Below are 57,671 nucleotides of genomic sequence, written 5' to 3'. Positions count from 1 at the left end.
GTGCCGGCAGGCCGGACATGTTAATGCCCACGGTCATGCCGAGGAATTCGAACAGTGGACGGTTGTTTTCGGCGTCGCGCTGCGCCAGATAGTCGTTGACGGTAACAACGTGAACACCCTTACCCGTCAGCGCATTCAGGTAAGCCGGCAGCGTTGCAGTCAGGGTTTTACCTTCACCGGTACGCATTTCCGCGATGCAGCGCTCGTTGAGCACCATCCCGCCCAGCAGCTGCACGTCGAAGTGACGCATGCCGAACACGCGTTTACTGGCCTCACGTACTACGGCAAAGGCTTCCGGGATCAGGCTTTCTAAGGTTTCGCCTTTCTCCAGACGCGCACGGAACTCCGCGGTTTTTGCTTTCAGTTCATCATCAGAGAGCTTCTCCATCGCCGGTTCCATACCGTTGATGACGTTTACCGCTTTGCGCATGCGGCGCAGGGTACGATCGTTACGACTACCAAAAACTTTGGTTAACAATTTGATTAGCATAATAAATTCTCAAACGCCCCAGTCGGGCAGATAAATTAAGGTATTGAAAAAGGTTAATTTAGCTGAGGCGTTGAGGCCCGGCACGGATGCCGTGAACCTGGCTAATCCATGTCGAAACAGAGAAGGATGCAGGGGAAACAAAATCCGTTTTCGCCGTCTGATTCACGGTCACTGGCGGCTGGTTGTCCTGCGTCAGAAGCGCATTAAGCGTATCGAGCAGGGCAAGATGCTGAGCCTGGACCGGCAGCGTTTCTTCCGCAACAGGCATCGTCTGCGGCGCCATCGCGAACGACAGATGGCGGATAACCGTGCGAATCGCGTGCTGCTGCCAGTAATCAACGGAGAAATTGGGACGACGGCTGGCTTCAAGCCATGCGAGATTAGTGAAGTTAACCCGTGTGGTGAGATCGTGTTTAGTCGTCGTGGAACGTGCTGGCGTCGCCGCGTCTGCGCTGTTGCTGAGCACAGGCAAGCCGAGACTCGCCGCGACCATCCCCAATAAGAGATGCGGCCAGAAGTAACGTCTGCCAAATTGTCGCCAGCGCGTCAGTATTCCGCTCACTTGCTCCACCACGTTCGCCCGCCAGTGCAGGCTGAGTTTAGTTATTCTTTTTTAGCGCCCAGATATTACCACTAAAGCCAATACACGGCAGCAGGAATGACACCTTGCAGCAGGTAAAAACGGTCAATAATGCAGCGAACACACCGTTATTCGGCACCCGACACAGGCCAGGGGTGAAAGGGACAAATTAAAGAAGGGCAGAAATAAAAACGACTGGCTTCCCTGGTCGGAGAGAGTACCAGGTGAACCAGTCGCTTTTCTTACGAAATGGGTTTAACCGTTACGCCAGGACCATAGTCGGTGCTTTGAACGCCAGCGGCAGTTCAGCTTCGTCTTCGAAGGTCACATATTCCCAGGCTTCCTGTTTTGCCAGGACGGCCTGCAACAGTTTGTTGTTCAGTGCATGACCGGATTTAAACGCGGTAAAGGCACCAATGATGTTGTGACCACACATGAAGAGGTCGCCGATCGCGTCCAGCATTTTGTGACGAACAAATTCATCTTCAAAACGCAGGCCGTCTTCGTTCAGTACGCGATAATCGTCAACAACGATGGCACAATCGAAGCTGCCGCCCAGGCACAGGCCGCGGGATTGCAGATATTCGATATCACGCATAAAGCCGAAGGTACGTGCTCGGCTGATCTGGCGCATGAACGCATCCGCAGAGAAGTTCATCGCATAGCGCTGGGTGCTGGAGTCAATCGCCGGATGGTTAAAATCGATGGTGAAGTCCAACGAAAAACCATTGTACGGTTTGAATTCAGCCCATTTGTCGCCATCTTCGACGCGAACGGTCTCTTTAATGCGAACAAATTTCTTCGCGCAGTTCAGTTCTTCGATGCCGGCATCCAGCAACAAATAAACGAACGGAGCAGCACTCCCGTCCATGATCGGGATTTCTGGCGCATCGACTTCAACCATAATGTTGTCGATACCCAGACCCGCCAGGGCGGCGTTCAGGTGCTCTACGGTAGAAATCCGCACGTCATGCTCGTTCACCAGACAAGTACAGAGCATAGTATCACGCACAGATTTGGCATCGGCCGGAAAATCTACCGGTGGATTCAAGTCGGTGCGACGATAGATGACCCCGGTATTGGCCGGCGCAGGGCGTAACGTCAGTGTGACTTTCTTGCCGGTATGTAAACCGACACCCGTCGCCTGAACGATACGTTTAAGTGTCCTTTGTTTGATCATCGTATAATCTCGCCAAATTAACTATCCAACCGAGAGTGTATATCACTAACGGTGGGCCAGTTTAGCACAAAGAGCGCAAATCCCCAAATTCCAGCCAATTCTTAGTCAGCTTGCTTACGCAGGAACGCCGGGATATCCAGATAATCTGGCTCTTTTGCCGTTTGTGGAGTCGGGTCGTTCACCACTTTCGCAGCGGGTTTTTGCTCCTGAGTCAGAGGCGCCATACCGTGCTGCTGGTAACGATCCATAACCGGCTGCTGAGTCTGTTTGTTAGTCACCAGGGTGATCTCAGGACGCTTGTCCATACCGATACCGGTGGCCACAACGGTCACACGCAGTTCGTCGTTCATTTCCGGATCAAGGGAGGTACCGATAACGACGGTCGCGTTGTCAGAGGCGAATGCACGGATGGTGTTACCCACGGTTTCGAACTCATCCAGACGCAGGTCAAAGCCAGCGGTAATGTTGACCAGCACGCCGCGCGCGCCAGACAGATCGATATCTTCCAGCAGTGGAGAGGAGATCGCCATTTCAGCAGCTTCTTCCGCACGGTCTTCGCCGCTCGCCACGCCAGAGCCCATCATCGCGTAGCCCATCTCGGACATCACGGTACGAACGTCTGCAAAGTCGACGTTCATCAGGCCAGGACGGGTAATCAGTTCAGCAATACCCTGAACCGCGCCTTTCAGCACGTCGTTTGCCGCGCCAAAGGCGTCCAGCAGAGAGATACCGCGACCCAGCACTTTCAGCAGCTTGTCGTTCGGAATGGTAATCAGAGAGTCCACGTGCTTGGACAGCTCGGTGATACCCTGCTCCGCGAAAGCCATACGCTTCTTACCTTCAAAGTTGAAAGGCTTGGTCACGACAGCAACGGTCAGAATACCTAAATCTTTAGCGACTTCCGCCACAACGGGTGCTGCACCGGTACCTGTACCGCCGCCCATACCCGCTGCGATGAAGACCATGTCTGCACCGTCAAGTGCAGCGCGCAGCGCTTCACGATCTTCTTCAGCCGCGTTGCGGCCCACTTCCGGGTTAGCCCCTGCTCCCAGACCTTTGGTGATGCCACCACCGATCTGAATCGTCTGGCCAACAGCCGTTTTACGCAGCGCCTGCGCATCGGTGTTCACCGCGAAGAATTCAACACCTTCAATGCGCTCGCGCACCATGTGCTCTACGGCGTTACCGCCGCCGCCACCGACGCCGATGACTTTAATCACCGCGTCGTTGGTTAATTCCATAGGTTCAAACATAATCTCTCTCTCCGTTGTGCCTGTCGCCCGAGACCGCTAATTCTCTCCGGTCTCTTAAAAAAATTAAAATTCTTTTCGCAGCCAGGTGTTAAGTCGTTTGACCCACGACCCCACCGAGACGCGTTTTTCCACCTCTGCCTCACCACTTAAATGGGACTCTTTCCCGTAGTGCAGCAGGCCCACCGCCGTTGAATAGTACGGCTCCTGGGCATAATCCGTTAAACCGGTGATATTCAGCGGCGCACCGATACGCACCTGCGTATGGAACACGCGCTGAGCGCAGGCCGCAAGACCTTCAATTTGCGCTGCCCCGCCGGTTAATACAATCCCCGCCGCGAGATGATGTTTCACACCCTGCTGGCGAAGCTGTTCCTGTAACTGCAAAATCTCTTCGTTGACCAGGTTGAGCAGCTCGGTATAACGCGGCTCAATTACCTCTGCCAGCGTCTGGCGTTGCAGGCTGCGCGGCGGTCGACCGCCTACGCTCGGCACTTCAACGCTCTCGTCTTTGCCGACGATAGAGCCCAGCGCGCAACCATGGCGCACTTTAATCGCCTCTGCATCGCTCGGTGGCGTACCAAAGGCGTAAGCGATATCGCTGGTAACCACATTCCCGGCGTACGGGATCACTTTGGTGTGGCGTAACGCACCGCCGGTATAGACAGCCATGTCCATTGTACCACCACCAATATCGACCACACAGACGCCCAGTTCACGTTCGTCTTCGGTCAGCACGGAATAGCTCGCGGCAAGTCCGGCGAAAATGAGTTGGTCAACTTTCAGGCCACAACGTTCAACGGCTTTTACAATGTTCTTCGCCATATCGTTGTGACATGTGATCAGGTGCACTTTTGCCTGCATACGCACGCCCGACAGACCGACCGGATTCTTGATGCCTTCCTGGTAGTCGATCGCGTATTCCTGCGGGATCACATGCAGCACACGGTGCTCGTCGCGAACACGCACGGATTTCGCCGTGTGGACAACGTTCTCAACGTCTTCCTGCGTCACTTCTTCTTCGGAAATCGGCACCATACCGATTTCATTCTGGCAGCTGATATGCTTACCAGAAAGGGCCAGATAGACAGAGGAAATTTGGCAATCTGCCATCAATTCAGCCTGGTCGATGGCGCGCTGAACGCATTTCACCACCGACTCAAGGTCGTTTACCCCACCTTTATCCATACCACGGGAGGGGCAGCTGCCCACGCCAATGATATTGACCATACCGTCGGGCAGAACTTCCCCTACCAAAGCGGCAACCTTCGCGGTGCCAATCTCCAGTCCTACTACCAATTTTCTGTCCGTCGACTTGATCATTGTTGTTCTGCCTGTACCTGTGCCTGATTTTGTTGCTGATTAGGTTCCTCGACCGGAGCCGGCTCCCAACCGACTGCTGCGCCTGAGTCATAGCGCAAATCAACGTAGCTTATCCGTTTGCCATCCGTCTGCGCCTGCTGCTGTAAAACCGGGTAAAGTTCGACAAAACGCGCCAGACGTTTCATTGTATCGCCGCGGCCAAGGTTGAGCTTGATGCCATTCGTTAAGGTCAACTGCCAGGAACGGCGCGCCGTCATCGCAGCATCTTTTAACGTAAAGCGATCCTTAGCCAGCACCTGCCCCATCTCACGAAAACCCTGCAATACTTCGTTTTCGCTGCCTTCCGGCCCATACAACATCGGTAAATTCTGCTTGTTGACACGATCGCTCGGGACGCTGAACGAATTTCCGTCTACATCAACCATATGCTGATCATTCCAACGCGCAATCGGCACATATTCAACCAGATGAATCTTCAATTCATCAGGCCATTGCTTTCTGACACTTGCCTGTTTTATCCACGGCAGACGTTCAATCTGACTCTGAATAATGTTGACGTCCTGCGTCATAAAGGTGCCGGGCGACCCAAGCGCCAGAATCGACTGGCGAATATCATCGTTACGCGTGTAGTGTCGCTCCCCGGTCACCACCAGCTTTGAAAGCGGCAACCGCTGCGCATCTTCCATCCAGCCCAGCACCATCCAGCCGCTGATAAACACGGTGCACAGCACCCCGAGCAGGAAGATGATCCCTGCAAGACGCGTTCCATTACTCCGGCGCGAAGAGGAATATTCTTCTTCGTCATCGCGGTTGCGCGTGTTCAATGCAGCCTGAGACATATCAGCCCGCCTGGTCCAAAATACGTACAACTAATTGCGAGAAGCTCATTCCCGCCTGACGCGCCGCCATCGGCACAAGGCTATGGCTGGTCATACCCGGAGACGTGTTTGCTTCCAGCAGATAAAATTGCCCGTCACCGTCAAGCATGACGTCAATGCGTCCCCAGCCACGACATCCCAGAACATTCCACGCTTTAAGCACCAGAGACTGTAATTCGGCTTCACGCTCTGCTTCAAGACCCGCTGGGCAGAAATATTGCGTCTCATCAGAGAGATACTTCGCCTCATAATCATAGAAGACTCCGGCGGGTTGGATGCGAATTGACGGTAAAATTTCTTCGCCAAGCATCGCGACGGTAAATTCCGGCCCGCTAAGCCATTTTTCAATCAGAACTTCTTCATCATGTTGAAATGCCAGTGCTAAAGCGTCAGCCAAATCTACAGCTTTATCAACTTTGGACATTCCCACGCTCGACCCTTCACGGCTCGGCTTAACAATAACCGGTAAGCCCAGTGCCGCAATGCGTGTATTAACGCTGTCCGACAGACCCATTTCATATTCACGACGCGTCAGTGCAACCCATGGCGCAACGGGCAGGTCCGCCCCCTGCCACAGCAGTTTGCTGCGCAGTTTATCCATGGAGATGGCGGATGCCATCACGCCGCTGCCGGTGTACGGCATACCGATCAGCTCCAGCAGCCCCTGCAACGTGCCGTCTTCACCGCCGCGACCGTGCAACGCGATGAAGGCTTTATCGAAGCCCATCGCTTTCAGCTGCGTAACGTCCACCTCTTTCGGATCAACCGGATGCGCGTCCACGCCACCTTCACGCAGGCCCGCCAGCACGGCAGCGCCCGAATTCAGAGAAACCTCGCGTTCGGCGGAAGTGCCGCCAAACAGGACAGCAATCTTATCAGCCATGACGCTCGTCCTCCTGAGTTTGCGGCTTCAGTTTGATTTCAGCTAAGGTACGGGCGATTTTGCCGATATTTCCCGCGCCCTGAATCAGGATCAGATCGTTACCCGTCAGGACCGGGGCAAGCATTTCAGCCACCTGCGCCGGGTCGGGAACCAGAATGGGATCCACTTTACCGCGTCCACGGATGGTACGACATAAAGAACGACTGTCCGCGCCCGGAATCGGCGTTTCACCCGCAGCATAAACATCCAGCATCAGCAGGGTATCAACCTGCGAAAGGACGTTGGCAAAATCGTCATACAGATCGCGGGTACGCGTGTAACGGTGCGGCTGGAAGATCATGACCAGATTCTTTTCCGGCCAACCCGCGCGTGCCGCTTTGATGGTTGCGTCCACTTCCGTCGGATGGTGACCGTAGTCGTCTACCAGCATCGCAGAACCTGGCTTACCGTTTACCGGCTCCAGCGGGAATTCACCGAGGAAGTCGAAACGACGGCCCGTCCCCTGGAAGCTCTCCAGTGCGCGCAGGATCGCCTCATCGTCAATGCCTTCTTCTGTCGCAACAGCCACCGCCGCTGCCGCATTCAGGGCGTTGTGACGTCCCGGAGCGTTCAGGGTGACATGCAGCAGGTCTTTATCCTGACGCGCGAGGGTGAAATGCCCCTGCGCACCGATCTGTTTGTAATCTTCTACGCGTACATCCGCGTCTTCGCTGAAGCCGTAGGTCGTAATTTGACGCCCGACGCGCGGCAGCAGTTCGCGAATAACCGGATCGTCCACGCACATCACCGCACGGCCATAGAACGGCAGGTTGTGCAGGAAGTTAATAAAGGTCTGCTTTAAGTTCTCGAAGTCACCCTGGTAAGTGTCCATATGGTCAGCTTCGATGTTGGTGACGATCGCCACCATCGGCTGTAGATGCAGGAACGACGCGTCGCTCTCATCCGCTTCCGCAATCAGATAACGGCTATGGCCCAGACGCGCATGCACGCCAGCGGCTTTCACCAGACCACCGTTAACGAACGTCGGGTCGAGACCCGCTTCCGCATAAATGCTGGAGACCATCGCTGTTGTGGTGGTTTTACCGTGCGTGCCGGCCACAGCAATGCCGTGACGGAAACGCATCAGTTCCGCCAGCATTTCCGCGCGACGGATCACCGGAATGCGCGCCTCATGCGCCGCAACGATTTCCGGGTTATCCGCGGAGATAGCGCTGGACACCACAACCACGCTCGCATCGCTCACGTTTTCCGGGCGATGATTGAAATAGATAGTCGCCCCCAGCGACGCCAGCTGCTGCGTAACAGGGTTTGGCGCCAGGTCAGACCCGCTGATCTGATAGCCTTCGTTAGCTAACACTTCGGCAATACCGCCCATGCCAGCACCACCGATGCCGACAAAGTGAATGTGCCGGACGCGACGCATCTCGGGCACGATAGAACGCAGTTTTGCCAGTTGTTGTGTATTCATTCTCTAAACGCCATCGACTACTTCAAAAAAATCGTGCAGCGCAACACGCGCTGCGAGAATTATGCCTGGGCTGCCAGGCTCACTTCTTTTGCCACCCGTTCCGTTGCATCCGGGATAGCGGTCGCGCGTGCGCGTTGCGCCATCTCCAGTAATACATCCCGGTTCCAGCCCGCCAGGGTAGTGGCGACCGCATCAGCGGTAAATTGTGGCTGCTCAAAAATCTTCGCGGCACCCGCTTTTTCAAGCGGCAGCGCATTCCAGTACTGCTGTCGGTCTTTGTGCTGGAACGGCACAAACAGCGCCGGTAAACCGGCGGCGGCGATTTCGCTCACCGTCAGCGCGCCCGAGCGACAGACCACGACATCGGCCCAGGCATAGGCTGCGGCCATATCATCAATAAATTCAGTTACTTTATGCTGCGGCTGACCTTCCTGCGCGTAGGCCTGCTCAACGGTCTGCTGAGCGCCCTTCCCGCTCTGGTGCCAGATGGTCACTGCATCACCCAGTTTTGCCGCAACCTGCGGCATCGTCTGGTTTAAAATACGCGCGCCCTGGGAACCGCCGACGACCAGCACCCGCACCGGCCCTTCACGACCCGCCAGACGCGTATCTGGCAGCGGCAGCGCCAGCACGTCCACACGTACCGGATTCCCTACGACATCCGCTTTCGGGAATGCCCCGGGGAAGGCCTGCATAACTTTGGTGGCGATTTTTGCCAGCCATTTGTTGGTCAAACCGGCAATACCGTTCTGCTCATGCAGAACAACGGGGATCCCTAATGACCACGCCGCCAGTCCGCCAGGGCCGGAAACGTAACCGCCCATGCCCAGAACGACGTCAGGCTTAAAGCGCTTCATGATGGCGCGCGCCTGACGCCAGGCATTGAAAATGCGCACCGGCGCCAGCAGCAGCGCCTTGATCCCTTTGCCACGAAGGCCAGAAATACGAATGAAGTCGATCTCGATACCGTGCTTAGGTACCAGGTCGGCTTCCATGCGGTCTGCGGTTCCCAGCCAGCGTACCTGCCAGCCCTGTTCCATTAAATGGTGCGCAACCGCCAGCCCCGGGAACACGTGTCCACCGGTACCGCCTGCCATCACCATTAACCGCTTCGGTTGATTCATCGTGAACCTCGTGTAAACGCCTGAGCTTTCTCCAGACGCGTTTCATAATCTATGCGTAACAAAAACATGATGGCCGTCGACATGATCAACAGACTCGAACCACCATAACTGATCAACGGTAACGTCAGACCTTTAGTCGGCAACATACCCGCTGCCGCCCCAACGTTTACCAGTGCCTGGAAGCTAAACCAGATACCAATAGAGCAGGCCAGGAAACCGGAGAAGCGGTGATCGATCTCCAGCGCTTTCCGGCCAATCGACATGGCGCGGAAAGCGACGAAGAATACCATTAATAGCGCCAATACCACACCGATATAACCCAGTTCTTCCCCAATAATGGAGAAGATGAAGTCGGTGTGCGCCTCCGGTAAATACTCCAGTTTTTGCACCGAGTTGCCCAGGCCTTGGCCCCAGACTTCGCCGCGGCCAAACGCCATCAGCGACTGCGTCAGCTGGTAACCGCTGCCGAACGGATCTTCCCATGGGTTCCAGAACGAGGTCACACGGCGGATACGGTAGGGTTCGGCGAGGATCAGCAGCACCACCGCCGAAATCCCCATCCCGATGATGGCAATGAACTGCCACAGTTTTGCGCCCGCCAGGAACAGCATCGCCAGCGTAGTGACAAACAGTACGACTACCGTACCGAGGTCGGGCTGCGCCAGCAGCAGGATCGCGAGGACCAGAATCACGCCCATCGGTTTTAAGAAGCCGCGAAGGTTGTTACGGACTTCGTCAACTTTACGCACCAGGTAGTTAGCCAGGTAGCAGAACAACGACAGTTTGGTGAACTCCGCCGGCTGAATACGCAGTGGGCCAAAGGCAATCCAGCGTGATGCCCCGTTAACGGAGCTCCCGACAACCAGCACGATCAACAGCATGATGATTGAGGCGATGAGCATGGCCGTACTGTGCCGCTGCCAGAACGACATTGGCAGGCGTAAGGTGATCAGCGCCAGGCAGAACGCGAGAATGATGTAAAGCCCGTCACGCTTGGCAAACAGGAACGGGTCGTTTGCCAGACGCTGTCCGACAGGCATTGACGCCGAGGTGACCATAATAAAGCCGATCGCTGCCAGCCCCAGCGTGAGCCAGAACAGCGTGCGGTCGTACATGATCAGGCTGTCGGAATCTTTATCCCGTGAAGCCATCACCCAGCCTTTCAGCGCCGTAAACAGCCATACCAGGATACCAAATCCTGGCAGGCGCGGCATTTTCAGGCGAGGGAGAGATAAACGCATCAGCCTAACTCCTTCGCCAGGCGGGTAAAGACATCACCCCGCTGTTCGAAATTCTTGAATTGATCGAGGCTGGCACAGGCTGGTGAGAGCAGCACCATATCGCCGGGCTTCACGCGTGGGGCGATAAGACGCATCGCCTGCTCCATGGTCTCGGTTTGCTCGGCGACCTCAGGACGCAACGCCGCCAGCTCGCTACCATCGCGGCCAAAGCAATACAGGCGCACGTTATCACCGTTGAGGTACTGCTTCAGCGAGGAGAAGTCAGCCGATTTACCGTCGCCGCCCAGCAGCAGGTGCAGCGTGCCATCAACGTGCAGACCGTTCAGTGCCGCCTCGGTGCTACCCACGTTGGTCGCTTTGGAATCGTTAATCCAGCGTACGCCGTTGTGCTCCAGCGCAAGCTGGAACCGGTGCGCCAGGCCGGTAAAGGTGGTCAGCGCCTTCAGGCTTGAAGATCGCGGCAGGCCAACGGCATCCGCCAGCGCCAGCGCCGCCAGGGCATTGGTGTAGTTATGCTGGCCGGAGAGCATCATCTCTTTCACGTTCAGCACTTTCTCACCTTTCACCCGCAGCCAGGTTTCGCCCTGCTGACGGTTAAGGTGATAGTCACCCATATTAATACCAAAGCTAATGCAGCGATCGTCTGCGCCGCGCACCGGCATGGTGAGTGCATCATCGGCATTCACCACGCAAACTTTGGCATTTTCATAAACGCGCAGTTTGGCCGCACGGTATTGCTGCAAGCCGAACGGGTATCTGTCCATATGATCTTCGGTGACGTTTAGGATCGTCGCCGCCGCCGCATGCAGGCTTGAAGTGGTTTCCAGCTGGAAGCTGGAAAGCTCAAGGACGAACAGCTCGCACCCTTTATCAAGCAGCATCAGAGCGGGCAGACCAATGTTACCGCCCACGCCGACATTTTTGCCCGCCGCCTTCGCCATTTCCCCCACCAGCGTGGTGACGGTGCTTTTACCGTTTGAACCGGTAATGGCGACGATCGGCGCCTGCGCCTCCCGGCAGAACAGTTCGATATCGCCGACAATCTCAACGCCTGCATCCGCGGCGGCGCTCAGGGAAGGATGCGCCAGCGCCATACCGGGGCTGGCAACAATCAGATCGGCGGCCAGCAGCCACTCATCATTCAGACCACCCAGGTGGCGTTCAACCTGCTCCGGCAGCTTGTCCAGACCCGGCGGAGAGACGCGCGTATCCATCACGCGCGGCGTCACGCCACGCGCAAGGAAAAAGTCCACGCAGGAGAGGCCGGTGAGGCCCAACCCGATGATAACGACTTTTTTGCCCTGGTAATCTGCCATGATTAACGTACCTTCAGCGTTGCCAGGCCAATCAGCACCAGCATCAGCGAAATAATCCAGAAGCGCACAATGACGCGCGGCTCCGGCCAGCCTTTCAGTTCATAGTGGTGGTGAATCGGTGCCATACGGAAGATGCGCTGACCGCGCAGCTTGAAGGAACCGACCTGCAAAATCACCGACAGCGTCTCAACCACAAACACACCGCCCATGATTACCAGCAGGAACTCCTGACGCAGCAGCACGGCGATAATACCCAGTGCGCCGCCCAGCGCCAGTGAACCGACGTCGCCCATAAAGACCTGCGCCGGATAGGTGTTGAACCACAGGAAGCCCAGCCCCGCCCCGACAATCGCCGTACAGACGATAACCAGTTCCCCCGCGTGTCGCAGGTACGGAATGTGCAGGTAATTTGCAAAGTTCATGTTACCGGTCGCCCAGGCTACCAGCGCGAAACCGCCAGCGACAAACACGGTTGGCATGATGGCCAGGCCATCCAGACCATCGGTCAGGTTGACGGCGTTGCCGGTACCGACGATCACAAAGTAAGCCAGCAAAATGTAGAACAGCCCCAGCTGCGGCATCACGTCTTTGAAGAACGGCACCACCAGCTCGGTAGCCGGGGTGTCTTTTCCTGCCAGGTAAAGGGCAAAGGCCACGCCCAGCGCAATCACCGACATCCAGAAATACTTCCAGCGGGCGATCAAACCTTTGGTGTCTTTGCGTACGACTTTGCGGTAGTCATCAACAAAACCGATGATCCCGTAGCCAACCAGAACGGTCAGCACGCACCAGACGTAGGGGTTAGACGGATACGCCCACAGCAGCACGGACACCACAATCGCGGTCAGGATCATGATCCCGCCCATGGTCGGCGTACCCCGCTTGCTGAAGTGCGATTCCGGACCGTCGTTGCGCACAACCTGGCCGAAAGAGAGTTTTTGCAGACGGGCAATCATGCGCGGGCCCATCCACAGCGAGATGAACAGCGCAGTCAGCAGGCTGACGATGGCACGAAACGTCAGATAGGAAAAGACGTTAAAGCCTGAGTAATATTTGACCAAATGTTCGGCCAGCCAAACTAACATGTCCCGTTCTCCTGTAATGCGTGCACAACCTCTTCCATGGCGGCACTACGTGAACCTTTAACTAAAACAGTCACAATCTGTTTTTCTGTAATCAATGCCTTCAGGCGTTCGATCAGTGCAGATTTATCGGCAAAATGTTCGCCAACTTCACTGGCATCGGAAATGGCCTTGCTCAGCGGGCCTGCGCTCAATACGCGGTCAAGCCCGGCGGCTTTCGCCGCTTCACCCACCTGAATATGGCAGGCTTCGCTTTCATCACCCAGCTCGGCCATATCGCCCACAACCATCACGCGATAGCCCGGCATTTCAGACAAGACCTGCACGGCCGCCGTCATTGAGCCAACGTTAGCGTTGTAGGAGTCATCCAGCAGGAGCTTGTTTTCAGCCAGCTGGATCGGGAACAGACGCCCCGGCACGGCTTTTAAATTTGCCAGACCTGCTTTAATCGCCGCGTGTGAGGCACCTACCGCCATTGAGAGCGCTGCCGCAGCAAGCGCATTGGCGATGTTATGACGACCCGGCAGGGGCAGCAGCACGTCGATGTCGCCCGTTGGGGTTGTGAGGGTGAACTCGGTACCGTGTGACGTCACATGAATGTTGGTCGCCGAAAAATCACTGTTTGCCGCATTCGGTGAGAAGCGCCAGGTTTTACGTGAACCAATGATGCTCTGCCAGTTCAGCCAGTCGTTGTTATCGGCATTCATAATGGCGATGCCGTCATCCGGCAGGCCGGTATAAATTTCACCTTTCGCTTTCGCCACACCGGCCAGAGAACCAAAACCTTCAAGATGTGCCGCCGCCAGGTTATTCACCAGCGCCGCTTCCGGACGGGTCAGGCTCACGGTCCAGGCGATTTCGCCCTGATGGTTAGCCCCTAACTCAATCACCGCATATTCATGCTCGTGGGTCAGGCGCAGCAGCGTCATCGGCACACCGATGTCATTATTAAGGTTGCCCGCCGTATAAAGCGTGTTACCGCACTGGCTAAGGATCGCCGCCGTCATCTCTTTAACGGAGGTTTTGCCCGACGAGCCCGTCAGTGCCACGACGCGTGTTGGCACCTGCTGGCGAACCCATGCCGCCAGCTCGCCAAACGCCAGGCGCGTATCTTTCACCACAATCTGCGGCAAATCGATATCGAGCTTACGACTGACCAGCAGCGCGCCCGCGCCGTTATCTTTAGCCTGTTGCGCAAAATCGTGGGCGTCAAAACGTTCACCCTTCAGCGCCACAAACAGGCAGCCCGCCGTCACCTTACGGGTGTCGGTGGTTACAGCCTCGATGGTCAGATCCTGACCATGCAGCATCCCCTGCAATACCGCAGCGGCCTGGCTTAACGTAATGCTAATCATGCCACCACTCCCAGCAGACGCGCTGCCGTCACGCGGTCGGAGTAATCCAGACGACGATTGCCGACAATCTGATAATCTTCATGACCTTTACCGGCCAGCAGAACCACATCGTTCTCCTGCGCCTGCATAATGGCGTTAGTCACGGCCTCCGCACGGCCTTCGACCACGCGCGCACGTCCCGCATCCAGCATGCCCGCCAGAATGTCGTTGATAATGGCCCGCGGCTCTTCGGTACGCGGGTTGTCATCGGTTACCACGGGAATATCCGCGAACTGCTCAGCGATGGCGCCCATCAGCGGACGTTTGCCCTTGTCGCGATCGCCACCGCAGCCAAACACGCACCAGAGCTTGCCAGCGCAGTGCAGACGCGCCGCTTCCAGCGCTTTTTCCAGCGCATCCGGCGTGTGGGCGTAATCCACAACCACCGTCGGCTTGCCCGGCGCGCTAAACACTTCCATGCGGCCACAGACCGGTTGCAAACGCTCAGCCGTTTTCAGCAGATCCGCCATCGGGTAACCCAGCGCCAGCAGCGTCGCCAGCGCCAGCAGCAGGTTACTGACGTTAAAGGCCCCCATCAGGCGGCTTTCAATTTCACCTTCGCCCCAGATGGAAGCGAAGCGGATCGTCGCCCCACTATCGTGGTAGTTCACCTCGACCGCCTTCAGCCAGCGGCCGCGGCAGTTCGGATTAATGCGATCTTCCATCGACACCGCCACCGCATCTGGCAGTTTTTCCAGCCAGCGGCGACCGACTTCGTCGTCGGCGTTAATGATCGCCTGCCCGTGGTGGTGAGTGGAATAAAGCAGCCATTTCGCCGCTTCGTAGTGCTCCATATCACCATGATAATCAAGGTGATCGCGGCTCAGGTTAGTAAAGACAGAGGCAGCAAATTTCAGGGCCGCCACGCGATGTTGTACCAGACCATGGGAAGAGACTTCCATCGCAGCGAAGGTCGCCCCCTGCTCAGCGAGGCCCGCCAGCACACGCTGCACGTCAACCGCCGAGCCTGTAGTGTTTTCCGTCGGGCTTACTTTGCCCAGAAGACCGTTCCCCACCGTGCCCATGACGGCACCGGTTTCGCCCAGCAGCTGCGCCCACTGCGCCATCAGCTGAGTGGTGGTGGTTTTTCCGTTGGTTCCTGTCACGCCAACCAGCTGTAACTGGTCGGAAGGTTCGTTGTAAAAACGTCCTGCCAGCGCGGAGAGACGCTCATTCAGCTGGCTGAGATAGATGACCGGCACGCCGTGCATTTCACGGATCTCACCGTCTGTTGCCTCATCTTTGGCCTCAGCAATAATGGCAGCAACACCTTGCGCAATCGCCTGCGGGATATAACGACGCCCGTCCGCCTGATGACCCACCACTGCCACAAAAAGATCGCCAGAAGCCGCTACGCGGCTGTCCAGTACCATCTCTCGCAGTGCTCGCGCAGGTAGCATAGGCACCCACGGAGCAAGAAGGTCGCGCAAATTACGATCTGCCACCTGTTCCCTCGCCTTGATTAATTACAAATTCACTTTTTTCGCCCGTCGCCAGCGCATCCGGTTCAATGTTCATGGTGCGCAACACGCCGCCCATAATAGCCCCGAACACAGGCGCGGAGACGGCGCCGCCGTAGTATTTACCCGCCTGCGGATCGTTGATGACGACCACCAGTGCAAAACGCGGATTGCTTGCAGGCGCTACGCCTGCGGTATAGGCAATGTATTTGTTGATATAGCGGCCGTCCGGCCCCACTTTTTTCGCTGTACCGGTTTTAATGGCGATACGATAGCCCTTAATTGCGGCCTTCACGCCGCCACCGCCAGGTAACGCGACGCTTTCCATCATATGCACGACGGTACGAACGATAGATTCCGGGAAAACACGTTCCCCCGGAACCGGTGGATCAACTTTGGTGATCGACAGCGGACGATAAATGCCATAGCTGCCAATCGTTGCGTAGACTCGCGCTAACTGTAAGGGAGTTACCATTAGCCCGTAGCCGAAAGAGAAGGTGGCCCTCTCTATGTCAGACCACCGTTGTTTTTGAGGATATAAGCCACTGCGTTCTCCGACCAACCCCAAATTGGTCGCCTTTCCCAGCCCAAAACGTGAGTAAGTATCTACTAACGCTGAGGACGGCATCGCTAACGCCAGTTTTGACACACCGACGTTACTCGACTTCTGTAAGACCCCGGTCAGGGTCAGTTCGCTGTAACGTGCCACGTCTTTGATTTCGTGACCGTTAATTCGATAAGGGATCGTATTCAGAACGGTATTTTCGTTGACGATGCCTCGCTGTAGAGCCGTCATCACCACCATGGGTTTTACGGTCGAACCGGGTTCAAACACATCGGTGATGGAGCGGTTACGCATTGCATCTTTTGCTGTACCGGCAAAATTATTCGGGTTGTATGAGGGGCTACTGGCCATCGCCAGCACTTCACCTGTCGCCACATCCACCAGCACGGCGCTGCCCGATTCCGCCTTGTTAAACGCGACGGCGTTGTTCAGCTCACGATAGACCAGCGCCTGCAAGCGTTCATCAATACTCAGGGCCAGGTTGTGCGCGGCCTGGCTGTCTGTCGAGGAAATGTCTTCAATGACGCGACCATAGCGGTCTTTACGCACGATTCGCTCGCCAGGCTGGCCGGTAAGCCACTTGTCGAAGCTTTTTTCAACGCCCTCAATCCCCTGGCTATCCACGTTGGTAAAGCCAATCAGGTGCGCGGTGACTTCGCCGGAAGGATAGTAACGGCGGGATTCTTCCCGCAGATGAATGCCCGGCAGCTTCAGTTTCTTAATGTAGTCAGCCATGTCAGGGTTCACCTGACGAGCAAGATAGATGAAGCGCCCTTTCGGGTTGGCGTTAACGCGTGACGCCAGCTGATCCAGCGGCATTTTCAACGCGTCTGAGAGCGCCTTCCAGCGGTTATCAAGGGTGATCCCGCCTGCGTCGTGCAGCTCTTTCGGATCGGCCCAGATCGCCTTCACCGGCACGCTCACCGCCAGCGGGCGGCCGGAGCGGTCGGTGATCATCCCACGAGAGGTAGAAACTTCCTGCACGCGCAGAGAACGCATATCACCCTGGCGCACCAGCATGTCAGGCGCGATGATTTGTAGCCACGCCACGCGTCCCAGCAGGAAACCCAGCGCCAGTAAAATGCAGCCGCAAAGCAACGCAAAACGCCAACTGACAAAGTTGGCCTGTTCTTCCTGGCGTTTTGGTTTTAGCGTTTTTGCCGCTGCTTTCATGCGTCGCGTTTTCCCTTATTTTTGTACTACGATATTTTCCTGCGAAGGATCAACATGCTGTAATTGCAGTTTTTCCGTTGCGATCCGTTCAACCCGGCTGTGATCGCCGAGCGCGTTTTCTTCAAGGATCAGATTTCGCCATTCAATATCCAGCGCATCGCGTTCCAGTACCATCTGTTCGCGCTGCGCAGTTAATAAACGGGTATGGTGAGCGGTGGTGACCACCATGACTGCCGTCACAATGATGCAAATGAACAAGCAGAGTGGCAGCTTCCCAAACCGCAAAAGATCGTCGCCGATCACGCCAGGCAAGGCATGGCGCTCGTTGCTTCCTAACGATCCCTTAACTTTGCTTAGGGTCTCTGTCACTCTGCTGATCATGCGTTCGTCCTCTCTGCAATACGCAGCACTGAACTACGGGCACGTGGATTCTCTGCCACCTCTTCTTCGCCCGGCATCAACTTGCCTAATGCTCGCAACTGACGGCCGCCCAGCTTTCTGAGTTGTTCTTCCGTCATCGGCAGCCCCGCCGGAACCTGAGGACCGCGGCTCTGTTCACGCATGAAGCGTTTTACGATGCGATCTTCCAGCGAATGGAAACTGATGATGGATAACCGCCCACCCGGGGCCAGCACGTCGAGCGAGCTTTTTAGCGCCAGCTCTATTTCCTCCAGTTCACTGTTTACCCAGATACGAACCGCCTGGAAGGTACGGGTCGCAGGATGTTTGTGCTTGTCCTTCACCGGCGTTGCCGCCGCGATGACTTCTGCCAGTTCTTTGGTACGGGTCATTGGCTCAACGCGGTTGCGCTCCACGATGGCGCGGGCAATACGTTTGCCAAAGCGTTCTTCGCCGAAAGTTTTGATTACCCAGGCAATATCCGCTTCGTCAGCAGTTTGTAACCATTCAGCGGCAGACTGGCCGCGAGTGGGGTCCATACGCATATCCAGCGGTCCATCACGCATAAAGGAAAAACCGCGTTCTGCATCATCAAGCTGTGGTGAAGAGACGCCAAGATCGAGGAGAATCCCGTCGATCTTGCCGGTCAGGCCGCGCTCAGCGACATAATCCGCAAGCGCAGAGAAAGGTCCATGCACGATGGAAAAGCGAGGATCATCGATGGTTTGCGCAACGGCAATCGCCTGCGGATCGCGGTCAATTGCCAGCAGGCGTCCTTCCGCTCCAAGCTGAGAGAGGATCAAACGCGAGTGACCACCGCGACCAAAAGTGCCATCAATATAGATGCCGTCTGGACGAATATTCAGGCCGTTAACGGCCTCATCCAGCAGCACCGTTGTATGTTTATAATTTTCCATCATATTTATAGAGACAAGTCCCGCAGCCGTTCCGATAATGTTTCGGAATCAGACTGCTCAGCGTCGATATCTTCCTTGACCTGTTGATACCAGGTCGTTTCGTCCCACAGTTCAAACTTGTTGAACTGTCCGACCAGCATCACTTCTTTAGTCAGACCGGCATGTTGCCGCAACACAGGCGCAATCAATAATCGCCCGGCGCTATCCATCTGACATTCACTGGCATGTCCCAATAACAGCCGCTGTACGCGGCGTTCCTGCGGGTTCATGCTCGACAGTCGCGACAGCTTTTGCTCAATGATTTCCCATTCAGGCAAAGGGTAAAGCAGCAGGCAAGGGGAGTTGATGTCAATGGTGCAAACCAGTTGACCCGAAGCGTTCTCAATCAGCTGGTCGCGATATCGGGTTGGTACCGATAAACGCCCTTTGCTGTCGAGATTGACTAACGTTGCTCCACGGAACATGCCAGTCTCACCCCTCCTCACCACTTTAACCCACAAATTCCCACCTGAAGGAGTTTACGGAGCGAGGGAAAAGCTTGTCAAGCCAGGACTCTCTCTATACCGGCGCTAAAGCACCGTATTTACAGAGCAAGCGTGACCTGGCTAATTACTACACAATTGGCGAGGCAAAATTAACGTTATGAATATTTGTAAGAAAAAAACAGAATATGCACACGAGCGTTAAGACTCACTCAATATCATCGCAGGGAAATATAAAGTGTCAGTTTGCGACGCGGGCAGCATTTTAAGGCATATCGCCGGGGGATAACAGCGCCAGATTAACCTCAAAGCCAGATGGATTCGTTCGTGTGCGTTGAGGTCTGAAGGGGGGAGTAAAAAATGGCTGAATATTCATCGGCTGGCACCTGTTTGTAACAAAACAATACAAAGAAATGCCCGTTAAAAATTATAATTGCGCTTTTTAACGTCAAAAAGGATTCAGAATAATAGCAGGCTATGAATCTTAGAGATAAATCCTAATTTTTATCCGGGAATTATTTCCCGCAATAAATGCGCTTCAAAAGGGGCAGTTTTACCGCCCCTGTGGAAATATTAATGGCGGCTCAAAATTCCGCGCCGATAGAGATTACGTTTGATACGCGTAAGCCCGGGTTTCGGTTTGCGGGGTTCATCCAGGCTTGCCAGAACAATCTCAAGCACGCGCTCGGCGACGTCGCGGTGACGCTGGGCCACGGCCAGCACCGGACATTGCAGGAAGTCGAGCAGTTCGTTATCGCCGAAGGTCGCAATCGCCAGATCGGATGGCAGTTTGCCATCGCGACGTAACGTCACATCCATCACCCCCTGCAACAGGGCAAACGAGGTGGTAAACAACGCCTGCGGCATCGGGTGCGTTTCCAGCCATTTCTCGAACAGCTGGGCAGCCGCTTCACGCTCATAGCTGTTGGCATACAGATAATGAACGTCACGCGGATCGTCTTTCCATGCCGTACGGAACCCTTGTTCACGCAGGAAGCTTACGGAAAGTTCAGGCAAAGCGCCAAGATACAGCACCGTTTCAGCCGGGAAGGTACGCAGCTCGGCAGCCAGCATTTCTGCATCGTCCTGATCGGCACCTACGACACTGGTGAAATGTTCACGATCCAGCGCACGATCCAGCGCCACAATCGGGAACGGATCGTTTGCCCAGCGCTGATAGAAAGGATGCTCTGGTGGTAAAGAGGTCGACACGATGATGGCGTCAACCTGACGTTGCAGCAGATGCTCAATGCAGCGCATCTCGTTGTCAGGCTGATCCTCGGAGCAGGCAATCAACAGCTGATAGCCCCGCTGACGAGCCTGACGTTCCAGATAGTTGGCGATGCGGGTATAGCTGGTATTTTCCAGGTCCGGGATAACCAGGCCAATCGAGCGGGTGCGCCCGGCACGTAAACCTGCGGCGACAGCATTCGGATGGTAATTATGCTCACGAACGACTGCCATCACTTTCTCAACGGTCTTATCGCTGACACGATACTGCTTTGCTTTACCGTTAATCACATAGCTGGCCGTGGTTCTCGACACGCCGGCGAGCCGGGCGATTTCATCCAGTTTCACAATTGCCCCTCAAAAAAAGAAAAAAGTCCATGGCCCTGTCAAGGTTATGGTTAAATATTTTAACATCTAAACGCAGAATAGCTTTCACGGCAACCGCTTTTGTCCGCGTTGTCGGTGGATTACGCAAAAAAAAGCCCGGCTTTGGCTACCGGGCTGAAAGAGGCGAACCTTTTGCGCAACTAACGCATGATTTTATCGCCGCGCGAGAGGCCAACAACGCCAGAGCGCGCAACTTCAACAATTTTTGCTACATCCCTGACGGAGGCCAGGAAAGCATCCAGCTTATCGCTCGTTCCGGCAAGCTGCACAGTATATATAGAAGGCGTGACGTCGATGATCTGCCCACGGAAGATATCCGTGTTGCGCTTGACCTCTTCACGACCGTAACCGCTGGCCTGAATTTTCACCAGCATCACTTCACGTTCGACGTAAGCCCCCTGCCCCAGCTCGCTGACGCGCAACACGTCCACCAGTTTGTGCAACTGTTTTTCGATCTGCTCAAGCACTTTCGCATCGCCGACAGTCTGGATCGTCATGCGGGAGAGCGTTGGATCATCGGTCGGCGCAACGGTCAGGCTTTCAATGTTATAGCCGCGCTGCGCAAAAAGCCCAATGACGCGTGACAGTGCGCCCGACTCATTTTCCAGTAATACAGATAATATCCGGCGCATATCAGGTTCTCTCCGTTTTGCTTAACCACATTTCATCCATACCGCCGCCACGGATATGCATCGGATAAACGTGCTCTGTGCCGTCGACGATGACGTCCATGAAGACGAGGCGATTGTTTTTAACGTGCTCAAGCGCTTCGCCGAGCTTCGCTTCCAGCTCTGACGGATCGGTTACCCGCATGCCAATATGACCATAGGCTTCAGCCAGGCGGACAAAGTCCGGAAGTGACTTCATATAAGACTGAGAGTGACGGCCAGAATAAATCATATCCTGCCACTGCTTTACCATACCGAGGTAACCGTTATTCAGGTTCAGCACCAGCACTGGCAACTCATATTGCAGCGCAGTAGAAAGCTCCTGAATATTCATCTGTATGCTGCCATCACCCGTCACGCAGATCACCGTTTCGTTTGGCAACGCCAGCTTCACCCCCAGCGCGGCGGGCAGACCAAAGCCCATCGTGCCGAGCCCGCCAGAGTTGATCCAGCGACGCGGTTTATCAAACGGGTAATACAGCGCAGCGAACATCTGATGTTGGCCCACGTCAGAAGTGACATACGCATCGCCATTGGTCAGACGCCAGATCGTCTCGATCACCGCCTGCGGCTTGATGTTCTCACTCTGTGTGTCGTACTTAAGGCACTGACGGCCACGCCACTGTTCGATTTGCTGCCACCAGTCGCGGATCTCGTCCAGCGGTTGAGACGCGGTCTCCTGCGCCAGCAGATCCAACATTTGATCCAGCACCTGTCGTGCGTCCCCCACGATCGGCACATCCGCCGGCACCGTTTTAGAGATTGAAGTCGGATCGATATCAATGTGCAGCACCGTCGCATGCGGACAGTATTTCGCCAGATTATTGGTGGTGCGATCGTCAAAACGCACGCCGACGGCAAAAATCACATCAGAATGGTGCATCGTCATATTGGCTTCATAGGTGCCGTGCATACCCAGCATGCCCAGCGCCTGACGGTGGGTAGCCGGGAATGCCCCCAGCCCCATCAGCGATGACGCGACAGGAAGATTCAGCTTCTCAATCAGTTCGCGAAGTTGCGTTTCACAGGCTGCATTGACGGCGCCGCCCCCCACATAGACTACGGGCTTTTTCGCAGCCAGCAGCGTTTGCAGCGCACGCTTAATCTGGCCTTTGTGCCCCTGCGTCGTCGGATTATATGAACGCATGCTCACCGACTCAGGCCACAGGTAAGGCAGTTTATTCGCGGGATTGAGAATATCTTTTGGCAGATCGACAACCACTGGCCCAGGACGACCGCTGGCGGCCAGCCAGAAGGCTTTTTTCAGTACGCCCGGGATGTCTTCCGTTTGTTTAACCAGAAAGCTGTGCTTCACCACGGGGCGTGAGATCCCCACCATGTCGCATTCCTGAAACGCATCATAGCCAATCAGTGACGTCGCCACCTGTCCGGAGAGAATGACCAGGGGAATGGAGTCCATATACGCAGTCGCAATGCCGGTAATGGCATTGGTCGCCCCCGGTCCGGAAGTGACGAGCACAACACCCACCTCGCCCGTGGCGCGGGCCAGGCCGTCAGCCATATGCACAGCAGCCTGTTCATGACGAACCAGAACATGATCAATACCGCCTACCGTGTGCAGCGCGTCATAAATATCAAGAACCGCACCTCCAGGATAGCCGAACACTTGCTTCACGCCCTGATCGATAAGCGATCGGACGACCATTTCCGCGCCAGACAACATCTCCATGCTTTGCCTCCAGGCTTTTGTTATAGACGGTCAACAGAATTCATTTCCGCGCCGTCTTCTGACAGGGTAAACCCATCTTATAATGTGCAGAGTGATGGATACCTTAACCGCTCGTTATGAGCCAGGCAATTAGCAAACGGAATGCGGGAATGGGCAATAAAAGCAGAAAAAACAGCTGTCAGACACGAATATGGTGAATTCATCTGCTATGAGGGGAGACGCTAATAATTCATCTCTTAAAAAGAGGATGGATCAGGAAATCATCTATTTTTAAGCCTCCCTGAGTGTCTGAAAAAATGCGCACAGAACAAAATATTGCTTGCATAAAAAACCACAGAATAAACCGCATGGCACCATGCGGTTTATTCATCCTGTCTTATCGACGACAAATATTGACCAGCAGCTCTTCCATCCATTGATGCCCTTTATCCCGCCCCGCCGCTTCATGCCAGGAAAGATAACAGGTACGGCTATTCAGCTTGAGCGGCAGAGGTAAAATTTGCAGGCTCAGCGAATCGGAGAACTCTTCAGCAAGCCAGCGCGGTGCAATAGCGACTAGCTGCGTCTGAGAAACGACATTCAATACGCTGACCATCGCCATTCCCTGATAGGCCACGCTGGCTTGTTTATCGGCAGTGTCATACCACGGCAGACTAAATGAGGCATATCTGTCCAGAGCAACCACGGCATGCTGCTCGCTGTAAACATCGCTTTCACGCAGCGGAGAATTCATACGGGGATGTTTTTTGCTGGCGACTAACACCATTTCATCTTTAAACAATGGAACACAGGCAAACTCTGGACGGCGAAACTCTTCATAGCCCAGAACGAACTCCGTTTCCTGATAACGAAGCTGGTGCTCAGTATTTTGATTTAATGATGATTTAAAAACGAGATGAATATTAGGAGCAATCTGTTCAACTTTATTATATATAACAGACGTCAAATAATTGTCTAACGGACTGCAAACACAGAGATGGAAAACCCGTTCACTGCTTAAGGGTTCAAAACCCGAGCCGGGAAGCTCATTTTGTACCAGCTGTAGCGCCTGACGAATCGAACCGAATAGCTGGAATGCACGCGCCGTGGGCTGGATACCTCTTCCATAGCGGACGAATAACTCGTCGTTAAACATCACCTTAAGTCTGGCTACGGCATTACTCACGGCAGGTTGAGACATTCCCAGAGATTGCGCTGCTCGCGTAATATTCTGCTCCTGCATAACTGCATCAAATACAGTTAACAGATTGAGATCCACTGTGCGCAACTGAGGCTTAACCCCATCATAAGTCTGTGGTTGGTTAATATTATTTTCTGGCATTTCTGACTCCACCGTCACGCTAAATTCCCTTTGCCAAGGTACAGTAATAACTTCGAAAAATATGATTTACCATGCATATACAACAAGCGAAAGGGAATTATTTAAAATTCGGAATATATAAAGAAACCCCATTCAACGAGCGACTTTACGCATCCCATAAATGAAGAGCTAAAAATCGTTCAAAAGATATCTCAAACTTTAATGTGGGCATGAAACCATAAATCAGACAAATGCACAATCAACGCACTCATTAATAATGACTTAAGTGTTATTAAACTATTAATGGCATACATCGCATTTTCATTAACAAAATGATATCAATTTTGATAACTTACTCACCCGCAAATCATTCATGTAATTTATAAATCAATGATATGAAACAGATTCCATTTCACAGCACATTGGTAAAAATAGTATGTTCAATTGCTACCAATTATATTCAAATTATTCCAGAGATGAATCGCCAGTCCAATAATAGACAATAAAATCGGTTAGACATGCAAAAACCAGCACAATTAGCTAATGTGTTTATCCTGTACTGAGTGGCCGTTTTGCCTGAGAGGGGTTGACATGAGTTGGCGTATCCAGTACCACTAAAAGCATATCGCATTCACCTGGAGCACGATTCATGATTCGCACCCTTCGTTTCACCCGTCTACTACTACTAAACGCATCCACTGTGCGCGGTAGACTGGCGGGCGAAATTCAGCGTTGAATCGTCTTCAGTAAAACTAAAAACCCGCGCCACTGCGCGGGTTTTTTTATGCTCGTAGCAAGGCGCCCTAAGACTGACAAGGACCTAACCCATGAGCCAGCAAGTCGTTATTTTCGATACTACTTTACGTGACGGTGAACAGGCATTACAGGCGAGCCTGAGTGTTAAAGAAAAACTGCAAATTGCTCTGGCCCTCGAACGCATGGGTGTAGACGTTATGGAAGTCGGCTTTCCCGTCTCCTCGCCAGGTGATTTCGAGTCAGTGCAGACCATCGCCCGCACCATCAAAAACAGCCGCGTGTGCGGTCTGGCTCGCTGCGTAGAGAAAGATATTGATGTGGCCGCGGAATCCCTGAAAGTTGCAGAAGCCTTCCGTATCCATACATTCATTGCCACCTCCCCCATGCACATTGCGACCAAGCTGCGCAGTACGCTGGATGAAGTGATTGAACGTGCGGTGTATATGGTCAAACGCGCGCGTAACTACACTGATGACGTCGAATTCTCCTGTGAAGATGCAGGCCGCACGCCGATTGACGATTTGGCCCGTGTGGTGGAAGCCGCCATCAATGCCGGCGCCAAAACCATCAACATCCCTGATACCGTCGGCTACACCATGCCGTTTGAGTTCGCCAATATCATCACCGGCCTGTATGACCGCGTACCGAATATTGATAAAGCGATTATCTCCGTCCACACCCACGATGATTTGGGTCTGGCCGTGGGCAATGCCATCGCAGCCGTCCACGCCGGCGCGCGTCAGGTAGAAGGCGCGATGAACGGTATCGGTGAACGCGCGGGCAACTGCTCGCTGGAAGAAGTGATCATGGCGATCAAAGTGCGCAAAGACATTATGAACGTGCACACTCGCATCAATCACAACGAGATCTGGCGCACCAGCCAGACCGTCAGCCAGATTTGCAACATGCCGATTCCGGCCAACAAAGCGATCGTCGGCACGGGTGCCTTCGCGCACTCCTCCGGTATTCACCAGGATGGCGTGCTGAAGAACCGTGAAAACTACGAAATCATGACTCCGGAATCCATCGGTCTGAACCAGGTTCAGTTGAACCTGACCTCGCGCTCTGGCCGCGCGGCGGTAAAACACCGTATGGAAGAGATGGGTTATAAGGACAGCGATTACAACATGGATCAGCTGTACGACGCATTCCTGAAGCTGGCTGACAAGAAAGGCCAGGTCTTCGATTACGACCTGGAAGCACTGGCATTCATCAATAAACAGCAGGAAGAGCCAGAACACTTCCGTCTGGACTACTTCACCGTTCAGTCAGGCTCAAGCGATATCGCTACCGCCTCCGTCAAGCTGGCCTGCGGCGATGAAATTAAAGCGGAAGCCGCCAACGGTAACGGCCCTGTGGATGCCATTTACCAGGCGATTAACCGCGTCACTGAGTACGACGTAGAGCTGGTGAAATACGACCTGACGGCAAAAGGGCACGGTAAAGACGCCCTGGGCCAGGTTGATATCGTCGTCAACTACAACGGTCGCCGCTTCCACGGTGTGGGTCTGGCGACAGATATCGTCGAATCCTCCGCGAAAGCGATGGTGCATGTCCTGAACAACATCTGGCGCGCCGCCGAAGTCGAAAAAGAGTTGCAACGCAAAGCTCAGAATAAAGAGAACAACAAGGAAACCGTGTGATGTCGAAGAATTACCATATTGCTGTGTTGCCGGGTGACGGTATTGGCCCGGAAGTGATGGCACAGGCGCTGAAAGTACTGGAAGCCGTACGTTCGCGTTTTGCGATGAAAATTACCACCAGCCACTACGACGTGGGCGGTATTGCGATTGATAATCACGGTACTCCCCTGCCGAAAGGGACTGTAGAAGGCTGCGAAAATGCCGATGCCGTTCTTTTTGGCTCCGTGGGCGGCCCAAAATGGGAACACCTGCCGCCAGCAGAGCAGCCAGAGCGCGGTGCGCTGCTGCCGTTGCGTAAGCACTTCAAACTGTTCAGCAACCTGCGTCCGGCGAAACTGTACCCGGGGCTGGAAGAGTTTTGCCCGCTGCGCGCGGATATCGCGGCCAACGGTTTCGACATCCTGTGCGTGCGTGAGTTGACCGGCGGCATCTACTTCGGTCAGCCAAAAGGTCGCGAAGGCAGCGGTCAGCATGAGAAAGCGTTTGATACCGAGGTCTATCACCGTTTTGAAATCGAACGTATCGCCCATATCGCGTTTGAGTCAGCGCGCAAACGCCGCCGTAAAGTGACCTCTATTGATAAAGCAAACGTGCTCCAGTCGTCTATTTTGTGGCGCGAAATCGTCAGTGAAGTCGCTAAGCAGTACCCGGACGTTGCGCTGTCGCATATGTATATCGACAACGCAACGATGCAACTGATCAAAGATCCGTCTCAGTTTGACGTGCTGCTGTGCTCCAACCTGTTCGGCGATATTCTCTCGGATGAATGCGCCATGATCACCGGCTCCATGGGTATGCTGCCCTCGGCCAGCCTGAACGAAGAAGGCTTTGGCCTGTACGAACCGGCGGGCGGCTCCGCGCCGGATATCGCAGGCAAAAATATCGCCAACCCGATTGCGCAGATCCTCTCCCTGGCTCTGCTGCTGCGCTATAGCCTGGATGCAGGCGATGCAGCAACCGCAATTGAAAACGCCATTAACCGGGCGTTAGAAGAAGGTGTCCGTACCGGTGATTTAGCACGCGGCACGGCGGCAGTCAGTACCGATGAAATGGGCGACATCATTGCCCGCTATGTCGCTGAAGGGGTGTAATCATGGCTAAGACGTTATATGAGAAGTTGTTTGATGCGCACGTGGTCTACGAAGCACCAAACGAAACCCCACTGTTGTACATCGACCGTCATCTGGTACATGAAGTGACCTCTCCTCAGGCATTTGACGGCCTGCGCGCGCACAAGCGCCCGGTGCGTCAGCCGGGTAAAACCTTTGCCACGATGGATCACAACGTTTCCACCCAGACCAAAGACATCAATGCATCTGGCGAGATGGCGCGTATCCAGATGCAGGAGCTGATTAAGAACTGTAACGAGTTTGGCGTGGAGCTGTACGATCTGAACCACCCCTATCAGGGTATCGTCCACGTAATGGGGCCTGAGCAGGGGATTACCCTGCCGGGCATGACCATCGTCTGCGGCGACTCCCATACCGCAACCCACGGCGCATTTGGCGCGCTGGCGTTCGGGATTGGGACCTCTGAAGTTGAACACGTTCTGGCGACGCAGACCCTGAAGCAGGGCCGCGCCAAAACCATGAAGATTGAAGTGAAGGGGAAAGCCGCGCCGGGTATCACCGCGAAAGATATCGTGCTGGCGATTATCGGCAAAACCGGCAGTGCAGGCGGCACCGGTCACGTCGTTGAGTTCTGCGGAGATGCTATCCAGGCGCTGAGCATGGAAGGTCGTATGACCCTGTGCAACATGGCCATTGAGATGGGCGCCAAAGCAGGACTGGTGGCCCCAGACGAAACCACCTTCAACTATGTGAAGGGGCGTCTGCATGCGCCGAAAGGTCAGAATTTTGACGACGCGGTAGCGTACTGGAAAACCCTGAAAACGGACGAGGGGGCAATTTTTGATACCGTTGTGACGTTACAGGCGGAAGAGATCGCCCCGCAGGTCACCTGGGGCACCAACCCGGGCCAGGTGATTTCTGTCAACGACAGCATTCCTGACCCGGCTTCCTTCGCCGATCCGGTCGAGCGCGCCAGTGCGGAAAAGGCGCTGGCCTATATGGGGCTGAAACCCGGCGTACCGCTGACCGACGTGAGCATTGATAAAGTGTTCATCGGCTCCTGTACCAACTCCCGTATTGAAGATTTACGCGCTGCGGCAGAAATTGCTAAAGGCCGCAAAGTGGCGCCGGGCGTGCAGGCGCTGGTTGTGCCGGGCTCCGGTCCGGTGAAAGCCCAGGCGGAAGCGGAGGGTCTGGATAAGATCTTTATCGAAGCAGGCTTCGAATGGCGCCTGCCCGGCTGCTCCATGTGTCTGGCGATGAACAACGACCGCCTGAATCCGGGCGAGCGATGTGCCTCCACCAGCAACCGTAACTTTGAAGGCCGTCAGGGCCGCGGTGGGCGCACCCACCTGGTCAGCCCGGCAATGGCCGCCGCTGCGGCAGTCACTGGTCATTTCGCCGATATTCGCAGCCTGAAATAAGGAGATAATCATGGCAGAGAAATTTACCCAACATACGGGCCGTGTTGTCCCGCTGGATGCCGCTAACGTCGATACTGACGCTATCATTCCTAAGCAGTTTTTGCAGAAAGTGACGCGCACGGGTTTTGGTGCGCATCTGTTCAACGACTGGCGCTTCCTCGACGATAAAGGCGAAGTGCCAAACCCGGAATTCGTCCTGAACTTTCCGGAATACAAAGGCGCCTCCATTTTGCTGGCGCGGGAAAACTTTGGCTGCGGATCGTCGCGTGAACATGCGCCATGGGCATTGACCGACTACGGCTTTAAGGTGGTTATCGCCCCAAGCTTCGCGGATATCTTCTACGGCAACAGCTTCAACAACCAGCTGCTGCCGGTGACGCTGAGTGACGAACAGGTCGATGAACTGTTTGCGCTGGTGCAGGCAAACCCGGGGATTTCGTTTGAAGTGGATCTGGAAGCGGAAGTGGTGAAAGCCGGGGATAAAACCTACAGCTTCAGCATTGATGCCTTCCGTCGCCACTGCATGCTGAACGGTCTGGACAGCATTGGTTTAACTCTCCAGCACGAAGACGCCATCTCCGCGTACGAGAAAAAACAGCCTGCGTTTATGGGCTAAAGACAATGGCCCGCAAAAAGCGGGCCATTGATTTGTTTCGTAAAGCCGCCTTCCAGAATCAGACATCCTTAACCCGGCAAGTCAGCCCAAGCGTAACCACCGAAATCGCGGCAATCACCCAGTAAACTGAGCCATGCCCGTAACTTTGCGCCAGCGCCCCCTGAATCACCCCCGCCAGGATCACTCCGGTCGAAATGCTGTTGGTAAAAAGCGTGGTCGCAGAGCCTGCGCGCCCCGGCATTAAATCCTGAAACCAGAGCATGCCGATCCCGGCAACGATGCCGATAAATACCGCGTTAAACAGCTGTAACGTCAGCAAAGCTTCACGCGAATGGAACAGGATCAGCCCCGCGTAGAACACCACCCCAGCCGCCACGGCGACGACCATCATCCGACGCTTTCCGAAACGTTTGACGTAGTAACCCGCCAGAATCATCGCCGGAATTTCCAGCCCGGCAGCGGTGCCCATTAAGATCCCCGCGAGCTTGTCCGGTAAGCCCAGATCGCTGCTGATCCACAGCGGCATATCGATGATGTACATGGTGTTACAGGTCCACATCAGCGTGGAGGCGATAAACAACATGCGGACGTTTTTATCCTGCCAGCCGCTCACCTGCGTGATGGGCTTGTCCGTCACCTGCTCTACGCGCGCCACCGATGGCAGCGCAAAGGCTATCAGCGCCAGGCTGATGACAAAAATCCCCGCCGCGATGGAAAACATGGTGGTGAAGCCGTAGTTCAGCGCCAGCATGAACGCCAGCGGGGGACCGATGACCCACGCGAGAGAGAGCTGCGCACGCATCACCGAGCTGAACATCACCACTTCCCTCGCCGAGTTGTCGGCGTACTCCCGGGCCAGGGCGAAGAGCTGCGGCATGGCGGTGTTCGCCAGAGAGGCCAGCAGCACGCCGCAGGTAATGAGCGTCAGGTAATGGCGGTTGAAGGCAAACAGCAGCGCGTTGCCCACGGCCATTGCGCAACAAAAGAGGATCAGCTTGCGGCGATCGCCCTGGCTGTCGGACCGTTTCGCCAGCCACAGGCTGACGAGGATCCCGGCAATGGCGTTGACGGTGTAGAACAGGCCCACCCAAAACGGCTGCGCCCCCACCTCGCGGCTGAGAAACAGGCTCAGCGTCGGCGCCTGTAGCGCGCCGGCTACGCCCATCATGAAGGCCACCAGCATAAAAGCGGCGTACACGCCATTCAGGCGTCGCCCCATCGTCATCAACCAGAGCATGCGCAAGTCCTTATGAAAGCGAATCGAAATTGGGTGAAATAGTAAACGAAAAAAGCCAGCAAAAAACATTTTGCTGGCGGGTGATTAGCACCAATACTCAGTCACACATGATCGAGGCGAGTTAGCGAGAAGAGGTCGGTTTCGTAACGTCCCACTGCATCAGATCTTCCAGTATTCTCAGCCGCTGCTCTGCGCACTGGCGGGCCAGCCAGGACACTCCCTTTGTCGCTGAAAAATAGTGCTGATAAAACTGACGTGCGGTAGACCTCTTCATAATTTACCTCCTCGCTTCATCGATAAGGATTATTGGCTTAATATAGGGATTAATAAATTGCTGATTTTTTGTCAGGAGTTCCCCTTTTATGCCTTCTGGTCGTCTGCAACAACAATTTATCCGCCTCTGGCAGTGCTGTGAGGGGCAATCGCAGGAAACCACGCTCAACGAGTTGGCTGACCTGCTTAGCTGTTCCCGCCGCCATATGCGCACGCTGCTCAATACCATGCAGCAGCAGGGGTGGTTAAGCTGGGAAGCGGAGGCGGGACGCGGGAAACGCTCGCGGCTGACCTTTCTCTACACCGGGCTGGCATTGCAGCAGCAGCGTGCAGAAGACCTGCTCGAGCAGGACCGTATCGATCAGCTGGTCCAGCTGGTGGGCGACAAAGCCGCCGTGCGCCAGATGCTGGTCTCGCATCTGGGACGCAGCTTTCGTCAGGGACGCCACATTCTGCGGGTGCTTTACTACCGCCCAATGAAAAATCTCTTGCCCGGTACGGCGTTACGTCGCTCTGAAACCCACATGGCCCGGCAGATATTCAGCGGCCTGACGCGGATAAATGAGGAAAACGGGGAACTGGAGGCGGATATCGCGCACCACTGGCAACAGCTTTCCCCGCGCCACTGGCGCTTTTTCTTACGCCCCGGCATTCATTTCCACCATGGACGCGAGCTGGTGATGCGCGACGTTATCGATTCCTTAGAGCGCGCCCGCACGCTGCCGCTCTATTCGCATATCGCGCGGATCCACTCCCCAACGGCCTGGACGCTGGATATTGAGCTATCGCAGCCGGACAAATGGCTTCCGTGGCTTCTGGGCTACGTCCCCTCAATGATCCTGCCTGCCGAGTGGCGCTCCCTGAACAATTTTTCCAGCCAGCCGATTGGTACGGGCCCCTACTCCGTTACACGAAACAACAGTAATCAGCTGAAGATCCGCGCCTTTGATGATTACTTTGGCTACAGGGCGTTGATCGACGAAGTGAACGTCTGGGTGTTACCGGATCTCAACGAAGAGCTGAGCGCAGGCCTGACCCTGGAAGGGCCAACAGCCGGTGAAAAGGCGTTCGAAAGCCGCCTGGAGGAGGGCTGCTACTACCTGCTCTTTGATAGCCGCAGCCATCGCGGGACAAGCCACGACGTACGCAAGTGGATCAGCCATATTCTTGCCCCTGCTAACCTTATTTATCACGCAGAGGAGCAATACCAGACCTGGTGGTTCCCGGCCTATGGCCTGCTTCCGCGCTGGCACCATGCGCAGCCAGTGCGCAGTGAAAAACCTGCCGGACTGGAGACCATTACCCTCAGCTACTATCGCGATCACATTGAGCACAGGTTTATCGCAAGGATCATGAGCACGCTGCTGGCAGCCGAAGGCGTGACGCTGGCGATACAGGAAGTCGATTATGATGAATGGCATCGCGGAGACGTCATCAGCGATATCTGGCTCAACAGCGCAAACTTTACGCTGCCGCTTGATTTCTCGCTCTTTTCTCACCTGTACGAAGTGCCCCTGATTCAGCACTGTATCAACCGGGACTGGCAGCAGGACGCCGCACGGTGGCGGGCAGGAGAAATGGATCTGGCCGCCTGGTGTCAGGAATTACTGGCCGGGCAGACGATCGTACCGTTGATTCACCACTGGCTGCTGATCCAGGGGCAGCGCAGCATGCGCGGCCTGCGGATGAATACCCTCGGCTGGTTTGATTTTAAATCCGCCTGGTTTGCGCCGCCGGAGCCATAACGCTTTCGTAATATTCACCAAATCATTACAATAGCGCCGTTCTCAACGGGGTGCTGCATCACAGATGTGCGCTGAGATAATACCCGTCGAACCTGATCCGGATAACGCCGGCGAAGGGATTTGAGGCTGTCTCTCAAAATCCTTTGCCACTCAACCCTGAGGTGCAAAGTGTTAAAAAACGTTCTTCCTCTGCTGGCGCTGTTTGCGCTGCCTGTTTTTGCTAAGCCTGTTCTGACGGTCTACACCTACGACTCCTTCTCCGCCGACTGGGGCCCTGGCCCGGTGGTAAAAAAAGCCTTTGAAGCGGACTGCAACTGCGAGCTGAAATTCGTGGCGCTGGAAGATGGCGTCTCGCTGCTTAACCGGCTGCGCATGGAAGGCAAAAACAGCAAAGCCGACGTGGTGCTCGGGCTGGATAACAACCTGCTGGAAGCCGCCACCCAAACCAGACTGTTCGCCAAAAGCGGCGTGGCGGCAGATGCCGTTAACGTACCGGGCGGCTGGAAAAACGACACCTTCGTTCCCTTTGATTACGGTTACTTTGCGTTTGTCTACGATAAAAACAAGCTGAAGAATCCGCCCAAAAGCCTGAAAGAGCTGGTCGAAAGTGACCAGAAATGGCGCGTGATTTACGAAGATCCGCGTACCAGCACGCCGGGTCTGGGGCTGCTGCTGTGGATGCAAAAAGTTTACGGGGATAAAACGCCGGAAGCGTGGCAGAAGCTGGCCGCGAAAACCGTTACCGTCACCAAAGGCTGGAGCGAAGCCTATGGCCTGTTCCTGAAAGGCGAAAGCGACCTGGTGCTGAGCTACACTACCTCTCCGGCCTACCACATTATCGCCGAGAAGAAAGACAACTACGCCGCCGCGAACTTTGCTGAAGGGCATTATTTGCAGGTGGAAGTGGCCGCCCGCACCGCCGCGAGCAAACAGCCGGAGCTTGCCGAAAAATTCCTGAAATTTATGATCTCCCCGGCATTTCAGAACGCTATTCCGACCGGCAACTGGATGTACCCGGTCACTGACGTTGCGCTGCCGGCAGGCTTTGAGCAGCTAAACAAGCCGCAAACCTCACTGGAATTTACGCCGCAGCAGGTTGCCGCCCAGCGCGCCGCATGGATTAGTGAATGGCAACGCGCCGTCAGCCGCTGATCCCCGGCTGGTTAGTTCCCGGGCTGCTCGCCGCCGTACTGATGGTCGTCGTCAGCCTGGGTGCATTCCTTGCGCTGTGGTTTAACGCGCCAGAGAGCGATCTGCTCGCCCTCTGGCACGACAGCTATCTCTGGCACGTCATCCGCTTCTCCTTCTGGCAGGCGTTTCTCTCCGCGCTGCTGTCGGCGATCCCGGCCATTTTCCTTGCACGCGCCCTCTATCGCAGACGTTTCCCCGGCAGGCTTGCCCTGCTGCGGCTGTGCGCGATGACGCTGATCCTGCCCGTGCTGGTGGCGGTGTTCGGCATTCTGAGCGTCTACGGTCGGCAGGGCTGGCTGGCATCCCTCTTCAACCTGCTTGGTCTGGAATGGACCTTCTCCCCTTACGGCCTGAAAGGCATTCTGCTGGCGCATATTTTTTTCAATATGCCGATGGCGACGCGCCTCTTTTTACAGGCGCTGGAAAACATTCCCGGTGAGCAGCGTCAGATTGCCGCCCAGCTTGGCATGCGCGGCTGGTCGTTCTTCCGCTTTGTCGAATGGCCGTGGCTGCGACGCCAGATTGCTCCGGTTGCCGCGCTAATCTTTATGCTCTGCTTCGCCAGCTTCGCGACCGTACTTTCTCTCGGCGGCGGGCCGCAGGCCACCACCATTGAGCTGGCGATCTATCAGGCCTTAAGTTACGACTACGATCCGGGCCGCGCCGCGCTGCTGGCGATCGTGCAGATGGTCTGCTGCCTGGCGCTGGTGTTACTCAGCCAGCGGCTAAGTAAAGCGATCCCCACAGGTAGCAATAACCTGACAGGCTGGCGCGATCCGCAGGACAGCCTGCACAGCCGCGTCGCGGATTTTATGCTAATCGCATTGGCACTCCTGCTTCTGCTGCCCCCGCTGCTGGCCGTTATCGTTGATGGCCTGAATCGCAATGTGTTGTCGGTACTGCAACAGCCTGTCCTGTGGCAAGCAACGTGGACCTCATTGCGCATCGCGCTGGCTGCCGGGCTACTGTGCGTGATCCTGACCATGATGCTGCTCTGGAGCAGCCGCGAACTGTACGCGCGTCATGCCCGTAAAGCCGGACACGCGCTGGAACTGACGGGTATGCTGATCCTGGCGATGCCGGGCATTGTGCTGGCGACCGGATTCTTTTTACTGTTCAACAGCACCATCGGCCTGCCGGAAAGCGCCGACGGCATCGTCATTTTTACCAACGCATTGATGGCCATCCCTTACGCGCTCAAGGTGCTGGAAAACCCGATGCGCGACGTCAATAGCCGCTACAGTTTGCTGTGTCAGTCGCTGGGCATGCAGGGCTGGCAGCGTCTGAAGGTGGTCGAACTGCGCGCGCTAAAGCGTCCGCTGGCCCAGGCGCTGGCGTTTGCCTGCGTGCTGTCGATTGGCGATTTTGGCGTTGTGGCCCTCTTCGGCAACGAGGATTTCCGCACGCTGCCGTTCTGGCTTTATCAGCAAATTGGCTCCTATCGTAGCCAGGACGGCGCCGTCACGGCGCTGCTCCTGTTGCTGCTGTGCTTTGCGTTATTTACCGTTATCGAAAAACTTCCGGGGCGTGATGTTAAAACTGACTGATATAACCTGGCTTTATGAGCACCTGCCAATGCGTTTTACCCTCTCCGTTCGTCAGGGAGAGCGAATCGCAGTGCTTGGCCCCAGCGGGGCCGGAAAAAGTACCCTGCTCAATCTGATTGCCGGTTTTTTACAGCCTGCCAGCGGGTCGATCGTCATTGATAATGGCGAGTATACCTACGCTCCGCCGGCTAAGCGCCCGGTGTCGATGCTGTTCCAGGAAAACAATCTGTTCAATCATCTTACGGTGTGGCAGAACATCGCGCTGGGTATGGATCCGGGGTTGAAGCTCAATGTTGCGCAGCGTCAGACGCTGGAGGCGATCGCCGAACAAATGGGCCTGGCTGCGTTTATCAACAGACTACCGGGTGAGCTTTCCGGCGGCCAGCGCCAGCGCGTGGCGCTGGCGCGCTGCCTGGTGCGCAAGCAGCCGCTGCTGCTGCTCGATGAACCCTTTTCGGCGCTCGACCCCGCTCTGCGTCAGGAAATGCTCTCGCTGGTTGAGGAGGTTTGCGAGCGCGAACAACTGACGATGCTGATGGTTTCGCATAGCATCGAAGATGCCGCACGCATCGCGCCGCGATCGGTGGTGATCGCGGAGGGACGTATTTTGTGGGATGGGGAAACAGAAGAACTTCTGAGTGGTAAGGCGGGGGCATCTTCACTTTTAGGTATTCGTGAGGTCTGATGCCCTCACCCTTGCCCTCTCCCACAGGGGAGAGGGATCCCCAGTAATTTGAAAGCAAAAGCGATAACGTTGCCTCAGAATAACTGAGGGCTTTCAGCGATGCCCTGGTCCGGCTGTAAATCGCTGAGGCGTTTCCTGTAGGCCGGGGCGAGGCGCAGGGATGCGCCGAGAGGGCGTGGCCTGCATGGATGCAGGCTCCTGCCCGACCCGATAGCCTGAAGGAATAAGCCGAAGGTACCGCGAAGCGGCGATTTTCCGCCGGGAGCCCGGGTCGCCAGGGTGGTGGCGACTGAGCCACCCTGGCACGTTCACCGGCCATGTCGTGACAGAGTAGCAAGGAACATATAGTGAACGGAATGACCACCAGAGCCGTATGTTCCCCCTCACCCCAGCCCTCTCCCTCAAGGGAGAGGGGGCCGTCTGTGCAGGCATTATTTTGTGGGGAACCCTCAGCCCACAGGGAGAGGGAAAACACCTTAACGGCTCACCACGTTTAACAGGATCTCACCGTACACCGGCATCAGCGGGTGACGAATCAGCGCGACCAGCGCGACCACTGCCACGCCGAGCGTCAGCGGGGCCAGCCAGAGCAGGCGAGTGCGCGGAAGATAGCGCGTCAGACGATCAACACTGGCTTTCGCGCTGCGCCACAGGCGCCAGCAGAGCCAGACCGCCAGCCACAGCAGCACCGCCGTGCCCAGCAGCAGCCATTTAAACTCACCGCTTTGCATACCGTCAGGAATATCAATCGCCGCGCCCGCCAGGATACCCGGCAGGAAGTAGAACGGCGGCCAGAAGACGCAGCCGATGATATTCGGCACCACAAACTTCGCGACGGGCAGATCCAGCATCCCGGCCACCATCGGCACCAGCGGACGCGTTGGGCCAACGAAGCGCCCCACGAGGATGGTGAACATGCTGTGCTGGTGCAGCGCATGCTCGGTTTTATCCAGCAGCGCTTTGTTTTTTTTCATGAACGACCAGCGGTGCAGCGGCTTCTTAAAGCGCCAGCCCAGCCAGAAGGAGATCCAGTCCCCCAGCAAACAGCCGATAATACCGGCCATCCACGCCTGCCAGAAATTGACCTCGCCGCTGCCGATAAGCGCCCCAAGCCCCGCCATCATCACGGTGCCGGGCAGGATCAGCCCGACCAGCGCCAGCGACTCCAGAAACGCCACCAGCGCCACGGCGATGAGCGAATACATAACGGACTGGGTAATAAAATGTTCCAGCAATGCCTGCATAACTATTCCGGTCAGAAAACGAATCAGCGATTCTGCTTAGCGCCCTGCACCGCGTCAAGGCATCAATTGTCTGAATAGTTTACAAGATGCGCCTGAAGTTCACCTGAATGTTTACCGATTATTCACATCCCGCACGGAATTCGCTCGGGCTGGCACCGGTGCACTTCTTAAACACGCGAGAGAAATAGAGCTGATCTTCAAAGCCGACGTTACGCCCGACGGTGGCGATAGGCATTCGGGTGGTGCTGAGCAGCAGTTTCGCCTGGCTGATGCGCTGATCCTCGCGCCAGCTGAGTACGCTCACGCCAAGCTGCTGGCGGAACAGATGCGACAGCCGTGACGGCGACAGGCACACATGCTGGGCGACGCTGGCAATATCAAACTGGCTGTCGGCAAGGTGGTCGCTGATGTACTGGCAGGCGTCGCGGACGCGGTTGTCCAGCGGCGGATTAAGCGACTCGTTGATGGCCTCCATGCGGCGCAGCAGCACCTGTTCAAGCAGGTTGATGGCCAGCAGTTCGGCGTAGCGCCCGCCCGCCTGCCCTGCCTCAATAATCTGTGCGAACAGCTCACGGAACTGCGCCAGATGCGCCTCATCCGGGCGATATAAACCGGTATGGGCGAAAATGGCCGGCCACGAGAGCCACTCCTGCCAGTAGGCGCGCGGACGGAAATAGACCCACTGGTGATACCACTCTTTGGCATCCGGGTGGCGACCGTAGTGATGGATCTCCCCCGGCGGGAACAGCAGCATATCACCGGGGCGGCAGATAAACTGTTGATCCCCATTTTTGACGACGCCTTCTCCGCGTACGGTCAGGTTCAGGATATATCCCTTCATGCCAAGAGGGCGATCGACGTAAAAATCGAGATATCCCTCGGCCTCAATTGGCGTCAGTCCCGCCACCAGATGGGCGTTAAATGAGTAGCCCGGCAGTAAGGGATCGTTTTGCGGTTCGGCCATAGATTCAGTTCTCCCAAGGGTCCTGAAGGAAACCAATTGTCCATATCGATAAAAGCAGTATAAAAATGGCCCGCGAAAAGATCCAAAAAGCATCACGCCTCTTTTACGTCCGCCATGTTTCAGCCTTTCCCCCTGATTTCTCCGCCAGCACGGGCGGATAAGCAGTAACAAAAGTGTCTATAAGTGCGGCAGAAATGTCCACATAGAATATTTGCACGGCGTCACACTTTGCGTGGCTACAGCAATTTAGTCCATAAGATTAGCGGATCCTGCCTGACGATTTTTGTCCCTAGTCTCTAATGTTCTTCCATACCTGTTTTTTGGATGGAGCAACACCATGGCAATTGCAATTGGCCTCGATTTTGGCAGCGACTCAGTTCGCGCGCTGGCAGTGGACTGTACGACTGGCCAGGAGATAGCAACCAGCGTTGAGTGGTATCCGCGCTGGCAAGAGGGGCGCTACTGCGATGCGCCAAACAACCAGTTCCGTCACCACCCGCGGGACTACATCGAGTCGATGGAAGCGGCGATCAAAACCGTTCTGGCGGAGTTGACCGACGCCCAGCGGGCCGATGTCGTGGGGATTGGCGTCGACAGCACCGGCTCAACGCCTGCCCCTGTCGATGCCGAAGGCCGCGTACTGGCGCTGCGACCGGAGTTTGCCGACAACCCGAACGCCATGTTTGTGCTGTGGAAAGACCATACCGCAGTGGAAGAGGCGGAAGCCATCACCCGCTTATGCCATCAGCCGGGCAAAACTGACTACTCCCGCTACATCGGCGGGATTTACTCCAGCGAGTGGTTCTGGGCCAAGATCCTGCACGTTACCCGCGCGGACGCGTCGGTCGCACAGGCAGCGGCGTCATGGATTGAGCTGTGCGACTGGGTTCCCGCCCTGCTCTCCGGCACCACGCGTCCGCAGGATATTCGCCGCGGCCGTTGCAGCGCCGGGCATAAATCGCTGTGGCATGAAAGCTGGGGTGGTCTGCCTCCGGCAGCGTTCTTCGATGAACTCGACCCGATCATCAACAAAAACCTGACATACCCGCTGTTCACCGACACCTTCACCGCCGATATTCCGGTCGGCACGCTCTGCGAAGAGTGGGCGAAACGCCTCGGTCTGCCGCAAAACGTGACCATTTCCGGCGGCGCGTTCGACTGCCATATGGGGGCCGTGGGCGCGGGTGCGCAGCCCAACACGCTGGTGAAAGTTATCGGCACCTCCACCTGTGACATTCTGACGGCAGATAAAGCCAGCGTCGGCGACCGCGCGGTGAAAGGCATCTGCGGCCAGGTTGACGGCAGCGTGGTGCCTGATTTTATCGGCCTTGAAGCGGGCCAGTCCGCCTTCGGTGATATCTATGCCTGGTTTGGCCGCGTGCTCGGCTGGCCGCTGGATCAGCTGGCTGCCGCGCATCCTGAACTGAAAACGCAGATTACGGCGAGCAAAAAACAGCTCCTGCCGCAGCTCACCGACGCCTGGGCAAAAAATCCGTCTCTCGACCACCTACCGGTGGTGCTGGACTGGTTCAACGGCCGTCGTACGCCGTTTGCCAACCAGCGTCTGAAAGGAGTGATTACCGATCTCAACCTCGCGACCGACGCGCCCGCGCTGTTTGGCGGCCTGATCGCCGCCACCGCGTTCGGCGCGCGCGCCATCATGGAGTGCTTCATCGACCAGGGCATTGACGTGAACAACGTGATGGCGCTGGGCGGGATCGCCCGTAAAAATCCGGTGATTATGCAGGCCTGCTGCGACGTGCTGAACCGGCCGCTGCAAATTGTGGCCTCCGATCAGTGCTGTGCGCTGGGTGCCGCGATTTTCGCTGCCGTGGCCGCAGGCGTCCATGCGGATATCCCGACCGCGCAACAGCATATGGCGAGCGCCGTCGAAAATACGCTCCATCCGCAGACTCAGCAGGCACAACGCTTTGAACAGCTTTATCAGCGCTACCAGCAATGGGCAAAAAGCGCCGAACTTCACTATCTCCCTGTCGCCGCCCCGGCCAAAAGCACCGCGGACACTACGGCAACCCTGACACATTAAGGACACGATAATGACCATTTTTAATAATTATGAAGTGTGGTTTGTGATTGGCAGCCAGCATTTGTACGGACCGGAAGCGTTGCAGCAGGTGACGAAACACGCGGAGCACGTTGTGAATGCGCTGAACGCGGAAGCCAAACTGCCGTGCAAACTGGTGCTGAAGCCGCTGGGGACTACCCCGGACGAAATCACCAACATTTGCCGCGATGCCAATTACGATGACAAATGCGCTGGCCTGGTGGTGTGGCTGCACACCTTCTCGCCAGCCAAAATGTGGATCAACGGCCTGGCTATCCTCAACAAACCGCTGTTGCAATTCCACACGCAGTTCAACGCCTCCCTGCCGTGGGACAGCATCGACATGGACTTCATGAACCTGAACCAGACCGCGCACGGCGGCCGCGAGTTCGGCTTCATCGGCGCGCGCATGCGTCAACAGCATGCCGTGGTGACCGGCCACTGGCAGGATGGCCAGGCACAAAAACGCATTGGCTCCTGGATGCGTCAGGCGGTATCTAAGCAGGATACCCGTCACCTGAAGGTGGTGCGTTTCGGCGACAACATGCGCGAAGTGGCGGTCACCGACGGTGATAAAGTGGCCGCGCAGATTAAATTTGGCTTCTCCGTCAACACCTGGGCGGTGGGCGACCTGGTGCAGGTGGTGAATGACATCAGCGATGGCGACGTTAACGCGCTGGTGGACGAGTACGAAAGCAGCTACCGTCTGACGCCTGCGGCACAAATCAACGGCGACAAGCGCCAGAATGTGCTGGACGCGGCGCGCATTGAGCTGGGCATGAAGCGCTTCCTGGAACAGGGCGGCTTCCACGCTTTTACCACCACCTTTGAAGATCTCCACGGCCTGAAACAGCTCCCGGGTCTGGCGGTACAACGTCTGATGCAGCAGGGCTACGGCTTTGCGGGCGAAGGCGACTGGAAAACTGCCGCTCTGCTTCGCATCATGAAGGTGATGTCAACCGGTCTACAGGGCGGCACCTCTTTTATGGAGGACTACACCTACCACTTCGAGAACGGCAACGATCTGGTGCTCGGCTCGCACATGCTGGAAGTGTGTCCATCCATCGCGGTTGAAGAGAAACCGATCCTCGACGTGCAGTACCTCGGCATTGGCGGCAAAGCGGATCCGGCCCGTCTGATCTTCAACACCCGTACCGGCCCGGCCATTAACGCCAGCCTGATCGACCTCGGCGACCGTTTCCGCCTGCTGGTGAACTGCGTCGATGCGGTGGAAACTCCGCATTCTCTGCCGAAACTGCCGGTCGCCAACGCCTTGTGGAAAGCGCAGCCTGACCTGCCAACCGCGTCGGAAGCCTGGATCCTGGCCGGCGGCGCGCACCACACCGTATTCAGCCACGCGCTTGACCTGAACGATATGCGTCAGTTTGCCGAGCTGCACGACATCGAACTGACCGTGATTGATAACGATACCCGTCTGCCAGCCTTTAAAGACGCGCTGCGCTGGAACGAAGTCTATTACGGTTCAAAACGCTAAGCCCTGAATGCCCGGTGGCACTTCGTTTACCGGGCCTACGGTTCTGTAGGCCGGATAAGCGAAGCGCCATCCGGCAGGAGACGACAATGTTAGAAGATCTCAAACGTCAGGTACTCGAAGCCAACCTGGCGCTGCCAAAACATAACCTGGTGACCCTGACCTGGGGCAACGTCAGCGCCGTTGACCGGGAAAAAGGGGTGTTCGTGATCAAGCCTTCCGGCGTGGATTACACGGTAATGACCGCAGAAGACATGGTGGTGGTCAGCATCGAAACGGGTGAAGTGGTTGAAGGCAAAAAAAAGCCCTCCTCCGATACGCCGACTCACCGCCTGCTGTATCAGGCCTTCCCGACCATCGGTGGGATTGTGCATACCCATTCGCGTCACGCGACCATCTGGGCGCAGGCGGGCCAGCCTATTCCGGCGACCGGCACCACCCACGCGGACTACTTTTACGGCACCATTCCCTGCACGCGTCTGATGACCGATGCGGAGATCAACGGTGAGTACGAATGGGAAACCGGGAACGTGATCGTCGAAACCTTCGAAAAACAGGGAATCGACGCGGCGCAAATGCCCGGCGTGCTGGTGCACTCCCACGGCCCGTTTGCCTGGGGTAAAAACGCGGAGGACGCGGTGCACAACGCGATCGTGCTGGAGGAAGTCGCCTATATGGGGATCTTCTGCCGCCAGCTGGCACCGCAGCTGCCGGATATGCAGCAAACCCTGCTGGATAAGCATTACCTGCGTAAGCACGGTGCGAAAGCCTACTACGGGCAGTAAACCTTTGCCCGGTGTCGCTGCGCTTACCGTGACTGCGGAACCTGTAGGCCGGATAAGCGCAGCGCCATCCGACTGAACAGGCACTGTATAAAATCCCAGCAAACACCCCTCAACCAGGCTATAATCAGGCCTGGTTTTGTTTTATGGGATAACGCCGTGACGCAGGCGCAAGAAGGCTTTTTACTGACCAGACACTGGCGGGATACCCCTCAGGGTACTGAGGTTGAATTCTGGCTGGCAACGGACAACGGCCCGCTAAACGTTACGCTCCCGCCGCAGGAGTCCGTGGCCTTTATTCCTGAAGCTCACGTCGAAAAAGTGAAACAGCTGCTGCGCGGAGAAAACGGCTGGCGCATAACCCCGCTTGAAATGAAAGATTTCCACCGCCAGCCGGTTTACGGCCTCTATTGCCGCGCCCATCGCCAGTTAATGCGCTATGAAAAACTGCTCCGTGAAGCGGGCGTGACGCTATACGAGGCCGACATTCGCCCGCCTGAACGCTTTCTGATGGAGCGGTTTATCACCGCCCCCGTCTGGGTAGATGGCACCGCGCAAAATGGCAGGATCGTTAATGCGCGCCTCAAGCCTAGCCCGAATTATCGCCCCCCGCTCAAATGGGTCTCGCTGGATATCGAAACCACCCGCCACGGCGAACTGTACTGCATTGGTCTGGAAGGCTGTGGGCAGCGGGTTGTCTATATGCTCGGGCCGCCAAACGGCGATGCGTCCGCGCTGGATTTTAATCTGGAGTACGTCAACAGCCGCCCGCAACTGCTGGAGAAGCTTAACCAGTGGTTTGCCGAGCACGATCCGGATGTTCTGATCGGCTGGAACGTAGTGCAGTTTGACCTGCGCGTGCTGCAAAAACATGCCGAGCGTTACCGTATCCCGCTGATGCTGGGGCGCGGAAACAGCGAGCTGGAGTGGCGTGAGCATGGTTTTAAGAACGGTGTTTTCTTCGCGCAGGCTAACGGTCGCCTGATTATAGACGGCATCGAGGCGCTGAAATCCGCCTTCTGGAACTTCTCTTCCTTCTCGCTGGAAGCGGTCGCCCAGGAACTGCTCGGCGAAGGTAAATCCATCGACAATCCCTGGGACCGAATGGACGAGATCGACCGGCGTTTTAATGAAGACAAACCCGCGCTCGCCACCTATAACCTGAAAGATTGCGAGCTGGTGACGCAGATCTTCCACAAAACCGAGATCATGCCCTTCCTGCTGGAGCGGGCGACGGTGAACGGCCTTGCGGTCGACAGGCACGGCGGCTCGGTAGCGGCCTTCAGCCACCTCTATTTCCCGCGGATGCACCGGGCGGGCTATGTCGCCCCTAACCTCGGCGACGTGCCGCCGCAGGCCAGCCCCGGCGGTTACGTGATGGATTCACGGCCCGGGCTGTATGACTCGGTGCTGGTGCTGGATTATAAAAGCCTGTATCCGTCCATTATCCGCACGTTTCTGATTGATCCGGTGGGGCTGGTGGAGGGGATGGCGCAGCCAGACGATGCGCACAGCACCGAAGGTTTTCTTGGAGCACGCTTCTCGCGGGAAAAACACTGCCTGCCCGAAATTGTGGGAAACATCTGGCACGGCCGCGATGAGGCCAAGCGCCACGGCAACAAGCCGCTCTCACAGGCGCTGAAAATCATTATGAACGCCTTTTACGGCGTGCTGGGTACCAGTGCCTGCCGCTTCTTTGATCCCCGTCTGGCGTCGTCCATCACCATGCGCGGGCACGAGATTATGCGCCAGACCAAAGCGCTGATTGAATCCCGGGGCTATGATGTGATTTATGGCGATACAGACTCCACCTTTGTCTGGCTGAAAGCCGCCCATTCGGAAGACGACGCCGCACAAATCGGCAAAGATCTGGTCGCCTTTGTGAACGACTGGTGGCGCGAAAGTTTGCAAAAAGAGCGGTTAACCAGCGCGTTAGAGCTGGAGTTTGAAACCCATTTTGCCCGCTTTTTAATGCCGACCATTCGCGGAACCGACCAGGGCAGCAAGAAGCGCTACGCCGGGCTGATTCAGGAAGGTGACACGCAGCGGATGGTGTTTAAAGGGCTGGAGACAGTGCGCACCGACTGGACGCCGCTGGCACAGCAGTTCCAGCAGACGCTCTACCTGCGGGTGTTCCGTAATGAGCCTTATCAGGATTATGTGCGCGACACCATCGCCAGCCTGATGGCGGGTGAACTGGATGACCAACTGGTGTATCGCAAGCGCCTGCGCCGCCCGCTGGCCGAATATCAACGTAACGTTCCTCCCCACGTACGCGCCGCGCGGCTGGCGGATGAAGAGAACGTTCGCCGGGGCCGTGCGCCGCAGTATCAGAACCGGGGAACGATCAAATACGTCTGGACCACTAACGGCCCGGAACCCGTTGATTACCAGCAGTCTCCGCTTGATTACGATCACTACCTGACCCGCCAGCTTCAGCCGGTTGCGGAGGGAATTTTACCGTTCATCAATGACGACTTTGCTACACTAGTGACAGGACAACTTGGGCTATTTTGACGCGTGACGAAACCGTTGCCATCCAGTACCATAGCGCCCTTTCCATTCCCGGACCCATTTTTCGATGACCGTCTTTTTTGACGGGGTCGAACTATTGCCTGCAATTAAAGATTAGAGCCGAACAACTATGCCTTTTACACTTGGTCAACGCTGGATCAGCGATACAGAAAGCGAACTTGGATTAGGAACCGTCGTTGCCGTCGATGCGCGCATGGTTACCCTCCTTTTCCCTGCTACCGGTGAAAACCGCCTGTACGCTCGCAATGACTCCCCTGTTACCCGCGTAATGTTCAATCCGGGCGACACCGTGACCAGCCACGAAGGCTGGCAGCTGAAGGTTGAAGACGTAAAAGAAGAGAATGGACTGCTCGCCTACATCGGTACGCGTCTTGATACCGACGAGACGAATGTTATCCTGCGTGAAGTGCTGCTCGACAGCAAACTGGTTTTCAGCAAGCCGCAGGACCGTCTGTTTGCCGGGCAAATCGACCGAATGGATCGCTTCTCTCTGCGCTACCGCGCGCGTAAGTTCCAGAGTGAACAGTACCGCATGCCGTGGAGCGGCCTGCGCGGTCAGCGTACCAGCCTTATTCCCCATCAGCTGAATATCGCCCATGACGTGGGCCGTCGCCATGCGCCTCGCGTGCTGCTGGCTGACGAAGTGGGCCTGGGTAAAACCATCGAAGCAGGCATGATCCTGCACCAGCAGCTGCTCTCTGGCGCTGCCGAGCGCGTGCTGATTGTGGTGCCGGAAACGCTGCAACACCAGTGGCTGGTCGAGATGCTGCGCCGCTTTAACCTGCGCTTCTCCCTGTTCGACGACGAGCGCTATGCCGAAGCCCAGCACGACGCGGACAACCCGTTTGAAACCGAACAGTTGGTCATTTGTTCCCTGGACTTCGTGCGCCGCAGCAAGCAACGCCTGGAGCATCTGTGCGACGCTGAATGGGATCTGATGGTCGTCGACGAAGCACACCACCTCGTCTGGAGCGAGGACGCGCCAAGCCGCGAATACATGGCTATCGAGCAGCTTGCCGAGCGCGTACCAGGCGTTCTGCTTCTGACCGCCACCCCGGAGCAGCTGGGTCTTGAGAGCCACTTCGCCCGTCTGCGCCTGCTCGATCCGAACCGTTTCCACGATTTTGAGCAGTTTGTTGAAGAGCAGAAAAACTATCGTCCGGTGGCGGACGCCGTCGCGCTGCTGCTGGCCGGTAATCGTCTCTCTAATGATGAACTTAACACCCTCAGCGATCTTATCGGCGAGCAGGATATTGAGCCGCTGCTTCAGGCCGCGAACAGCGACAGCGATAATGCGGGATCTGCGCGTAAAGAGCTGATCGACATGCTGATGGACCGCCACGGCACCAGCCGCGTGCTGTTCCGTAACACCCGTAACGGTGTAAAAGGCTTCCCGAAACGCGAACTGCACACCATCAAATTGCCGCTGCCGACCCAGTACCAGACGGCGATCAAAGTCTCCGGCATTATGGGCACCCGTAAATCTGCGGAAGATCGCGCGCGCGACATGCTCTATCCGGAGCAGATTTATCAGGAATTTGAAGGCGACACTGGCACCTGGTGGAACTTCGATCCGCGCGTGGAGTGGTTGATGGGTTATCTGACCGCGCACCGTTCCCGGAAGGTGCTGGTGATCTGCGCCAAGGCAGCCACCGCCCTGCAACTTGAACAAGTGCTGCGCGAGCGCGAAGGTATTCGCGCCGCCGTGTTCCATGAAGGCATGTCTATTATCGAGCGCGACCGCGCTGCGGCGTGGTTTAGTGAAGAGGACAGCGGCGCGCAGGTTCTGCTGTGCTCCGAAATCGGTTCTGAAGGCCGTAACTTCCAGTTCGCCAGCAATCTGGTGATGTTCGATCTGCCGTTTAACCCAGATCTGCTTGAGCAGCGTATCGGCCGTCTGGATCGTATCGGTCAGGCGCACGATATCCAGATCCACGTTCCGTATCTGGAGAAAACCGCCCAGTCCGTTCTGGTTCGCTGGTACCACGAAGGCCTGGATGCGTTTGAACATACCTGCCCGACCGGCCGCACCATTTACGATCAGGTGCATGCAGACCTGATCGGTTACCTTGCGGCGCCGGAAAACACCGAGGGCTTTGATGAGCTGATCAAATCCTGTCGAGAGAAGCACGACGCGCTGAAAGCCCAGCTGGAGCAGGGGCGCGATCGCCTGCTGGAGATCCACTCCAACGGCGGTGAAAAAGCGCAGCAGCTGGCCGAAAGTATTGAAGAACAGGACGATGACACCAGCCTGATTAGCTTCTCCATGAACCTGTTCGACATCGTCGGCATTAACCAGGACGATCGCGGCGAGAACATGATCGTGCTGACCCCGTCCGATCATATGCTGGTGCCGGATTTCCCGGGCCTGCCGGAAGACGGCTGCACCATCACCTTTGAGCGTGATGTGGCGCTGTCCCGCGAAGACGCACAGTTCATCACCTGGGAGCACCCGCTGATCCGCAATGGCCTGGATCTGATCCTCTCAGGCGATACCGGCAGCAGCACCATCTCCCTGTTGAAGAACAAAGCCTTACCTGTGGGCACGCTGCTGGTGGAGCTGATCTACGTTGTGGAAGCGCAGGCGCCGAAACAGCTTCAGCTTAACCGCTTCCTGCCGCCAACCCCGGTGCGTCTGCTGCTGGATAAAAACGGTACGAACCTGGCCGGTCAGGTGGAGTTTGAAAGCTTCAACCGTCAGCTGAGCGCGGTGAACCGCCATACCGGCAGCAAGCTGGTGAATGCGGTGCAGCAGGACGTGCATGCCATTCTGCAACTGGGTGAAGCCCAGGCCGAAAAAGCGGCCAGAGAACTGATCGATGCGGCGCGTAGCGAAGCCGATGAGAAGCTTTCTGCCGAGCTGTCGCGCCTGGAAGCGTTGAAAGCGGTGAACCCGAACATTCGTGACGATGAGCTGGCCGCTATTGAGAGCAATCGCCAGCAGGTGCTGGAAAGCCTGAATCAGGCGGGGTGGCGTCTCGACGCCCTGCGTCTTATCGTTGTGACGCATCAGTAAGCGGAGCGCAAGATGGTAATGGAGCCCTACAATCCCCCGATGGATCCGTGGCTGGTCATTCTGTATCAGGATGAGCACATTATGGTGGTTAACAAGCCGAGCGGCTTGTTATCCGTGCCGGGGCGTCTGGAAGAGCATAAAGACAGCGTGATGACGCGTATCCAGCGTGATTATCCCCAGGCCGAGTCTGTCCATCGTCTGGATATGGCGACCAGCGGCGTGATTGTGGTGGCTCTGAATAAAGCGGCAGAACGCGAGCTGAAGCGTCAGTTCCGCGAGCGCGAGCCGAAGAAGCAGTATGTCGCGCGCGTCTGGGGTCATCCGGCGCAGGCGGAAGGGCTGGTGGATTTACCGCTGATTTGCGACTGGCCGAACCGGCCAAAGCAGAAGGTGTGTTATGAAACCGGCAAGGCCGCGCAAACCGAGTATGAAGTGCTGGAGTACGCGCCGGATAACACCGCGCGCGTCCTGCTAAAGCCGATTACCGGGCGCTCCCACCAGCTGCGTGTGCATATGCTTGCGATGGGTCACCCGATTCTGGGGGACAGATTCTATGCGCCGCCAGAAGCGCTGGCCTTAGCCCCGCGCCTGCAACTGCATGCGCAGACGCTCACCATTACCCACCCTGCTTTCGGCAACGCCATGACGTTCAAAGCCCCGGTGGACTTCTGAAAAAATGGCCCGACACTGTCGGGCCATTTTTTATTTAAAACCTTTCTGCTCTTTAATCAGCTCGTAGGCTTTCTGAATTTCCTGCGCTTTTTGCTTCGCCATCTCCATCATCTCTGGCGGCAGGCCTTTCGCCACCAGCTTATCCGGATGGTGCTCGCTCATCAGCTTACGATAGGCGCGTTTGATGGTCGTGACATCGTCAGACGGCTTCACGCCGAGGACGTTGCAGGCATCTTCAAGCGTAGGGCCACGCTGCGCCTGCTGCCAGCCGCCGGAGGAGTGCTGTTGCTGATAACCACCGCCAAACTGCGCGCCGCCCTGCATCATACGCAGGAACTGGTCGAACTGCATGCGGGAAATGCCCAGCTCTTCGGCAATCACATATAAAACGTCCCGTTCATTCGGATGCAGAGAACCATCCGCGAAGGCGGCCTGGATTTGAATTTCCAGAAACATCCGAATTAAATCAAAACGCCCGAAACAGATGCTACGGAACTGCCGCATTTTTTCACGCAGCGGGTAGTTATCTGATTTACCAATCCGGAACGCATTCTGCGCCGCGATACGGGATTCGCCGTGCAGATTCATGCGATCCATAAAGACGCTGGCCACCTGAATATCGGCTTCCGTTACGCGCCCTTTTGATTTGGTTAAGTGCCCCATCACCTCGAAGGTGGTGGAGAAGAAGAGTGACTGGCGCTCGCGCTGGTTGGCAAACCAGGCCATTTTGCGGCTGCGTGCTTTATCAAACATATGGCCGATAATGAGGCCAAGAACGACACCCCAGAATCCGGCACCCATAATAATTGCGAACGCAACGCCGATTATTTTACCCCAATACTGCATATACTCCCCGAATGGTCATGTTCCTGGCCGACGCAACGCCATCATTACAGTGGTCGCGCCACGGTCAATTGAGGGACATCGCCTATAATTTGCATTATCATACTCGTCATTCGATAGCGAGCCTAACACTCTGGCGCGCAAACGGGCAGGATTAACGCTGGTACTGCGCTGATGAGTAAGATAGTCTCTGAGCGTTTGTAAGCCGTAGCCACTGATGACGGAACAATAAAATACAACGTATGAAAAAACGTATCCCCACCCTTCTGGCCACAATGATTGGCACCGCCCTGTATAGCCAACAGGGGCTCGCAGCCGATCTCGCCTCGCAGTGTATGCTTGGCGTCCCAAGTTACAATCGCCCACTGGTGAAAGGCGATACGAATGACTTACCCGTCACCATTAATGCCGACAGCGCAAAAGGTAATTATCCTGACAATGCAACCTTTACGGGCAATGTCGATATTAACCAGGGCAACAGTCGCCTGCTTGCTGACGAAGTGCAATTGCACCAGAAGCAACCGGAAGGTGCTCAGGCGCCTGTCCGTACGGTGGATGCGCTGGGTAATGTGCACTATGACGACAATCAGGTCATCCTGAAAGGTCCGAAAGCCTGGTCGAATCTGAATACCAAAGACACCAACGTCTGGGAAGGTGATTACCAGATGGTCGGTCGTCAGGGGCGCGGTACCGCGGACCTGATGAAGCAGCGCGGCGAAAACCGCTACACCATTCTCGAAAACGGCACGTTTACCTCCTGTTTGCCAGGGTCAAATACCTGGAGCGTTGTGGGCAGTGAAGTGATCCACGACCGTGAAGAACAGGTTGCAGAGATCTGGAACGCTCGTTTTAAACTCGGCCCGGTGCCCATTTTCTATAGTCCTTACCTGCAACTGCCCGTGGGTGACAAACGTCGTTCAGGTTTCCTGATCCCGAACGCCAAGTACAGCACATCGAACTACTTTGAGTTCTACCTGCCGTACTACTGGAACATTGCGCCTAACATGGACGCCACGATCACGCCGCACTATATCCATAAGCGCGGCAACATCATGTGGGAGAACGAATTCCGCTATCTGACCAAGGCGGGCGCGGGTCTGATGGAATTTGATTATCTGCCATCAGATAAGGTCTTCCAGGACGAGCATCCGAGCGAAGGTGATAAGCACCGCTGGATGTACTACTGGAAGCACGCCGGGGTATTGGATCAGGTGTGGCGTTTCAACATCGACTACACCAAAGTCAGCGATCCGTATTACTTCAACGACTTTGATTCTAAATACGGCTCCAGTACCGACGGTTACGCCACGCAGAAATTCAGCGTGGGCTACGCCATTGAGAACTTTGACGCGACGGTGTCGACCAAACAGTTCCAGGTATTTGATACGCAATCGCGTAGTACCTATGGTGCCGAGCCGCAGCTGGACGTGAACTGGTACCAGAACGATGTGGGTCCTTTCGACACGCGCGTTTATGCTCAGGCGGTCCATTTCGTCAACACCAACTCGGATATGCCGGAATCAACGCGTCTGCATATCGAGCCGACGATCAATCTGCCGTGGTCAAACGACTGGGCGAGCCTGAATACCGAAGCTAAGCTGATGGCCACCCACTACCAGCAGAAAAATCTGGACTGGTATAACAAACGCTATGGCACCGATCTTGAAGAGTCGGTAAACCGTACGCTTCCGCAATTCAAAATGGACGGGAAGCTGATCTTCGAACGTGATATGGGCCTTCTCGCCGATGGATACACCCAGACGCTTGAGCCGCGTATGCAGTATCTGTACGTGCCTTATCGCGATCAGAGCAAAATTCAAAACTACGACTCTTCCTTCCTGCAATCAGACTACAGCGGCCTGTTCCGTGACCGTACCTACGGCGGGCTTGACCGTATTGCGTCTGCTAACCAGTTAACGACTGGCGTCACAACGCGCGTATATGATGATGCTGCCGTTGAACGTTTTAACGTTTCTGTTGGTCAAATCTACTATTTCACCGAGTCTCGTACCGGTGATGACGACATTAACTGGGAGAAAGACAACAAAACGGGCTCACTGGTATGGGCGGGCGACACCTACTGGCGCATGACGGATCGTTGGGGTCTGCGCGGTGGTGTTCAGTACGATACACGACTGGACAATATCGCGACGGGCAGCGCAGCCATCGAATACCGCCGTGATGAAGACCGCATGTTGCAGTTGACGTACCGTTACGCCAGCCCGGAGTATATCCAGGCGACGCTGCCAAACTATGCGAATACAGACCAATACAAAGACGGTATTTCACAGGTGGGTACCGCCGCGAGCTGGCCGATTGCCGATCGTTGGTCAGTCGTCGGGGCCTACTACTATGACACGAATGCCCAAAAACCTGCTGACCAGATGCTGGGTCTGCAATATAACTCCTGCTGTTACGCAATACGTGTCGGTTACGAACGCAAACTTAACGGTTGGGATACGCAAAACAGTCAGGGTAAATACGATAACGTGATTGGCTTTAATATCGAGTTGCGCGGCCTGAGTTCTAACTACGGTCTGGGCACGCAGCAGATGCTGCGCTCGAACATTCTGCCGTATCGTAGTTCATTGTAATATGCTTGATTTACAACGTAATCCGCTTTGCGGTTAATTGAAATGGAAAAAGTATGAAGAACTGGAAAACGCTGCTACTCGGTGTCGCTATGGTTGCGAATACCAGCTTCGCGGCCCCACAGGTTGTCGATAAAGTCGCGGCTGTGGTTAACAACGGCGTCGTGCTTGAAAGTGACGTTGACGGTTTGATGAAATCTGTAAAGCTCAACTCGGGCCAGGCAGGTCAACAACTTCCGGATGACGCTACGCTGCGCCACCAGATCCTGGAACGTTTGATCATGGATCAGATTGTCCTGCAAATGGGCCAGAAAATGGGTGTGAAGATCTCTGACGAGCAGCTCGATCAGGCGATCGCCAACATTGCAAAGCAGAACAACATTACCCCGGACCAGATGCGTAGCCGCCTCGCCTATGACGGCATCAGCTACGCCACCTACCGCAATCAGATCCGTAAAGAGATGCTGATTTCAGAAGTGCGTAATAATGAAGTCCGTCGCCGCGTCACCATCCTGCCGCAGGAAGTGGATGCCCTGGCAAAACAGGTGGGGAATCAGAATGATGCCAGCACAGAGCTTAACCTGAGCCACATCCTGATCCCACTGCCGGAAAACCCAACCTCCGATCAGGCGGCAGAGGCGGAAAGCCAGGCGCGCGCTATCGTTGAGCAGGCGCGTAATGGCGATGACTTCGGCAAGCTGGCGATCACCTATTCCGCTGACCAGCAGGCGCTGAAAGGCGGCCAGATGGGCTGGGGGCGTATTCAGGAGCTGCCATCCCTGTTTGCCCAGGCGCTGAGCACCGCGAAGAAAGGCGATATCGTCGGTCCAATCCGTTCCGGTGTGGGCTTCCACATTCTGAAAGTGAACGACCTGCGCGGCCAGAGCCAGAACATTTCGGTTACTGAAGTTCACGCGCGTCATATCCTGCTTAAGCCGTCTCCGATCATGACTGACGATCAGGCCCGTGCGAAGCTGGAACAGATCGCCGCAGACATCAAGAGCGGTAAAACCACCTTCGATAAAGCAGCAAAAGAGTTCTCTCAGGATCCTGGCTCTGCAAACCAGGGCGGTGACCTGGGTTGGGCGGCCGCTGATATTTACGATCCGGCTTTCCGCGATGCGTTAATGAAGCTGAATAAAGGCCAGATGAGCGCGCCGGTACACTCTTCCTTCGGCTGGCATCTGATCCAGCTGATGGACACGCGCAACGTGGATAAAACCGACGCGGCGCAGAAAGACCGCGCGTATCGCATGCTGTTTAACCGTAAGTTCTCTGAAGAAGCCGCAACCTGGATGCAGGAACAACGCGCCAGCGCTTACGTGAAAGTGTTGAGCAACTGATGAAACCGCATCGTGTTGTGATCACCCCCGGCGAACCCGCCGGGATTGGGCCTGACCTGGTGGTTCAGCTCGCCCAGCGCAGCTGGCCGGTAGAGTTGGTTGTCTGTGCAGATGCAACACTGTTACAAGACCGGGCAGCTTTGCTCGGTCTGCCTTTAACGCTCCTCCCTTACGTTGAAGGCCAACAGCCCGCACCGCAGCAGTCTGGTACTCTCACCCTGCTTTCTGTTCCGCTCCGTGCGCCTGTTGTCCCCGGCGAGTTACACACCGAAAACGGCCACTACGTTGTCGAGACGCTGGCGCGCGCCTGTGACGGTTGCCTTCAGGGCGAATTTGCCGCCCTGATCACCGGTCCGGTGCATAAAGGCGTGATCAATGACGCGGGCATTCCGTTTACCGGGCATACCGAATTTTTCGAAGAGCGTTCGCACAGCCCGAAAGTGGTGATGATGCTGGCAACCGAAGCAATGCGCGTTGCGCTGGTAACAACGCACCTGCCGATCAAAGCCATTCCGGATGCCATTACGCCTGAACTCCTGCGTGAGATCATTGGCATTTTGCATCACGATCTGCAAACCAAATTCGGCATTCCGCAGCCGCATGTGCTGGTTTGCGGCCTGAATCCGCACGCGGGTGAGGGCGGACATATGGGCACCGAAGAGATCGACACCATCATTCCGGTGCTTGAGGAGATGCGGGCGAAGGGGATGAACCTCAGCGGGCCTCTGCCTGCCGACACCCTTTTCCAGCCCAAATACCTGGATAATGCCGACGCCGTACTCGCGATGTACCACGATCAGGGTCTGCCCGTGCTAAAATACCAGGGCTTTGGCCGCGGGGTGAATATCACCCTCGGTTTACCCTTTATTCGAACGTCCGTTGACCACGGTACTGCGCTGGATCTGGCAGGCCAGGGAAAAGCGGATGTCGGCAGTTTTATTACGGCGCTTAATCTCGCCATCAAAATGATTGTTAATACTCAATGACTAATCGAGTCCATCAGGGCCACTTAGCCCGTAAACGCTTCGGGCAAAACTTCCTCAACGATCAGTTTGTGATCGACAGTATCGTTTCTGCCATTAATCCGCAGAAAGGTCAGGCCATGGTCGAAATCGGCCCGGGACTTGCCGCGCTGACCGAGCCGGTAGGCGAACGCCTCGACGAACTGACCGTTATCGAACTCGACCGCGATCTGGCCGCGCGTCTGCAAACGCACCCGTTCCTCGGGCCGAAGCTGACGATTTATCAGCAGGATGCGATGACCATGAACTTTGGCGAACTGTCAAAAAAAATGGGACAGCCGCTGCGCGTGTTCGGTAACCTGCCGTACAACATCTCCACCCCGCTGATGTTCCATCTGTTTAGCTATACTGATGCCATTGCCGACATGCACTTCATGTTGCAAAAAGAGGTCGTTAACCGTCTGGTTGCAGGGCCGAACAGTAAAGCGTATGGTCGTTTAAGCGTGATGGCGCAATATTACTGCAACGTGATCCCGGTATTAGAAGTGCCGCCTTCCGCGTTCACGCCACCGCCAAAAGTGGATTCTGCGGTTGTGCGCCTGGTGCCACATAAAACGATGCCGTATCCGGTCAAAGACCTGCGCGTGCTGAGCCGTATCACGACAGAAGCCTTTAACCAGCGCCGTAAAACGATTCGTAACAGCCTTGGCAATCTGTTTACCGTTGACGTATTAGCTGAGTTGGGCATCGACCCGGCAATGCGTGCGGAAAATATTTCCGTAGAGCAGTACTGCAAGCTGGCTAATTACATCAGCGACAATGCGCCGCCGAAGGAGAGCTAAGCCATGATTGATTCGCCCCGCGTCTGTGTTCAGGTTCAAAGCGTCTACATTGAGTCCCAATCCACACCGGATGAAGAACGTTTTGTCTTTGCTTATACCGTAACCATTCGCAATCTGGGGCGGATGCCTGTGCAACTGCTCGGGCGCTACTGGCTTATCACCAACGGCAATGGCCGTGAAATTGAAGTCCAGGGCGAAGGTGTGGTCGGTGAACAACCCCATATCGCCCCTGGCGAAGAGTATCAGTACACCAGCGGCGCGGTAATTGAAACGCCGCTGGGTACCATGCAGGGCCATTACGAAATGGTCGATGCCGACGGTAATGCTTTCCGCATTGCTATTCCCGTATTCCGTCTCGCCGTACCTACACTTATTCATTAATCTAATGTCTACATATCTGATTGGCGACGTTCACGGTTGCTACGATGAACTGATCGCATTATTAAAACAGGTCGACTTCACCCCCGGGCAGGATACGCTCTGGCTGACGGGCGACTTAGTGGCGCGCGGTCCCGGTTCTCTGGACGTCCTCCGCTATGTCAAATCGCTGGGCGACAGCGTGCGCATGGTGCTGGGCAACCACGATCTGCATCTGCTGGCCGTATACGCCGGGATCAGCCGTAATAAGCCGAAAGATCGCATTACCCCCCTGCTGGAAGCGCCGGATGCCGATGAGTTGCTCAACTGGCTGCGTCGCCAGCCGCTGCTACAGATTGACGAAGAGAAAAAACTGGTGATGGCGCATGCCGGCATCACGCCTCAGTGGGATCTTGAGACGGCAAAAACCTGCGCGCGCGACGCCGAAGCGGTGCTGGCGAGCGACTCCTACCCGTTCTTCCTTGATGCGATGTACGGTGACATGCCAAATAACTGGAGTGATGATCTCAGCGGCCTGGCGCGACTGCGTTTTATCACCAATGCCTTTACGCGCATGCGCTACTGCTTCCCGAACGGGCAGCTGGATATGTATTGCAAAGATACGCCGGAAAATGCGCCTGCGCCGCTTAAGCCGTGGTTTGCCATTCCGGGCCCCGTGACAAACGAATATAGCGTGGTATTTGGGCACTGGGCATCGCTGGAAGGAAAAGGCACCCCGGAAAATATCTACGCGCTGGATACCGGATGCTGCTGGGGCGGGGATTTAACCTGCTTACGCTGGGAAGATAAGACCTACTTTGTGCAGCCATCCAACCGACAGCTGGACTTAGGCGAAGGTGAGGCGGTCGCCTCCTGAAGATGTTTATCCTCTCCCTTCGAGGAGAGGATAAAACCGTTAACGACGTTCCAGAATTTCGAAGCAGTAGCTGTGCGAGTTTTGCGCATCCGCATCGTGAAACTCACTGAATACAGACTCCCACTCGTCCGGATCGTAATCCGGGAAATGGGTATCCCCTTCCACTTCCGCATCAATGTGCGTCAGATACAGTTTCTGCGCTTTTGGCAGGAACTGCTCATACACACGCCCGCCGCCGATCACCATGATCTCTTCGGCATCGCCGCAGGCGGCAATGGCTTCATCAACGGACTTAACCCACTGCACGCGATCGTCAGTGCCCGGCTGGCTACTGATCACAATATTCTTACGACCCGGCAATGGACGACCAATCGACTCCCAGGTCAGGCGGCCCATCACTACCGGCTTGTTTAACGTAG

Annotated in this window: 49 protein-coding genes and 1 riboswitch (2 of these 50 cut by a window edge); of the genes, 21 read left to right on the top strand and 28 right to left on the bottom strand. The window is 55.9% G+C overall.

The genetic code is table 11. The features are described 5' to 3' along the window. The 22 genes from secA to leuO form a co-directional block, all read right to left on the bottom strand. Positions 1-490 carry the beginning of a preprotein translocase subunit SecA gene (secA, locus tag SK47_RS03380; protein WP_003856335.1) on the bottom strand. 2,216 nt of this gene lie to the left of the window's left edge, so 490 of the gene's 2,706 nt are visible here — the first part of the coding sequence; it begins with the start codon at positions 488-490; its stop codon lies beyond the left edge, outside the window. Between the two features lie 58 nt (positions 491-548). After that, on the bottom strand, positions 549-1,052 hold the full coding sequence (secM, locus tag SK47_RS03375) for a secA translation cis-regulator SecM (RefSeq protein WP_032628081.1): 504 nt from the start codon (positions 1,050-1,052) through the stop codon (positions 549-551). Between the two features lie 280 nt (positions 1,053-1,332). Beyond that, positions 1,333-2,250, bottom strand: coding sequence for a UDP-3-O-acyl-N-acetylglucosamine deacetylase (gene lpxC, locus SK47_RS03370; protein WP_003856337.1), 918 nt, complete (start codon positions 2,248-2,250; stop codon positions 1,333-1,335). Between the two features lie 101 nt (positions 2,251-2,351). Next, entirely contained in the window at positions 2,352-3,503 is a 1,152-nt protein-coding gene (gene ftsZ, locus SK47_RS03365) for a cell division protein FtsZ (RefSeq protein ID WP_003856338.1), read from the bottom strand. A gap of 63 nt (positions 3,504-3,566) precedes the next feature. Next, entirely contained in the window at positions 3,567-4,823 is a 1,257-nt protein-coding gene (gene ftsA / locus SK47_RS03360) for a cell division protein FtsA (protein ID WP_003856340.1), read from the bottom strand. Then, on the bottom strand, positions 4,820-5,662 hold the full coding sequence (ftsQ, locus tag SK47_RS03355) for a cell division protein FtsQ (RefSeq protein ID WP_003856342.1): 843 nt from the start codon (positions 5,660-5,662) through the stop codon (positions 4,820-4,822). Before ftsQ ends, ftsA begins: the two co-directional genes overlap by 4 nt. Position 5,663: 1 nt before the next feature. Continuing rightward, a complete protein-coding gene (locus SK47_RS03350) occupies positions 5,664-6,584 on the bottom strand; it encodes a D-alanine--D-alanine ligase (protein WP_015572671.1) in 921 nt (306 codons plus the stop codon). After that, positions 6,577-8,052, bottom strand: coding sequence for a UDP-N-acetylmuramate--L-alanine ligase (gene murC / locus SK47_RS03345; protein WP_003856345.1), 1,476 nt, complete (start codon positions 8,050-8,052; stop codon positions 6,577-6,579). Before murC ends, SK47_RS03350 begins: the two co-directional genes overlap by 8 nt. Before the next feature lie 59 nt (positions 8,053-8,111). Beyond that, on the bottom strand, positions 8,112-9,176 hold the full coding sequence (gene murG, locus SK47_RS03340) for an undecaprenyldiphospho-muramoylpentapeptide beta-N-acetylglucosaminyltransferase (protein ID WP_022650395.1): 1,065 nt from the start codon (positions 9,174-9,176) through the stop codon (positions 8,112-8,114). Next, positions 9,173-10,417 (bottom strand): cell division protein FtsW, encoded by a 1,245-nt coding sequence (gene ftsW / locus SK47_RS03335; protein WP_003856348.1) that lies wholly within the window; start codon positions 10,415-10,417, stop codon positions 9,173-9,175. Before ftsW ends, murG begins: the two co-directional genes overlap by 4 nt. Continuing rightward, positions 10,417-11,733 (bottom strand): UDP-N-acetylmuramoyl-L-alanine--D-glutamate ligase, encoded by a 1,317-nt coding sequence (gene murD / locus SK47_RS03330; RefSeq protein WP_023315390.1) that lies wholly within the window; start codon positions 11,731-11,733, stop codon positions 10,417-10,419. The genes ftsW and murD overlap by 1 nt, the downstream gene beginning before the upstream one ends. Before the next feature lie 2 nt (positions 11,734-11,735). After that, entirely contained in the window at positions 11,736-12,818 is a 1,083-nt protein-coding gene (gene mraY / locus SK47_RS03325; RefSeq protein ID WP_003856353.1) for a phospho-N-acetylmuramoyl-pentapeptide-transferase, read from the bottom strand. Beyond that, positions 12,812-14,170: a UDP-N-acetylmuramoyl-tripeptide--D-alanyl-D-alanine ligase gene (gene murF / locus SK47_RS03320; protein ID WP_045330949.1), complete on the bottom strand. Its 1,359-nt coding sequence runs from the start codon at positions 14,168-14,170 to the stop codon at positions 12,812-12,814. Before murF ends, mraY begins: the two co-directional genes overlap by 7 nt. Continuing rightward, on the bottom strand, positions 14,167-15,654 hold the full coding sequence (gene murE / locus SK47_RS03315; RefSeq protein WP_003856358.1) for a UDP-N-acetylmuramoyl-L-alanyl-D-glutamate--2,6-diaminopimelate ligase: 1,488 nt from the start codon (positions 15,652-15,654) through the stop codon (positions 14,167-14,169). The genes murF and murE overlap by 4 nt, the downstream gene beginning before the upstream one ends. Continuing rightward, positions 15,641-17,407 (bottom strand): peptidoglycan glycosyltransferase FtsI, encoded by a 1,767-nt coding sequence (gene ftsI / locus SK47_RS03310; RefSeq protein WP_003856361.1) that lies wholly within the window; start codon positions 17,405-17,407, stop codon positions 15,641-15,643. Before ftsI ends, murE begins: the two co-directional genes overlap by 14 nt. Positions 17,408-17,422: 15 nt before the next feature. Further along, positions 17,423-17,788: a cell division protein FtsL gene (gene ftsL, locus SK47_RS03305; RefSeq protein ID WP_003856363.1), complete on the bottom strand. Its 366-nt coding sequence runs from the start codon at positions 17,786-17,788 to the stop codon at positions 17,423-17,425. Further along, complete coding sequence (gene rsmH / locus SK47_RS03300) at positions 17,785-18,726, bottom strand: 16S rRNA (cytosine(1402)-N(4))-methyltransferase RsmH (RefSeq protein ID WP_003856366.1); 942 nt, start codon at positions 18,724-18,726, stop codon at positions 17,785-17,787. The genes ftsL and rsmH overlap by 4 nt, the downstream gene beginning before the upstream one ends. Before the next feature lie 2 nt (positions 18,727-18,728). Continuing rightward, positions 18,729-19,187 carry a division/cell wall cluster transcriptional repressor MraZ gene (mraZ, locus tag SK47_RS03295; RefSeq protein ID WP_003856368.1) on the bottom strand — a complete coding sequence of 153 codons (459 nt, stop codon included), beginning with the start codon at positions 19,185-19,187 and terminating at the stop codon, positions 18,729-18,731. A gap of 591 nt (positions 19,188-19,778) precedes the next feature. Then, on the bottom strand, positions 19,779-20,783 hold the full coding sequence (gene cra, locus SK47_RS03290) for a catabolite repressor/activator (RefSeq protein ID WP_003856369.1): 1,005 nt from the start codon (positions 20,781-20,783) through the stop codon (positions 19,779-19,781). Positions 20,784-20,962: 179 nt separating this feature from the next. Then, positions 20,963-21,454: an acetolactate synthase small subunit gene (gene ilvN / locus SK47_RS03285; RefSeq protein WP_003856371.1), complete on the bottom strand. Its 492-nt coding sequence runs from the start codon at positions 21,452-21,454 to the stop codon at positions 20,963-20,965. 1 nt (position 21,455) lies between these two features. Then, on the bottom strand, positions 21,456-23,180 hold the full coding sequence (gene ilvI, locus SK47_RS03280) for an acetolactate synthase 3 large subunit (protein WP_003856373.1): 1,725 nt from the start codon (positions 23,178-23,180) through the stop codon (positions 21,456-21,458). Positions 23,181-23,556: 376 nt separating this feature from the next. Further along, positions 23,557-24,501: a transcriptional regulator LeuO gene (gene leuO / locus SK47_RS03275; protein WP_023324151.1), complete on the bottom strand. Its 945-nt coding sequence runs from the start codon at positions 24,499-24,501 to the stop codon at positions 23,557-23,559. A gap of 628 nt (positions 24,502-25,129) precedes the next feature. Between leuO and leuL the strand changes: the two genes are divergently transcribed. From leuL to leuD, 5 genes are all read left to right on the top strand, one after another. Next, a complete protein-coding gene (gene leuL, locus SK47_RS24430; protein ID WP_113772366.1) occupies positions 25,130-25,216 on the top strand; it encodes a leu operon leader peptide in 87 nt (28 codons plus the stop codon). A gap of 91 nt (positions 25,217-25,307) precedes the next feature. After that, complete coding sequence (leuA, locus tag SK47_RS03270) at positions 25,308-26,879, top strand: 2-isopropylmalate synthase (protein WP_048243502.1); 1,572 nt, start codon at positions 25,308-25,310, stop codon at positions 26,877-26,879. Next, positions 26,879-27,970 carry a 3-isopropylmalate dehydrogenase gene (gene leuB / locus SK47_RS03265; protein WP_003856380.1) on the top strand — a complete coding sequence of 364 codons (1,092 nt, stop codon included), beginning with the start codon at positions 26,879-26,881 and terminating at the stop codon, positions 27,968-27,970. The genes leuA and leuB overlap by 1 nt, the downstream gene beginning before the upstream one ends. Before the next feature lie 2 nt (positions 27,971-27,972). Beyond that, positions 27,973-29,373: a 3-isopropylmalate dehydratase large subunit gene (leuC, locus tag SK47_RS03260; RefSeq protein ID WP_003856382.1), complete on the top strand. Its 1,401-nt coding sequence runs from the start codon at positions 27,973-27,975 to the stop codon at positions 29,371-29,373. Positions 29,374-29,383: 10 nt separating this feature from the next. After that, positions 29,384-29,989 carry a 3-isopropylmalate dehydratase small subunit gene (gene leuD / locus SK47_RS03255; protein WP_003856384.1) on the top strand — a complete coding sequence of 202 codons (606 nt, stop codon included), beginning with the start codon at positions 29,384-29,386 and terminating at the stop codon, positions 29,987-29,989. 58 nt (positions 29,990-30,047) lie between these two features. Here the strand turns inward: leuD and SK47_RS03250 are convergent, their stop codons facing one another. Beyond that, positions 30,048-31,226 carry a sugar efflux transporter gene (locus tag SK47_RS03250; RefSeq protein WP_003856386.1) on the bottom strand — a complete coding sequence of 393 codons (1,179 nt, stop codon included), beginning with the start codon at positions 31,224-31,226 and terminating at the stop codon, positions 30,048-30,050. Between the two features lie 121 nt (positions 31,227-31,347). Beyond that, a complete protein-coding gene (gene sgrT, locus SK47_RS03245; protein WP_003856388.1) occupies positions 31,348-31,500 on the bottom strand; it encodes a glucose uptake inhibitor SgrT in 153 nt (50 codons plus the stop codon). 88 nt (positions 31,501-31,588) lie between these two features. Between sgrT and sgrR the strand changes: the two genes are divergently transcribed. From sgrR to thiQ, 4 genes are all read left to right on the top strand, one after another. After that, positions 31,589-33,244, top strand: a complete 1,656-nt coding sequence (sgrR, locus tag SK47_RS03240) for an HTH-type transcriptional regulator SgrR (protein ID WP_048243501.1) — start codon at positions 31,589-31,591, stop codon at positions 33,242-33,244. A 36-nt stretch (positions 33,245-33,280) separates the two neighbouring features. Next, a riboswitch (TPP riboswitch) is annotated at positions 33,281-33,381 on the top strand. Between the two features lie 31 nt (positions 33,382-33,412). Beyond that, the gene (gene thiB, locus SK47_RS03235) at positions 33,413-34,396 is read left to right on the top strand and encodes a thiamine ABC transporter substrate binding subunit (protein ID WP_003856391.1); all 984 of its coding nucleotides are present in this window, start codon (positions 33,413-33,415) and stop codon (positions 34,394-34,396) included. Then, positions 34,372-35,982, top strand: a complete 1,611-nt coding sequence (gene thiP / locus SK47_RS03230; RefSeq protein ID WP_032661560.1) for a thiamine/thiamine pyrophosphate ABC transporter permease ThiP — start codon at positions 34,372-34,374, stop codon at positions 35,980-35,982. The genes thiB and thiP overlap by 25 nt, the downstream gene beginning before the upstream one ends. Next, entirely contained in the window at positions 35,966-36,667 is a 702-nt protein-coding gene (thiQ, locus tag SK47_RS03225; protein ID WP_048243500.1) for a thiamine ABC transporter ATP-binding protein ThiQ, read from the top strand. Before thiP ends, thiQ begins: the two co-directional genes overlap by 17 nt. A gap of 476 nt (positions 36,668-37,143) precedes the next feature. On the opposite strand, the gene SK47_RS03220 is transcribed toward thiQ, so the two are convergent. Continuing rightward, the gene (locus tag SK47_RS03220; protein ID WP_048243499.1) at positions 37,144-37,911 is read right to left on the bottom strand and encodes a DedA family protein; all 768 of its coding nucleotides are present in this window, start codon (positions 37,909-37,911) and stop codon (positions 37,144-37,146) included. Positions 37,912-38,029: 118 nt separating this feature from the next. Further along, complete coding sequence (gene araC, locus SK47_RS03215; RefSeq protein ID WP_003856402.1) at positions 38,030-38,875, bottom strand: arabinose operon transcriptional regulator AraC; 846 nt, start codon at positions 38,873-38,875, stop codon at positions 38,030-38,032. Between the two features lie 337 nt (positions 38,876-39,212). On the opposite strand from araC, the gene araB reads away from it, so the two are divergent. The 6 genes from araB to rluA all read left to right on the top strand — a co-directional run bounded on the left by araB (position 39,213) and on the right by rluA (position 49,437). Then, positions 39,213-40,922 (top strand): ribulokinase, encoded by a 1,710-nt coding sequence (gene araB / locus SK47_RS03210; protein WP_022650387.1) that lies wholly within the window; start codon positions 39,213-39,215, stop codon positions 40,920-40,922. A gap of 10 nt (positions 40,923-40,932) precedes the next feature. Continuing rightward, positions 40,933-42,435: an L-arabinose isomerase gene (araA, locus tag SK47_RS03205; RefSeq protein WP_003856405.1), complete on the top strand. Its 1,503-nt coding sequence runs from the start codon at positions 40,933-40,935 to the stop codon at positions 42,433-42,435. A gap of 86 nt (positions 42,436-42,521) precedes the next feature. After that, on the top strand, positions 42,522-43,217 hold the full coding sequence (gene araD, locus SK47_RS03200) for an L-ribulose-5-phosphate 4-epimerase (RefSeq protein WP_023324144.1): 696 nt from the start codon (positions 42,522-42,524) through the stop codon (positions 43,215-43,217). A gap of 156 nt (positions 43,218-43,373) precedes the next feature. Beyond that, positions 43,374-45,731: a DNA polymerase II gene (polB, locus tag SK47_RS03195; RefSeq protein WP_048243498.1), complete on the top strand. Its 2,358-nt coding sequence runs from the start codon at positions 43,374-43,376 to the stop codon at positions 45,729-45,731. A 127-nt stretch (positions 45,732-45,858) separates the two neighbouring features. Next, positions 45,859-48,765: an RNA polymerase-associated protein RapA gene (rapA, locus tag SK47_RS03190; RefSeq protein ID WP_003856411.1), complete on the top strand. Its 2,907-nt coding sequence runs from the start codon at positions 45,859-45,861 to the stop codon at positions 48,763-48,765. A gap of 12 nt (positions 48,766-48,777) precedes the next feature. Then, entirely contained in the window at positions 48,778-49,437 is a 660-nt protein-coding gene (rluA, locus tag SK47_RS03185; protein WP_003856412.1) for a bifunctional tRNA pseudouridine(32) synthase/23S rRNA pseudouridine(746) synthase RluA, read from the top strand. A 30-nt stretch (positions 49,438-49,467) separates the two neighbouring features. Here rluA and djlA read toward each other — a convergent pair whose 3' ends face one another. Continuing rightward, on the bottom strand, positions 49,468-50,283 hold the full coding sequence (gene djlA / locus SK47_RS03180; protein ID WP_023315375.1) for a co-chaperone DjlA: 816 nt from the start codon (positions 50,281-50,283) through the stop codon (positions 49,468-49,470). Between the two features lie 239 nt (positions 50,284-50,522). Here djlA and lptD point away from each other — a divergent pair, with 239 nt between their 5' ends. From lptD to apaH, 6 genes are read left to right on the top strand one after another with little or no spacing between them, the layout of a single operon-like run. Further along, positions 50,523-52,874: an LPS assembly protein LptD gene (gene lptD, locus SK47_RS03175; RefSeq protein ID WP_017383802.1), complete on the top strand. Its 2,352-nt coding sequence runs from the start codon at positions 50,523-50,525 to the stop codon at positions 52,872-52,874. Between the two features lie 53 nt (positions 52,875-52,927). Beyond that, a complete protein-coding gene (gene surA / locus SK47_RS03170; RefSeq protein WP_003856417.1) occupies positions 52,928-54,214 on the top strand; it encodes a peptidylprolyl isomerase SurA in 1,287 nt (428 codons plus the stop codon). Then, positions 54,214-55,200, top strand: a complete 987-nt coding sequence (gene pdxA, locus SK47_RS03165) for a 4-hydroxythreonine-4-phosphate dehydrogenase PdxA (RefSeq protein WP_003856419.1) — start codon at positions 54,214-54,216, stop codon at positions 55,198-55,200. The genes surA and pdxA overlap by 1 nt, the downstream gene beginning before the upstream one ends. After that, entirely contained in the window at positions 55,197-56,018 is an 822-nt protein-coding gene (gene rsmA / locus SK47_RS03160; protein ID WP_048243496.1) for a 16S rRNA (adenine(1518)-N(6)/adenine(1519)-N(6))-dimethyltransferase RsmA, read from the top strand. The genes pdxA and rsmA overlap by 4 nt, the downstream gene beginning before the upstream one ends. Positions 56,019-56,021: 3 nt before the next feature. Beyond that, entirely contained in the window at positions 56,022-56,399 is a 378-nt protein-coding gene (apaG, locus tag SK47_RS03155) for a Co2+/Mg2+ efflux protein ApaG (protein WP_003856425.1), read from the top strand. A gap of 4 nt (positions 56,400-56,403) precedes the next feature. Further along, the gene (gene apaH / locus SK47_RS03150; protein WP_015572649.1) at positions 56,404-57,252 is read left to right on the top strand and encodes a bis(5'-nucleosyl)-tetraphosphatase (symmetrical) ApaH; all 849 of its coding nucleotides are present in this window, start codon (positions 56,404-56,406) and stop codon (positions 57,250-57,252) included. A gap of 39 nt (positions 57,253-57,291) precedes the next feature. On the opposite strand, the gene folA is transcribed toward apaH, so the two are convergent. Then, positions 57,292-57,671, bottom strand: the 3' portion of a protein-coding gene (gene folA / locus SK47_RS03145) for a type 3 dihydrofolate reductase (RefSeq protein ID WP_003856431.1). The gene runs 100 nt beyond the window's last position; only the last 380 of its 480 coding nucleotides appear in the window; its start codon lies off the right edge, out of view; its stop codon occupies positions 57,292-57,294.

The sequence above is a fragment of the Enterobacter sp. BWH52 genome, assembly GCF_001037565.1.
Classification (GTDB): Bacteria; Pseudomonadota; Gammaproteobacteria; order Enterobacterales; family Enterobacteriaceae; genus Enterobacter; species Enterobacter hormaechei_C.
This window is presented reverse-complemented; position numbering and strand designations above follow the sequence as displayed.

What these genes read in the sequence shown, in the direction of transcription:
- lpxC (WP_003856337.1), bottom strand. Translation starts at nt 2,250, where the DNA reads ATGATCAAACAAAGGACACTTAAACGTATCGTTCAGGCGACGGGTGTC.
- ftsZ (WP_003856338.1), bottom strand. Translation starts at nt 3,503, where the DNA reads ATGTTTGAACCTATGGAATTAACCAACGACGCGGTGATTAAAGTCATC.
- ftsA (WP_003856340.1), bottom strand. Translation starts at nt 4,823, where the DNA reads ATGATCAAGTCGACGGACAGAAAATTGGTAGTAGGACTGGAGATTGGC.
- ftsQ (WP_003856342.1), bottom strand. Translation starts at nt 5,662, where the DNA reads ATGTCTCAGGCTGCATTGAACACGCGCAACCGCGATGACGAAGAAGAA.
- SK47_RS03350 (WP_015572671.1), bottom strand. Translation starts at nt 6,584, where the DNA reads ATGGCTGATAAGATTGCTGTCCTGTTTGGCGGCACTTCCGCCGAACGC.
- murC (WP_003856345.1), bottom strand. Translation starts at nt 8,052, where the DNA reads ATGAATACACAACAACTGGCAAAACTGCGTTCTATCGTGCCCGAGATG.
- murG (WP_022650395.1), bottom strand. Translation starts at nt 9,176, where the DNA reads ATGAATCAACCGAAGCGGTTAATGGTGATGGCAGGCGGTACCGGTGGA.
- ftsW (WP_003856348.1), bottom strand. Translation starts at nt 10,417, where the DNA reads ATGCGTTTATCTCTCCCTCGCCTGAAAATGCCGCGCCTGCCAGGATTT.
- murD (WP_023315390.1), bottom strand. Translation starts at nt 11,733, where the DNA reads ATGGCAGATTACCAGGGCAAAAAAGTCGTTATCATCGGGTTGGGCCTC.
- mraY (WP_003856353.1), bottom strand. Translation starts at nt 12,818, where the DNA reads ATGTTAGTTTGGCTGGCCGAACATTTGGTCAAATATTACTCAGGCTTT.
- murF (WP_045330949.1), bottom strand. Translation starts at nt 14,170, where the DNA reads ATGATTAGCATTACGTTAAGCCAGGCCGCTGCGGTATTGCAGGGGATG.
- ftsI (WP_003856361.1), bottom strand. Translation starts at nt 17,407, where the DNA reads ATGAAAGCAGCGGCAAAAACGCTAAAACCAAAACGCCAGGAAGAACAG.
- ftsL (WP_003856363.1), bottom strand. Translation starts at nt 17,788, where the DNA reads ATGATCAGCAGAGTGACAGAGACCCTAAGCAAAGTTAAGGGATCGTTA.
- rsmH (WP_003856366.1), bottom strand. Translation starts at nt 18,726, where the DNA reads ATGATGGAAAATTATAAACATACAACGGTGCTGCTGGATGAGGCCGTT.
- mraZ (WP_003856368.1), bottom strand. Translation starts at nt 19,187, where the DNA reads ATGTTCCGTGGAGCAACGTTAGTCAATCTCGACAGCAAAGGGCGTTTA.
- ilvN (WP_003856371.1), bottom strand. Translation starts at nt 21,454, where the DNA reads ATGCGCCGGATATTATCTGTATTACTGGAAAATGAGTCGGGCGCACTG.
- ilvI (WP_003856373.1), bottom strand. Translation starts at nt 23,180, where the DNA reads ATGGAGATGTTGTCTGGCGCGGAAATGGTCGTCCGATCGCTTATCGAT.
- leuO (WP_023324151.1), bottom strand. Translation starts at nt 24,501, where the DNA reads ATGCCAGAAAATAATATTAACCAACCACAGACTTATGATGGGGTTAAG.
- leuL (WP_113772366.1), top strand. Translation starts at nt 25,130, where the DNA reads ATGATTCGCACCCTTCGTTTCACCCGTCTACTACTACTAAACGCATCC.
- leuA (WP_048243502.1), top strand. Translation starts at nt 25,308, where the DNA reads ATGAGCCAGCAAGTCGTTATTTTCGATACTACTTTACGTGACGGTGAA.
- leuB (WP_003856380.1), top strand. Translation starts at nt 26,879, where the DNA reads ATGTCGAAGAATTACCATATTGCTGTGTTGCCGGGTGACGGTATTGGC.
- leuC (WP_003856382.1), top strand. Translation starts at nt 27,973, where the DNA reads ATGGCTAAGACGTTATATGAGAAGTTGTTTGATGCGCACGTGGTCTAC.
- leuD (WP_003856384.1), top strand. Translation starts at nt 29,384, where the DNA reads ATGGCAGAGAAATTTACCCAACATACGGGCCGTGTTGTCCCGCTGGAT.
- SK47_RS03250 (WP_003856386.1), bottom strand. Translation starts at nt 31,226, where the DNA reads ATGCTCTGGTTGATGACGATGGGGCGACGCCTGAATGGCGTGTACGCC.
- sgrT (WP_003856388.1), bottom strand. Translation starts at nt 31,500, where the DNA reads ATGAAGAGGTCTACCGCACGTCAGTTTTATCAGCACTATTTTTCAGCG.
- sgrR (WP_048243501.1), top strand. Translation starts at nt 31,589, where the DNA reads ATGCCTTCTGGTCGTCTGCAACAACAATTTATCCGCCTCTGGCAGTGC.
- thiP (WP_032661560.1), top strand. Translation starts at nt 34,372, where the DNA reads ATGGCAACGCGCCGTCAGCCGCTGATCCCCGGCTGGTTAGTTCCCGGG.
- thiQ (WP_048243500.1), top strand. Translation starts at nt 35,966, where the DNA reads ATGTTAAAACTGACTGATATAACCTGGCTTTATGAGCACCTGCCAATG.
- SK47_RS03220 (WP_048243499.1), bottom strand. Translation starts at nt 37,911, where the DNA reads ATGCAGGCATTGCTGGAACATTTTATTACCCAGTCCGTTATGTATTCG.
- araC (WP_003856402.1), bottom strand. Translation starts at nt 38,875, where the DNA reads ATGGCCGAACCGCAAAACGATCCCTTACTGCCGGGCTACTCATTTAAC.
- araB (WP_022650387.1), top strand. Translation starts at nt 39,213, where the DNA reads ATGGCAATTGCAATTGGCCTCGATTTTGGCAGCGACTCAGTTCGCGCG.
- araA (WP_003856405.1), top strand. Translation starts at nt 40,933, where the DNA reads ATGACCATTTTTAATAATTATGAAGTGTGGTTTGTGATTGGCAGCCAG.
- araD (WP_023324144.1), top strand. Translation starts at nt 42,522, where the DNA reads ATGTTAGAAGATCTCAAACGTCAGGTACTCGAAGCCAACCTGGCGCTG.
- rapA (WP_003856411.1), top strand. Translation starts at nt 45,859, where the DNA reads ATGCCTTTTACACTTGGTCAACGCTGGATCAGCGATACAGAAAGCGAA.
- rluA (WP_003856412.1), top strand. Translation starts at nt 48,778, where the DNA reads ATGGTAATGGAGCCCTACAATCCCCCGATGGATCCGTGGCTGGTCATT.
- djlA (WP_023315375.1), bottom strand. Translation starts at nt 50,283, where the DNA reads ATGCAGTATTGGGGTAAAATAATCGGCGTTGCGTTCGCAATTATTATG.
- lptD (WP_017383802.1), top strand. Translation starts at nt 50,523, where the DNA reads ATGAAAAAACGTATCCCCACCCTTCTGGCCACAATGATTGGCACCGCC.
- surA (WP_003856417.1), top strand. Translation starts at nt 52,928, where the DNA reads ATGAAGAACTGGAAAACGCTGCTACTCGGTGTCGCTATGGTTGCGAAT.
- pdxA (WP_003856419.1), top strand. Translation starts at nt 54,214, where the DNA reads ATGAAACCGCATCGTGTTGTGATCACCCCCGGCGAACCCGCCGGGATT.
- rsmA (WP_048243496.1), top strand. Translation starts at nt 55,197, where the DNA reads ATGACTAATCGAGTCCATCAGGGCCACTTAGCCCGTAAACGCTTCGGG.
- apaG (WP_003856425.1), top strand. Translation starts at nt 56,022, where the DNA reads ATGATTGATTCGCCCCGCGTCTGTGTTCAGGTTCAAAGCGTCTACATT.
- apaH (WP_015572649.1), top strand. Translation starts at nt 56,404, where the DNA reads ATGTCTACATATCTGATTGGCGACGTTCACGGTTGCTACGATGAACTG.